Source organism: Arthrobacter sp. Y3224198, assembly GCF_059090025.1.
In genome coordinates, this window is sequence record NZ_JBNHFG010000022.1 from 1 (window position 1) to 48,160 (window position 48,160).

The 48,160-nt window shown below is 67.5% G+C and carries 43 protein-coding genes, 1 tRNA gene and 1 rRNA gene; 34 read left to right on the top strand and 11 right to left on the bottom strand.

What is annotated here, in order from left to right; translation table 11 throughout:
- Positions 1–96, top strand: a 5S ribosomal RNA gene (gene rrf, locus AC5RUF_RS12020); the annotation flags it as partial.
- Between the two features lie 453 nt (positions 97–549).
- On the opposite strand, the gene AC5RUF_RS12025 is transcribed toward rrf, so the two are convergent.
- Entirely contained in the window at positions 550–1,458 is a 909-nt protein-coding gene (locus tag AC5RUF_RS12025; RefSeq protein ID WP_494130723.1) for a hypothetical protein, read from the bottom strand.
- Between AC5RUF_RS12025 and AC5RUF_RS12030 the strand changes: the two genes are divergently transcribed.
- From AC5RUF_RS12030 to AC5RUF_RS12075, 10 genes are all read left to right on the top strand, one after another.
- The gene (locus AC5RUF_RS12030; RefSeq protein ID WP_494130724.1) at positions 1,411–2,247 is read left to right on the top strand and encodes a hypothetical protein; all 837 of its coding nucleotides are present in this window, start codon (positions 1,411–1,413) and stop codon (positions 2,245–2,247) included. The genes AC5RUF_RS12025 and AC5RUF_RS12030 overlap by 48 nt on opposite strands.
- On the top strand, positions 2,216–3,238 hold the full coding sequence (locus AC5RUF_RS12035) for an HAD-IIA family hydrolase (protein ID WP_494130725.1): 1,023 nt from the start codon (positions 2,216–2,218) through the stop codon (positions 3,236–3,238). The genes AC5RUF_RS12030 and AC5RUF_RS12035 overlap by 32 nt, the downstream gene beginning before the upstream one ends.
- Before the next feature lie 53 nt (positions 3,239–3,291).
- The gene (locus tag AC5RUF_RS12040; RefSeq protein WP_493997373.1) at positions 3,292–3,522 is read left to right on the top strand and encodes a hypothetical protein; all 231 of its coding nucleotides are present in this window, start codon (positions 3,292–3,294) and stop codon (positions 3,520–3,522) included.
- Positions 3,523–3,524: 2 nt separating this feature from the next.
- Positions 3,525–4,388 (top strand): TlyA family RNA methyltransferase, encoded by an 864-nt coding sequence (locus tag AC5RUF_RS12045; protein WP_494130726.1) that lies wholly within the window; start codon positions 3,525–3,527, stop codon positions 4,386–4,388.
- 53 nt (positions 4,389–4,441) lie between these two features.
- Complete coding sequence (locus AC5RUF_RS12050) at positions 4,442–5,518, top strand: NAD kinase (protein WP_494130727.1); 1,077 nt, start codon at positions 4,442–4,444, stop codon at positions 5,516–5,518.
- Positions 5,515–7,236 (top strand): DNA repair protein RecN, encoded by a 1,722-nt coding sequence (gene recN, locus AC5RUF_RS12055; protein WP_494130728.1) that lies wholly within the window; start codon positions 5,515–5,517, stop codon positions 7,234–7,236. Before AC5RUF_RS12050 ends, recN begins: the two co-directional genes overlap by 4 nt.
- 79 nt (positions 7,237–7,315) lie before the next feature.
- Positions 7,316–9,010, top strand: a complete 1,695-nt coding sequence (gene pyrG / locus AC5RUF_RS12060; protein ID WP_493997924.1) for a CTP synthase — start codon at positions 7,316–7,318, stop codon at positions 9,008–9,010.
- 2 nt (positions 9,011–9,012) lie between these two features.
- Positions 9,013–9,675, top strand: coding sequence for an NUDIX domain-containing protein (locus tag AC5RUF_RS12065; RefSeq protein ID WP_494130729.1), 663 nt, complete (start codon positions 9,013–9,015; stop codon positions 9,673–9,675).
- 207 nt (positions 9,676–9,882) lie between these two features.
- Positions 9,883–10,941 carry a site-specific tyrosine recombinase XerD gene (gene xerD, locus AC5RUF_RS12070; RefSeq protein WP_494130754.1) on the top strand — a complete coding sequence of 353 codons (1,059 nt, stop codon included), beginning with the start codon at positions 9,883–9,885 and terminating at the stop codon, positions 10,939–10,941.
- Entirely contained in the window at positions 10,941–11,444 is a 504-nt protein-coding gene (locus tag AC5RUF_RS12075) for an 8-oxo-dGTP diphosphatase (RefSeq protein WP_494130730.1), read from the top strand. Before xerD ends, AC5RUF_RS12075 begins: the two co-directional genes overlap by 1 nt.
- A 653-nt stretch (positions 11,445–12,097) precedes the next feature.
- Here the strand turns inward: AC5RUF_RS12075 and AC5RUF_RS12080 are convergent.
- The 4 genes from AC5RUF_RS12080 to AC5RUF_RS12095 are packed head-to-tail and all read right to left on the bottom strand — an operon-like array spanning position 12,098 to position 16,393.
- Positions 12,098–13,231: a bifunctional 2-methylcitrate synthase/citrate synthase gene (locus tag AC5RUF_RS12080; protein WP_494130731.1), complete on the bottom strand. Its 1,134-nt coding sequence runs from the start codon at positions 13,229–13,231 to the stop codon at positions 12,098–12,100.
- Between the two features lie 42 nt (positions 13,232–13,273).
- Positions 13,274–14,179, bottom strand: coding sequence for a methylisocitrate lyase (prpB, locus tag AC5RUF_RS12085; RefSeq protein ID WP_494130732.1), 906 nt, complete (start codon positions 14,177–14,179; stop codon positions 13,274–13,276).
- Positions 14,180–15,697, bottom strand: a complete 1,518-nt coding sequence (locus AC5RUF_RS12090; RefSeq protein ID WP_494130733.1) for an MmgE/PrpD family protein — start codon at positions 15,695–15,697, stop codon at positions 14,180–14,182. It abuts the gene before it with no gap.
- A 9-nt stretch (positions 15,698–15,706) separates the two neighbouring features.
- Positions 15,707–16,393, bottom strand: a complete 687-nt coding sequence (locus tag AC5RUF_RS12095) for a GntR family transcriptional regulator (RefSeq protein ID WP_494130734.1) — start codon at positions 16,391–16,393, stop codon at positions 15,707–15,709.
- Between the two features lie 199 nt (positions 16,394–16,592).
- Here AC5RUF_RS12095 and AC5RUF_RS12100 point away from each other — a divergent pair, with 199 nt between their 5' ends.
- On the top strand, positions 16,593–18,509 hold the full coding sequence (locus AC5RUF_RS12100; RefSeq protein WP_494130735.1) for an AMP-binding protein: 1,917 nt from the start codon (positions 16,593–16,595) through the stop codon (positions 18,507–18,509).
- Positions 18,510–18,513: 4 nt separating this feature from the next.
- Here AC5RUF_RS12100 and AC5RUF_RS12105 read toward each other — a convergent pair whose 3' ends face one another.
- Both AC5RUF_RS12105 and AC5RUF_RS12110 read right to left on the bottom strand, forming a co-directional pair.
- Positions 18,514–19,248, bottom strand: a complete 735-nt coding sequence (locus tag AC5RUF_RS12105; protein ID WP_494130736.1) for a response regulator — start codon at positions 19,246–19,248, stop codon at positions 18,514–18,516.
- Positions 19,245–20,909: a sensor histidine kinase gene (locus AC5RUF_RS12110; RefSeq protein WP_494130737.1), complete on the bottom strand. Its 1,665-nt coding sequence runs from the start codon at positions 20,907–20,909 to the stop codon at positions 19,245–19,247. Before AC5RUF_RS12110 ends, AC5RUF_RS12105 begins: the two co-directional genes overlap by 4 nt.
- 123 nt (positions 20,910–21,032) lie before the next feature.
- Here AC5RUF_RS12110 and AC5RUF_RS12115 point away from each other — a divergent pair, with 123 nt between their 5' ends.
- The 10 genes from AC5RUF_RS12115 to AC5RUF_RS12160 all read left to right on the top strand — a co-directional run bounded on the left by AC5RUF_RS12115 (position 21,033) and on the right by AC5RUF_RS12160 (position 30,342).
- Positions 21,033–22,466 carry a cation:dicarboxylate symporter family transporter gene (locus AC5RUF_RS12115; protein ID WP_494130738.1) on the top strand — a complete coding sequence of 478 codons (1,434 nt, stop codon included), beginning with the start codon at positions 21,033–21,035 and terminating at the stop codon, positions 22,464–22,466.
- Between the two features lie 74 nt (positions 22,467–22,540).
- The gene (locus tag AC5RUF_RS12120; protein WP_494130739.1) at positions 22,541–22,735 is read left to right on the top strand and encodes a hypothetical protein; all 195 of its coding nucleotides are present in this window, start codon (positions 22,541–22,543) and stop codon (positions 22,733–22,735) included.
- Between the two features lie 187 nt (positions 22,736–22,922).
- Positions 22,923–23,816, top strand: coding sequence for a ParA family protein (locus AC5RUF_RS12125; RefSeq protein ID WP_493998705.1), 894 nt, complete (start codon positions 22,923–22,925; stop codon positions 23,814–23,816).
- Complete coding sequence (locus AC5RUF_RS12130; protein ID WP_494130740.1) at positions 23,794–24,714, top strand: segregation and condensation protein A; 921 nt, start codon at positions 23,794–23,796, stop codon at positions 24,712–24,714. The genes AC5RUF_RS12125 and AC5RUF_RS12130 overlap by 23 nt, the downstream gene beginning before the upstream one ends.
- Positions 24,711–25,325, top strand: coding sequence for an SMC-Scp complex subunit ScpB (gene scpB, locus AC5RUF_RS12135; RefSeq protein WP_493998794.1), 615 nt, complete (start codon positions 24,711–24,713; stop codon positions 25,323–25,325). The genes AC5RUF_RS12130 and scpB overlap by 4 nt, the downstream gene beginning before the upstream one ends.
- Positions 25,326–25,350: 25 nt before the next feature.
- Positions 25,351–26,547, top strand: coding sequence for a pseudouridine synthase (locus AC5RUF_RS12140; RefSeq protein ID WP_494130741.1), 1,197 nt, complete (start codon positions 25,351–25,353; stop codon positions 26,545–26,547).
- A 3-nt stretch (positions 26,548–26,550) separates the two neighbouring features.
- Entirely contained in the window at positions 26,551–27,660 is a 1,110-nt protein-coding gene (locus tag AC5RUF_RS12145; protein WP_494130742.1) for a prephenate dehydrogenase, read from the top strand.
- The gene (cmk, locus tag AC5RUF_RS12150; RefSeq protein ID WP_494130743.1) at positions 27,657–28,358 is read left to right on the top strand and encodes a (d)CMP kinase; all 702 of its coding nucleotides are present in this window, start codon (positions 27,657–27,659) and stop codon (positions 28,356–28,358) included. Before AC5RUF_RS12145 ends, cmk begins: the two co-directional genes overlap by 4 nt.
- 171 nt (positions 28,359–28,529) lie before the next feature.
- Positions 28,530–30,086 carry a ribosome biogenesis GTPase Der gene (gene der, locus AC5RUF_RS12155; protein WP_493997210.1) on the top strand — a complete coding sequence of 519 codons (1,557 nt, stop codon included), beginning with the start codon at positions 28,530–28,532 and terminating at the stop codon, positions 30,084–30,086.
- Between the two features lie 182 nt (positions 30,087–30,268).
- Positions 30,269–30,342, top strand: a tRNA-Pro gene (locus tag AC5RUF_RS12160).
- A 127-nt stretch (positions 30,343–30,469) separates the two neighbouring features.
- On the opposite strand, the gene AC5RUF_RS12165 is transcribed toward AC5RUF_RS12160, so the two are convergent.
- Positions 30,470–30,991 (bottom strand): alpha/beta fold hydrolase, encoded by a 522-nt coding sequence (locus AC5RUF_RS12165; RefSeq protein ID WP_493997209.1) that lies wholly within the window; start codon positions 30,989–30,991, stop codon positions 30,470–30,472.
- Between the two features lie 137 nt (positions 30,992–31,128).
- Here AC5RUF_RS12165 and AC5RUF_RS12170 point away from each other — a divergent pair, with 137 nt between their 5' ends.
- From AC5RUF_RS12170 to AC5RUF_RS12190, 5 genes are all read left to right on the top strand, one after another.
- Positions 31,129–31,902 carry an SDR family NAD(P)-dependent oxidoreductase gene (locus tag AC5RUF_RS12170; protein WP_494130744.1) on the top strand — a complete coding sequence of 258 codons (774 nt, stop codon included), beginning with the start codon at positions 31,129–31,131 and terminating at the stop codon, positions 31,900–31,902.
- Positions 31,903–31,904: 2 nt separating this feature from the next.
- On the top strand, positions 31,905–33,011 hold the full coding sequence (locus tag AC5RUF_RS12175) for a PQQ-dependent sugar dehydrogenase (protein ID WP_494130745.1): 1,107 nt from the start codon (positions 31,905–31,907) through the stop codon (positions 33,009–33,011).
- A gap of 148 nt (positions 33,012–33,159) precedes the next feature.
- Positions 33,160–34,578: an FAD-dependent oxidoreductase gene (locus tag AC5RUF_RS12180; RefSeq protein ID WP_494130746.1), complete on the top strand. Its 1,419-nt coding sequence runs from the start codon at positions 33,160–33,162 to the stop codon at positions 34,576–34,578.
- A 35-nt stretch (positions 34,579–34,613) separates the two neighbouring features.
- Complete coding sequence (locus AC5RUF_RS12185) at positions 34,614–35,003, top strand: VOC family protein (RefSeq protein WP_494130747.1); 390 nt, start codon at positions 34,614–34,616, stop codon at positions 35,001–35,003.
- Positions 34,996–35,358, top strand: a complete 363-nt coding sequence (locus tag AC5RUF_RS12190; RefSeq protein ID WP_494130748.1) for a hypothetical protein — start codon at positions 34,996–34,998, stop codon at positions 35,356–35,358. Before AC5RUF_RS12185 ends, AC5RUF_RS12190 begins: the two co-directional genes overlap by 8 nt.
- A 69-nt stretch (positions 35,359–35,427) precedes the next feature.
- Here AC5RUF_RS12190 and AC5RUF_RS12195 read toward each other — a convergent pair whose 3' ends face one another.
- Positions 35,428–36,270 carry a hypothetical protein gene (locus tag AC5RUF_RS12195; protein ID WP_494130749.1) on the bottom strand — a complete coding sequence of 281 codons (843 nt, stop codon included), beginning with the start codon at positions 36,268–36,270 and terminating at the stop codon, positions 35,428–35,430.
- Positions 36,271–36,519: 249 nt separating this feature from the next.
- Between AC5RUF_RS12195 and AC5RUF_RS12200 the strand changes: the two genes are divergently transcribed.
- The 4 genes from AC5RUF_RS12200 to AC5RUF_RS12215 all read left to right on the top strand — a co-directional run bounded on the left by AC5RUF_RS12200 (position 36,520) and on the right by AC5RUF_RS12215 (position 39,053).
- Positions 36,520–37,008: an FHA domain-containing protein gene (locus AC5RUF_RS12200; protein ID WP_493998750.1), complete on the top strand. Its 489-nt coding sequence runs from the start codon at positions 36,520–36,522 to the stop codon at positions 37,006–37,008.
- 19 nt (positions 37,009–37,027) lie between these two features.
- Complete coding sequence (gene ftsR / locus AC5RUF_RS12205) at positions 37,028–37,777, top strand: transcriptional regulator FtsR (protein ID WP_494130750.1); 750 nt, start codon at positions 37,028–37,030, stop codon at positions 37,775–37,777.
- A 1-nt stretch (position 37,778) separates the two neighbouring features.
- Entirely contained in the window at positions 37,779–38,273 is a 495-nt protein-coding gene (locus tag AC5RUF_RS12210; RefSeq protein WP_493997791.1) for a bifunctional nuclease family protein, read from the top strand.
- Between the two features lie 192 nt (positions 38,274–38,465).
- A complete protein-coding gene (locus tag AC5RUF_RS12215; RefSeq protein ID WP_493997792.1) occupies positions 38,466–39,053 on the top strand; it encodes a MerR family transcriptional regulator in 588 nt (195 codons plus the stop codon).
- Between the two features lie 104 nt (positions 39,054–39,157).
- Here AC5RUF_RS12215 and AC5RUF_RS12220 read toward each other — a convergent pair whose 3' ends face one another.
- A complete protein-coding gene (locus tag AC5RUF_RS12220) occupies positions 39,158–39,997 on the bottom strand; it encodes a ParA family protein (RefSeq protein WP_493997793.1) in 840 nt (279 codons plus the stop codon).
- A gap of 278 nt (positions 39,998–40,275) precedes the next feature.
- Between AC5RUF_RS12220 and AC5RUF_RS12225 the strand changes: the two genes are divergently transcribed.
- Positions 40,276–43,674 (top strand): pyruvate carboxylase, encoded by a 3,399-nt coding sequence (locus AC5RUF_RS12225; RefSeq protein ID WP_494130751.1) that lies wholly within the window; start codon positions 40,276–40,278, stop codon positions 43,672–43,674.
- 49 nt (positions 43,675–43,723) lie between these two features.
- Positions 43,724–45,151, top strand: a complete 1,428-nt coding sequence (locus AC5RUF_RS12230; protein WP_494130752.1) for a mycothione reductase — start codon at positions 43,724–43,726, stop codon at positions 45,149–45,151.
- Between the two features lie 36 nt (positions 45,152–45,187).
- Here AC5RUF_RS12230 and AC5RUF_RS12235 read toward each other — a convergent pair whose 3' ends face one another.
- On the bottom strand, positions 45,188–46,996 hold the full coding sequence (locus tag AC5RUF_RS12235) for an AMP-dependent synthetase/ligase (RefSeq protein ID WP_494130753.1): 1,809 nt from the start codon (positions 46,994–46,996) through the stop codon (positions 45,188–45,190).
- Between the two features lie 232 nt (positions 46,997–47,228).
- Here AC5RUF_RS12235 and AC5RUF_RS12240 point away from each other — a divergent pair.
- Positions 47,229–48,160 (top strand): ROK family protein (locus AC5RUF_RS12240; RefSeq protein ID WP_494130755.1); only part of this gene is annotated, 932 nt, incomplete at its 3' end.

Sequence of the window (48,160 nt, forward strand, 5' to 3'; positions counted from 1 at the left end):
GAAACGCCCGGTCCCATTCCGAACCCGGAAGCTAAGACCCACAGCGCCGATGGTACTGCATCCGGGAGGGTGTGGGAGAGTAGGTCACCGCCGGACAATTTTTTGATGGTTGAGGGCCCCGCATGGTTGCGGGGCCCTCACCCGTTTAAACCCTCGAACTACTCCCGAAGAGCCTGGAATCTTCCTTCAGCCAGGTGCTCGGATCCCGCCGGCATCGGCGGCGTCGTGGTGAGGCTCACCCCGTTACCGGGCACGATGCGGCCTGTGGAATCGGTTCGGAGAGGTCTCCTGCACTAGAATTGCCTAAGGCGCTGATCGCCTCCCATAACTTTTACATCTCCATTACAGGTACATAGTGACGAGCGACTGCAGTAAATTCCGTTGGTCGGCTCACGACGAGAGGAACTAGCCAGCATGTCAGAGCAGAACAACAGGGACCAGGACCGAAGCGGCGCACCGCGGCGGGATTCCCAGGGTCGCCCGGCCACGAATGACCGCAACGCACCCAAGCGTTGGGAAGACCGCAAGCCGGCAGGCCAGCGTTCAGGATCAAAGGACCGTAAGCCGTTCAGCCGTGATGATCGTCCGGCGCGTGATGGTGAGCGTAAGCCGTTTAGCCGTGACAGCCGTCCTCAGCGTGACAGCCGTCCGGCGCGTGATGGTGAGCGTAAGCCGTTCAGTCGTGATGATCGTCCCGCGCGTGATGGTGAGCGTCGTTCCTTTGGTGACCGTGGTGCTTCTGCTGGTCGTAAGCCGTTCTCGCGTGATGATCGTCCCGCGCGTGATGGTGAGCGTCGTTCCTTTGGTGACCGTGGTGCTTCTGCTGGTCGTAAGCCGTTCAGCCGTGATGACCGCCCGGCGCGTGATGGTGAGCGTAAGCCGTTCAGCCGTGATGACCGCCCGGCGCGTGATGGTGAGCGTAAGCCGTTCTCGCGTGATGACCGTCCGCAGCGTGACAGCCGTCCGGCGCGTGATGGTGAGCGTCGTTCCTTTGGTGACCGCGGGGCTTCCGCTGGTCGTAAGCCGTTCTCGCGTGATGACCGTCCCCAGCGAGATGGTGAGCGTAAGCCGTTCAGCCGTGACAGCCGCCCGGCCCGCGATGGTGACCGTAAGCAGTTCGGTGAGCGTAAGCCGTTTAGTCGTGATGATCGTCCGCAGCGTGACAGCCGTCCGCCCCGCGGCGACCGGCCCGCACAGGGCGCAGACCGTCCGTCCTTCCGTCGTGACGATGCGCCGGCGGCACCGCGCCCCCGCAACGCCAAGGACCTGCGTAGCGCCAACCGGCCCGACCGTGAGCGTTCCCCTGAAATCGATGAGGACGTCACCGGACAGGAGCTGGACAAGGTCACCCGCGCGCAGCTGCGCAACCTCGAAGAGGTCAACGGTGAATGGGTCTCCAAGCACCTGGTCATGGCCGGCCGCCTGATCGACGACGAACCCGAGCTCGCCTTCCAGCACGCCCTGGCTGCAAGCCGCCGCGGCGGCCGCATGGCTGTGGTCCGCGAGGCCGTGGGCCTTACCGCCTACGCTGCCGAGCACTTCGGTGAGGCGCTGCGCGAATTCCGCACCTACCGCCGAATCAGCGGTTCCAACGCCTACCTGCCGATGATGGCCGACTGCGAACGCGGCCTGGGCCACCCGGAACGGGCTTTGGACCTGGTCCGGTCCGAGGACGCCAAGGACCTGGACGTGTCCGGCCAGGTGGACCTCGCCATCGTCGCCTCGGGTGCACGCATGGACATGGGCCAGTTCGAGGCGGCCGTCACCGCGCTGGAGATCCCGCAGCTGGACCGCAACCGGGCCTTCTCCTACAGCCCGCGGCTGTTCCGTGCCTACGCTGACGCGCTGGAGCTGGCCGGCCGCAACGAAGAAGCCGGGCAGTGGCGCAAGCAGGCACTGCGGGCCGACAGCGCCCTGGGCATGGGCGATTTCGCCGAACCGGAAATCTTCGACCTCGCCCCGGAGGAAGAACGCAAGGAACGCCGTTCCGAGCCGCGTGAAGACCGTACCGGTGCGTACTTTGAAGCCGAAGAGAAGCCGGCACAGGACAACTCGACGGTTGATGCCGAGGCCGATGCCCTGCCCAGCGACGAACAGGAAGCCCGCCTGACCGAAGCCGGCGACGTCGACGATGATGAAGATGAAGATGTCGAGGTTATCGTCACCGACCTGGACATGAGCGACGACGACGAGGAAACGCCACGGGAAGACGCCGATGAGTCGGAGCAGCAGCGCCTTGACGGCTGATTCCTCCCTGGTTTCCGGGTACGACGCCGTCTTTTCGGATTTGGACGGCGTTGTCTACGCCGGCCCGCATGCCATACCCGGAGCCGTGGAGGCGCTGGGCAGGCTGGCGGATGCCCAGGTCCAGCTTGCCTACGTCACCAACAACGCGTCCCGCTCTTCGGAAACCGTGGCCGCGCATCTGCGTGACCTCGGCGCGCCGGCCACCGCGGAGAACGTCTTCGGTTCTGCGCAGGCCGGTGCCGAACTGCTCGCTTCCAAGGTCCCGGCCGGTGCCAAGGTCCTGGTGACGGGAAGTGCCACACTGGTTGCCGCCGTCGAGGCCCAGGGACTCACCGTCGTCAACTCTGCCGAGGACGGTCCTGACGCCGTGATCCAGGGGTTCGATCCGTCCCTGGGCTGGAAGGACCTCGCGGAGGCGGCGTTCGCCGTCGGTCGCGGAGCGGTCTGGGTGGCCACCAACACCGACCTGTCCATTCCGCAGGCCCGGGGGATCGCCCCCGGCAATGGCACCCTGGTGGCTGCCGTGGGTGCTGCCACCGGCAAAGTCCCGTTTGTGGCGGGAAAGCCGGAGGCACCGCTGTTTACGACGGCGGCGCGCCACCTGGGCGTGCACCGTCCGCTGGTGGTGGGGGACCGGTTGGACACAGACATCCTCGGCGGCACCAACGCCGGCTTCGACACGGCACTGGTGCTCACCGGCGTCGACACCCCACTAACCGCACTCGCTGCCCGCACCCCGGAGCGGCCGGTCTACCTCATTGAGAACCTTGAGGCGCTGTTCGCACCGTATCCGGTCCCGCTCTCCGACGGCGGGCGGTACCGCTGCGGCGAGGCTGCAGCCTGGGTAGAGGGGTCCGTCATCGTGATCGACGGAGAATCCGACGATCTGGACAGCTGGCGGGCCGCGTGCGCCGCCTGGTGGGCCTCCCACCCGGACGTGGAGTCCGCCCAGGCGCCCGAGATCCGCTGGACTGTCACCGGCCGCGGCTAGGCTTCTCAAGAGAAGCCATACCTACACCACATCCATCAGCAGGAGGAACACCGATGCCTGATTCCCAGCCGGGCTGGCCGGATTCACCGGCGGCCACAGGGGACCCCGCCGTGGATTCCCTGCTGGCGGGCCTCCCGGATCTGGCAAGTACGCCCGTGTCCGGGCATGGTGCAGTTTACGCATCCCTGCATGACGGACTGCTGGCGGAACTGAACAGCGAATCCGGATCCCGTGCCGACGCTTCCTCCGGTGTTCCCCTGCCCGGCGATCCCCGGACCCGGTAGCCATGTCCAGACTCGACCAGGAACTGGTGACCCGCGGTCTTGCGCGCTCCCGCACCCAGGCCGCCAAGCTGATTGCGGCCGGACGCGTCCTGCGCGGCGGCTCGCCTGCAACAAAACCCTCCGCCCCGGTGGCCGCCACAGATTCGTTGGAGGTGCTCGACGACGGGCTTCCGGACTACGTGAGCCGCGCCGGACATAAGCTGGCCGGCGCGTTGGCAGCCTTCCCGGCGGTCCGCCCGCAGGGGCTCCGCTGTCTTGATGCCGGCGCTTCCACCGGAGGGTTCACCGATGTCCTGCTGCGCTCCGGGGCTGCGCATGTGGCCGCCGTGGACGTGGGCCACGACCAGTTGGTGGAACCGTTGCGGAAAGACCCGCGTGTGAGTGTCTACGAGGGCATGAACGTCCGGTACCTGGACCAGCAGGACATCGGCGGCACGGTTGACCTCACCGTCGCTGATTTGTCCTTCATCTCCCTGACCATGGTGGTGGAGGCCCTGGCCCGGGCCACCAGGCCCGGCGGCAGCCTGCTCCTGATGGTGAAACCCCAGTTCGAAGTCGGCCGGGAACGGCTGGACCGCACCGGCGTGGTCACCGATCCCGAACAGCACCGCCTGGCCGTCACCCGTGTCGCAGCGTCAGCCCTGGCCGCAGGACTGGAGATAGCGGGCATTGCACCAAGCCCGTTGCCCGGCCAGAACGGCAACGTGGAGTTCTTTATGTGGTTGCGTGTTCCCGGCCCGGACGGCAGCGAGCGGCAGGAGGGAACGCCGGACGAGGCACTGTTAAGGGTTGCCGCCAGGGTGGTCGCCGAGGCGTTTGAAGGATTCGACGGGTTTGCCGAGCGGGAGCCTGCCATAGAAGACTGACGGGTGGGCGTGCCGCACGCATGGCCCGTAAACGGAAGAGGATGAAGACGCAGATGAGCAGACGGATACTGGTCCTGGCCCACACCGGACGGCGTGATGCCATGACCGCTGCCCAAGAGGCCTGCACGCAGCTTCATTCCTCCGGTCTGGTGCCCGTGATGCGCCGCCGCGACCTGGAGGACATCCAGGCCGAATACGGGGTGCTTGCCGCACCCACCGAGATCCTGGATGAAGACGTGGCCCTGGACCGGGTGGATCTCGGCATGGTCCTGGGCGGCGACGGCACCATTCTGCGGGCCGCCGAACTGGTCCGCGGCACCGCAGTCCCCCTGCTGGGCGTAAACCTGGGACACGTGGGATTCCTCGCCGAAAGCGAACGCGCCGACCTGGCGCAGACCGTGCACTGGGTGGTGGAACGCGCCTACACCGTCGAAGAGCGTATGACCATCGATGTGAAGGTCTGGCACAACAATGAACTGATTGCCCATACCTGGGCATTGAATGAAGCCGCCGTGGAAAAGGCAGACCGGCAGCGGATGCTCGAGGTGGTCATTGAAGTGGACGCCCGGCCCATCAGTTCCTTCGGCTGCGACGGCGTTGTCCTGGCCACACCCACCGGATCCACCGCCTACGCGTTTTCCGCCGGCGGCCCCGTAGTCTGGCCGGAGGTCGAGGCCCTGCTGCTGGCACCGATCAGCGCCCATGCACTCTTCGCCAAGCCCCTCGTCGTGGCACCGGCATCTGTCCTGGCCGTGGAAATCCTTACCCGCACCGACGCCTGTGGTGTGCTGTGGTGCGACGGACGGCGCAGCGTGGATCTGCCACCGGGATCCCGGGTGGAAGTCACCCGGTCCAAAACCCCCGTCCGGCTCGCCCGGACCCACAAAACACCGTTCTCGGAACGCCTGGTCCGCAAGTTCCAGCTGCCCACCCACGGGTGGCGGGGACCGGTCTCGGGCCCGGTGCCCGGCATGCAGCTCAGCCCGGCACCCGGCCGCGAAGCCGACCGTGCCGGCGGCAGCGTGCCCGATCCCGGAGTTCGATCACCGGCCCTGCCGAAAAGCGGCAGCCACACAGGCGCGACGGCCGCGGACAATGCAGGTTCTGACAGTGGAGGCTTCGCCGAATGATTGAGGAAATCCGGATCAGGGACCTCGGTGTCATCACCGACGCCACGCTGGAACTCGGGCCGGGCTTTACCGTGGTCACCGGCGAAACCGGTGCCGGCAAAACCATGGTCATCACCGCACTCGGACTGCTGCTGGGCGCCCGGTCGGACGCCGGCGCGGTCCGCATCGGTGCCAAGTCCGCCGTCGCCGAGGCCCTGGTCCATGTGGACCCGGACAGTCCCGCCGCGGTGCGCGCCGCCGAGGCCGGCGCCGAACTCGAAGCCTACGACGGCGCCGCCGAACTTACGCTGGTCCGTACCGTAAACGCGGACGGCCGCAGCCGTGCCCATGTGGGCGGGCGCTCCGCTCCGGTGGGTGTGCTGGCCGAGGTGGGGGAGCACCTGGTGGTGGTCCACGGCCAGACGGACCAGCTGCGGCTCAAGAGCGCCGCCGCGCAGCGGGAGGCGCTGGACAAGTATGCCGGTGCCCCGTTGGCCGCAGAGCTCGGCGCCTACCAGGAGGACTACGCGCGCTGGCGGGCGGCAGCCAAGGAGCTGGCCGAACTGCGCGACCAGGCACGGGACCGGCTGCGCGAAGCGGAGTACCTCACCGCTGCGCTGGAGGAAATCGAAGCCGTGGACCCGCAGCCGGGGGAGGACGACTCCCTCAAGGCGGAAGCCATGCGGCTGAGCAACCTGGAAGAGCTGCGCACTGCCGCCATGGGTGCACATGCCGCGCTCATCGCCGACGACTTCTCAGACGGGGGCGATGCCACCTCCCTGGTGGACGCCGCCAAGCGCCAGCTTGAATCCGCCGGAGAGCATGACCCGGCCCTCGCCGACGCCGGCCAGCGCCTGGCCGAAGTGGGCTACATCCTGGCCGACATCGCCACCGAACTGGCCAGTTACGGCGCCTCCCTCGACTCGGAGGGCCCCGAACGGCTGGCCGAAGTTGAATCCCGCCGTGCGGACCTGGCCGGACTCGTCCGAAAGTATGCCCCCTCCATTGACGGCGTGCTGGAATGGAGCGGCGAAAGCGCCAAGCGGTTGGCCGAGCTCAGCTCCGATGACACCCGGATCGAGGCGCTCGAAGCGGAAATTGAAACCCTCGCCGGGAACCTGGCCAGCCGCGGGGAGGCCCTGACCAAGCTGCGGACCGAAGCTGCGGCAGAGCTGGCCCGGCGGGTCAGCGACGAACTGACCGCACTGGCCATGAAGGACGCCAACCTCGTGATCGAGGTGGAACCGGCCGGCGAGCCGGGACCGTACGGCGCCGACACCATTGCCTTCCTGCTCGCCCCGCACCCCGGGGCCCCGGCACGCCCCCTCGGCAAGGGTGCTTCCGGCGGCGAACTGTCCCGCGTGATGCTGGCCATCGAAGTGGTCCTCGCTGCCGTGGACCCCGTGCCCACGTTCATCTTCGACGAAGTGGACGCCGGCGTCGGCGGCAAGGCCGCCGTCGAGATCGGCCGCCGGCTGGCCATGCTGGCCCGGCATGTGCAGGTGATCGTGGTGACCCACCTGCCGCAGGTGGCCGCGTTCGCCAACCACCACGTCCGTGTGATTAAGACCTCCACCTCGACGGATGACGGTTCCGGCGTCACTGCCAGCGACGTGCGCGTGCTTGGCCAGGAGGACCGGATCAAGGAACTGGCCCGCATGCTTGCGGGGCAGGAAGACTCGGCCACGGCGCGGGCGCACGCGGAAGAGCTGCTGGAAGCGGCGGGGCACTCGCAGTGATACCGCCCCGAAAGGAAGAGCGAACTACGATGGCATACAGAACGAACACAAGCGCAGGACAAACTCGAAACAACAAAAGGTGATAGGCTCGAACTCCGTGGTGCAGCGATCAAATTCCAGGTTTCCCAAGTCGTCTTCTACGACCAAACACATCTTCGTCACCGGTGGCGTGGCGTCCTCACTCGGTAAGGGACTGACAGCGTCAAGTCTCGGCCATCTGTTGAGGTCGCGCGGCATTGCAGTGACCATGCAGAAGCTCGATCCGTATCTGAACGTGGATCCGGGCACAATGAATCCCTTCCAGCACGGCGAAGTCTTCGTCACCGACGACGGTGCCGAGACCGACCTCGACATCGGACACTACGAGCGGTTCCTCGACGAGAGCCTCGACGGCTCCGCCAACGTGACGACGGGCCAGGTCTACTCCACCGTCATCGCCAAGGAGCGCCGCGGTGAGTACCTCGGCGACACGGTCCAGGTCATCCCGCACATCACCGACGAGATCAAGCGCCGGATGCGCCTGCCCTCCGAGGCGAAGAAGACCCCCGACGTCATCATCACCGAAATCGGCGGCACGGTGGGCGACATCGAGTCGCAGCCGTTCCTCGAAGCGGCCCGCCAGGTCCGCCAGGACATCGGCCGCAGCAACGTCTTCTTCCTGCACGTCTCCCTTGTGCCGTACATCGGCCCGTCCCAGGAACTGAAGACCAAGCCGACCCAGCACTCCGTGGCGGCGCTGCGCTCCATCGGCATCCAGCCGGACGCCATCGTCATCCGCTCGGACCGCCCGGTGCCGGACGCCATGCGCAGCAAGATCGGCCGCATGTGCGACGTCGACGTGGACGCCGTGATTGGCTGCCCGGACGCCCCGAGCATCTACGACATCCCCAAGACCCTTCACTCGCAGGGCCTGGACGCGTACATCGTCCAGCACCTGGACCTGAAGTTCAAGGACGTCAACTGGACCAAGTGGGACCGCCTGCTTGAAGCCGTGCACAACCCCAAGCACCACGTGGACATTGCCCTGGTGGGCAAGTACGTGGACCTGCCCGACGCCTACCTGTCCGTGACCGAGGCGCTGCGCGCCGGCGGTTTCGCGAACAAGGCCAAGGTCAACATCCGCTGGGTTCCCTCCGACGACTGCGACACCCCCGAAGGTGCGGCCAAGGCCCTGGCCGGCGCCGATGCCATCTGCGTGCCCGGCGGCTTCGGCATCCGCGGCCTCGAGGGCAAGCTCGGCGCCCTGACCTATGCCCGGGAGAACAAGCTCCCGACGCTGGGCCTGTGCCTTGGCCTGCAGTGCATGGTCATCGAATACGCCCGCAACGTGGTGGGCCTTGAAGGTGCCTCGTCCTCCGAGTTCGAACCGGATACCCAGTACCCGGTTATCGCCACCATGGCCGAGCAGAAGGACATTGTTGCCGGCGGCGGCGACATGGGCGGCACCATGCGCCTGGGTCTGTGGGACGCCAAGCTGGAGCCGGAATCCGTGGTTGCCAAGACCTACGGCAAGACGGAGGTGGCCGAGCGCCACCGCCACCGCTACGAGGTCAACAACCAGTACCGCGACCAGATTGCCGACGCCGGCCTGGTGTTCTCCGGAACCACCACCGACGGCGGCCTGGTGGAGTTCGTCGAGCTTCCTGCCGATGTGCACCCGTACTACGTCTCCACGCAGGCACACCCGGAGCTCAGCTCCCGCCCGACGCGTCCGCACCCGCTCTTCGCCGGACTCGTCAAGGCTGCCCTGGCCCACCAGAACGGCAAGGCCTAGCCATGGCGCCGGGGTTCGCCGACGCACAAAGCCCGCGCCCGCTGCTGGAATCGGAGACGGTGTACAGCGGCCCGGTGTGGGACGTGGTCAAGGAGAAATTCACCCTGACCGACGACGGCGAACCCCTGGTCCGTGACTACATCACGCACCCCGGCGCGGTGGCCATCCTGGCCATGAACGACGCGGGACAGGTGCTCCTGATCAACCAGTACCGGCACCCGGTCCGGATGACCCTGTGGGAAATCCCGGCCGGACTGCTGGATGTGGACGGCGAAGACTTCCAGGTGGGCGCCGCCCGCGAACTTGCAGAGGAAGCGGACCTGGTGGCCGCCGACTGGCACGTGCTCACCGATCTGTTCCTCTCACCCGGTTCCTCCCGTGAAGCCCTGCGCATCTACCTGGCGCGGGGCATCACCGAGGTGCCCGAGGAGCAGCGGCACACCCGGACCCACGAAGAAGCCGAGATCACCACGGCGTGGGTGGAATTGGACGAGGCCGTGCAGGCTGCCCTGCAGGGGAGGATGCACAGCCCCTCCGCTGTGGCCGCCGTCCTGGCCGCCGCCGTCGCCCGCGGCAACGGTTACCGGGACCTGCGCCCGGCCGATGCGCCCTGGCCCGAACACCACTCGCAACACTCCACCTGGGCCAACGGCCCGGTGCGCTAGCCGGAACCTGCCATGCCCAGCGCTGACGCTTCCGCGCAGAACAGCAACGACACCATCGCCCTGGACCTTCGCGGCACCCTGAACCCCACCCTGAAACTGGACCTCGAATCCGAGGCGGCCCGCCGGCTGCGCGACGCCGACCTGGCCGAACTGGACCGCACGGGCAGTTCCGCCGCCCGGGCCGACTCCGGCTTGCCGGACGCCGCCATGCCTGCGGCCGTACCGACACCGGCGGCAGCACCGGCCGCGGCACCGCCGGCCAAAGCTGCACCCAAGGCACCCGCCCGTTCACGTGCCGCCACGGCCCGCTCGGCCGCCGAGGAGCTCCGGTCCACCCCAGCCGGGCGGGCCATCGGCACCTATCTGCAGCACATGGCCGTGGAACGCGGTCTGGCGGTCAACACCCTGGACGCCTACCGCCGCGACCTGCTGCGGTACGCCCGCTTCCTCAGCGCCCGGGGAGTGGAAGACATCTCCCGGATCACGCGCCATGACGTCACGGCCTTCGCCCAGTCCATCTCGGAAGGTTCTGACGGCGCCTCGGCCCTGAGTGTCCGCTCGGCTGCCCGGACCATTGTGGCGGTGCGCGGCCTGCACCGCTTCTGGGCCCTGGAGGGGATGACTGCCGCCGATCCGGCGTCGGACGTCCACCCGCCCATGCCGGGCAAGCGGCTGCCCAAGGCGATCAGTGTCAGCGAGGTGACCCGGATCCTCGAAGCGGTGTCGCTGGATACCCCCTCGGGGTTGCGTGACCGGGCCCTGCTGGAATTCCTGTACTCCACCGGAGCGCGCATCAGCGAAGCCGTGGGCCTGGACGTGGACGACCTGTCCCTGGAGCGCATCCCCGCGAAGGGCCCGGACGTGGTGCGGCTTTTCGGCAAGGGTTCCAAGGAGCGCCTGGTCCCGCTGGGGTCCTACGCCGCCCGGGCGCTGGATGACTACCTGGTGCGCGGCCGTCCCGCGGCGTCGGCCAAGGGCAAGGGCACACCGGCCCTGTTCCTGAACGCCCGCGGCGGCAGGCTCTCCCGCCAGAGCGCCTGGACCATCCTGAAAAACGCCGCCGAAAAGGCGAACATCGGCCGCGACGTGTCCCCGCACACACTCCGGCATTCCTTCGCCACCCACCTGCTGGAGGGCGGTGCCGATGTCCGGGTGGTCCAGGAGCTCCTCGGCCATGCCTCGGTGACCACCACACAGGTCTACACCCTCGTCACGGCGGAAACGCTGCGGGAGGTCTACGCCGCAGCACACCCGCGGGCGCTCTGATGGAGTCCCTGGGGGAGCCGGCAGCCTTCCGGGCGTCCCCTGTGGTCCTGTGCTTCCTCTTCCGGGACGCACCGGACGGGCCGCGGGTGCTTATGGGATTAAAGAAGACCGGCTTCGGCCTGGGCCGGGTGGTCACCCTCGGCGGGCACATCGAAGCGGGGGAGACACCCGAGCAGGCCGCGGTCCGCGAGGTGGAGGAAGAATCCGGGGTGCACGTCCGGGAGCCGGACCTGGAGCGGGCCGGCACCATCGAATGGATTTTCCCGGCCCAGCCCGGGCTGGACATGTCCACGGTGCTGTTCCGGGCGCACCGCTGGGACGGCGACCCGGTGGAGACCAACGAGATCCTCCCGGCCTGGTATCCCGCCGGGGAGATGCCCTACGCCCGGATGTGGCCGGATTCAGCCCTCTGGATGCCCCGACTGCTGGCCGGGGAGTATTTCGACGCGGAAGTCACCATCGCCCACGACAACGTCAACGTGGCAAGCATCGTTTTTTCCTGAACCAGGCGGCCGCCCCAAACGGAAGTCCCAACGCGGCAACGCGGCCGGAAGGAGGGCGGTGCCGGTTGCATGGGCGTGGCGGTACATGGCCCGGCATTCTCCGGCACTCCATCCCTCGTACCGGTAGTCGGACCACAGGCGCCGGACCTCCCCGCCGTTGAGGAAGCTTATTGCTCCCGCTGCAACGGCAGGAATGAACCCGAACACCATCCCGACCTTGAAACCGTCCCAGGCCATGGACTCCCGAGTCGGTTCAAACTCCGGATCGAACGGGTACACAGCCTTGAGGACCAGCCCGAAAACCATCCCCACGGGACCTGTGCACAGGAAGAAGACCAGGCTGAAAAACAGCGTATGTGCGGGCCAGGTCCAGAACATCGGCGGTGCCTTGTGGATCAGGAGTTCCTCACGGTACGCCGGCGTGGGGTATTCCTTGGTCATGGTCCCTCGTTTCCCGCCATATGGCCCGGTGAATAGCCGAAGCGATCAGGATCGATGCTGCGCCGCGCCAAGACGCAGAGGAGGCCCCGAGGGTCCCGGATAAGGCGGCTTTAATATTCCCTGCGAGCTCTGCGAGCAGGGAATTTCGTTGCCGCCGTTCCGGGGCCCCCGGAGGTGCCGGGCCCCACGAGGCCTCACCCAGCGCTAACCGACTACGGCAGGTGCCGCTCCTCCGGACCGTTGTACTCACTCAGCGGACGGATCAGGGAGTTGGCTTCGAGCTGCTCCATGATGTGCGCCGTCCAGCCCGTGATCCGGGCCGCAACGAACAGCGGCGTGAAGGTGGGCGTGTCAAAGCCCATCAGGTGGTAGACCGGGCCGGCCGGGTAATCCAGGTTCGGCAGGATGTTCTTGCGCTCACCCATGGCCGATTCCAGGGCGGTGTACAGCTCGCCCAGGTCCGGACGGTCGTAGTGCTTGACCATGTTGTCCAGGGAGGCCTTCATGGTCGGCACCCGGGAGTCGCCGTTCTTGTAGACCCGGTGGCCGAAGCCCATGATTTTCTTCTTCTCTTCCAGCGCCTCGTCCAGCCAGGCGGCAGCATGCGCTGCGACGTCGCCGTCGGACGCGCTTTCGGTGATCTCCTGGAAGGTGTGCATAACGGCTTCGTTGGCCCCGCCGTGCAGCGGGCCCTTCAGCGCGCCGATGGCGCCGGTAACCGCCGAATGCAGGTCCGAAAGCGTGGACGTGATGACCCGGCCCGTGAAGGTGGAGGCGTTGAACGAATGCTCCGCGTACAGGATCATCGAGACGTTGAACGCCTCGACCACCTCGGGTGCGGCTTCCTCGCCGAAGGTCATCCAGAGGAAGTTGGCGGAGTAGCCGAGGTCATCGCGCGGTTCCACCACGTCCTGGCCGCGGCGGCGGCGCTGGTCATAGGCGACGACGGCGGGCATCGCGGCGAACAGGCCCACGGCCTTGTCCATGTTGGCCTGCACCGAGGAATCCTCGGCCAGCTCGTGCGAGGCTCCCAGGACGGACGCCGCGGTGCGGCAGACATCCATGGGGTGGCAGGTGAGCGGCAGGGCGTCGATCACGGCCTTCAGCTCCGGCGTCAGGGCGCGCTGCGCGCGTTCCCCGGCGATGAACTCGGCCAGCTCCGCCTCGGTGGGAAGCTCGCCGTTCCAGAGCAGGTAGGCCACCTCTTCGAAGCTGCACCGTGCGGCGAGTTCCTGCACCGGGTAGCCGCGGTAGAGCAGTGAGTTGGTTTCCGGGTTGACCTTGGAAATGCGGGTGGTGTCTACGAGTACCCCCGCCAGGCCCTTGTGGATCTGGGGATCTGTCATTGCTGCTGACTCCTTCGTCGTGCGGTAAATGCCTGGCCGGTCCTAGCGGGTGCCCGGAACCTGGAAATTGAAAACGGACGTGTCGAAGTGGTTGTACGCCTCATAATCCACCAGATCGTACAAACGCGCACGTGTGAGCATATTGGGTACGTCGGTCTCCTGCGTGCCGTGCGCCTTGATGGTTTCCAGTGTCCGCTCGGCGGCACCCATGGCGCTGCGCAGCAGGGTGACCGGGTAGATCACCATGTTGACGCCCACCGAGGAGAGCTCGTCGTAGGTGAACAGGTCGCTCTTGCCGAACTCGGTCATGTTGGCCAGGATCGGGACGTCGACGGCGGCGCGGATGGCGGCGAATTCCTCCAGCGACTTCATCGCTTCGGGGAAGATGGCGTCGGCCCCGGCATCCACCAGGGCCCGTGCGCGGTCCTGCGCGGCTTCCAGGCCGTCCACGGCGCGGATGTCCGTGCGGGCCATGATCAGGAAGTTCGGGTCGCGGCGGGCATCCGCGGCCGCACGGATGCGCTTGACCGCAGTTTCGGTGTCCACCACGTTCTTGCCGTCCAGGTGGCCGCAGCGCTTGGGGTTGAACTGGTCCTCAATGTGGCAGCCGGCCAGTCCGGCGTTTTCAAGTTCCTGGATAGTGCGTGCCACGTTCATCGGCTCGCCGAAGCCGGTGTCCGCGTCGACGATGGCCGGCAGGTCCGTCATCCGGGCAATCTGCCCCGCGCGGGTGGCCACCTCGGTGAGGGTGGTCAGCCCGATGTCCGGCAGGCCCAGGTCATTGGCCAGGACGGCACCGGAGATGTAGACGCCGTGGAAGCCCTTTTCCTCGATCAGGCGGGCCGACAGCGGGTTGAAGGCGCCCGGGAACTGCTGCAGGGTGCCGGAGGCCAGTCCTTCGCGGAAGGCAACCCGCTTGGCTTCGGGGGTAACGGAGGAGTACAGCATTTAGAAGAGTCCCTTCGGTGCGGCGGCCGGGTCGATGACGCCGTCCGCGGCGGTGATGTTCAGCTGGTCCAGCTCGCCGGCGGCCAGTTCGGGCAGACGCTGGACCGTGGCCAGGAAGCGCTCGATCTCCTCGGCGGAGACCAGGCCTTCGGCCAGGGTGCGGAACTTGGTGATGTACTGTTCCCGGCTGAACGGCTTGGCGCCCAGCGGGTGGGCATCTGCCACGGCAATTTCGTCGGTGATGACGGTGCCGTCGGTGAGCACAATGGTCACCTTGCCGCCGAAGGCCTTTTCGCTGATGTCCAGCGAGTGGTAGCGGCGGGTCCATTCCGGGTCCTCCACGGTGGTGACCTTGTGCCACAGTTCCACCGTGTCCGGGCGGGCGGCCCGCTCGGGGGCGTAGGAGTCTACATGGTGCCAGGCGCCGTCCTGCAGGGCCACCGTGAAGATGTACGGGATGGAGTGGTCCAGGGTTTCGCGCGAAGCGGTGGGATCGTACTTCTGCGGATCATTGGCGCCGGAGCCGATCACGTAGTGGGTGTGGTGCGAGGTGGCGATCAGGACGCTTTCCACGTTGGCCGGATCGGCGGCCTCCGGGTGCTCGCCGTGGATCTTGCGGGCCAGGTCGATCCAGGCCTGCGCCTGGTACTCGGCCGAGTGCTCCTTGGTGTAGGTGTCCAGGATGGCGCGCTTGGCTTCGCCGTCTGCGGGCAGCGGCACCTCGTAGGCGGCGTCAGGGCCGTCCAGCAGCCAGGCGATGACGCCGTCTTCGCCTTCGTAGATGGGGGTCGGGGAGGTCTGGCCGCGCATGGCCCGGTCCACGGCCTCCACGGCCATCTTGCCGGCGAACGCCGGGGCGTGGGCCTTCCAGGTGGAGATCTCGCCCTTGCGGGACTGGCGGGTGGCGGTGGTGGTGTGCAGGGCCTGGCCGACGGCCTGGAAGATGGTGTCGACGTCGAGCCCCAGCAGGGTGCCGATGCCGGCGGCTGCGGACGGGCCCAGGTGGGCCACATGGTCGATCTTGTGTTTGTGCAGGCAGATGGCCTTGGCCAGGTTCACCTGGATTTCGTAGCCGGTGGCGATGCCGCGGATGAGGTCCTTGCCGGATGCACCGGTGTGCTGGGCAACGGCAAGGACCGGCGGGATGTTGTCGCCGGGGTGGGAGTACTCCGCCGCCAGGAACGTGTCGTGGTAGTCGAGTTCGCGGACGGCCACGCCATTGGCCCAGGCCGCCCATTCGGGGCTGCTCTTGGCCAGCACGCCGAAGACGGAGGCGCCCTTGCCGTGTGCGGACGGGGAGAAGGAGAGGGCCTGCGCGCGGGCGGCCACAATGGGCCCGCGGTTCAGGGAGGCGACGGCCACGGAGGCGTTGTCGATGATGCGGTTGATGACCATGTCCGTGACGTCGTCGGTGACGTCCACGGGATCGGCGGCTACCTTGGCGATCTTGTAAGCCAGCTGGTCCTCGCGGGCCAGCTTCTCGTCGCTGCGGTAGACGCGCACTTTATGCAGGTTCACTGTTTGTCCTTATCTCAGGGATGGTGACCATCTCAGGGGTGGTGATCCGAGCGGATCGGAGGTGATCCGGGCGGATCGGAGGTGTTCAAGGCTTTTGTGCAGGTGGACGGCGACGGCGGCGCCGGCCAGGTCGGGGTTGCCGGAGGCCACGGCATCGGCAATGGTGGCGTGCTCTCCGGCGGTTTCGAGCAGCCGCTGCGGGTTGTCCTTGGCCAGCCGGCGCACCCGCGCCAGATGCAGCCGGACATTTCCCAGCGCCTGCGCCAGGTAGGTGTTAGCGGCAGCGGCATCGATGGCGGCATCAAGTTCGGCCACCAGGGCGTAGTACCCGGTGCGGTCGCCGTTCGCGGACCCGATCAGTTCACCGGCGGCACGGAAGCGGCCGGCCAGCGACTCGAAGACCGGTGCCGGCCCGCGCACCGCGGCGAGCGCCGCTGCCTTGCATTCCAGTGCCTGGCGGAGTTCGAAGAGTTCGGCCACGGTGTCCAGCGATATTCCGGTGACGACGACGCCGCGGCCGCTGTGCGGGGCCGCGAGTCCGTCGGCCGTGAGGCGGCTCAGGGCTTCGCGCAGCGGCGTCCGGGAAATCCCGAGTCGGGCGGATTGCTCCACCTCGCCCAAGACCGTGCCGGGCGGCAGCTGCCAGTCCACAATGTCCTGCCGCAAGGTGGCGTACGCGCGGTCGCTTGCCCGCATAATCCGCCTCCTTGCGTCTGATAGCTGCGTCACGTTTCCCCAAGTGTATACACGAGATGCGGATAACACGTATCCGTGGGCACAATCACCCCTTCTTCTCGGGCCCTTGTATACACGCCGGTTGGGTGACCGGCTTCCGGCCCGCCGCTGTGCCAGCGCTAGTAGCATGGCGCCTACACACCGGATCAAGGAGGATTCAATGGGGCAGCGCGACGCCTATGCCGGGGCCTACAGCCGCAGCACCGCCGATCCCGAGGGTTTCTGGCTGGAGGCTGCGTCCCTGGTGGACTGGGACACCCCGCCCGCGCTCGCCCTTGATGCCTCCCGGGCGCCGCTGTACGCCTGGTTCCCGGACGGACGCCTGAACACCTCCGTCAACGCCCTGGACCGCCACGTTGCCGCCGGCCGGGGAGACGCCGCCGCCCTGGTGTACGACTCCGCCATGCTCGGGACCAGCCGCACCTACACCTATGCCGAGCTGCTGGCCGAGGTGGAGCAGTTTGCCGGTGCACTCCGCTCCCTTGGCGTGGAAGCGGGGGACCGGGTCATCATCTACCTGCCGATGATCCCCGAGGCGGTGATCGCCATGCTGGCCACGGCACGGCTGGGAGCGGTGCATTCGGTGGTGTTCGGCGGCTTCGCGCCCCGGGAGCTGGCCGCCCGGATCGACGACGCCGCCCCGAAGGTGATCGTGACCGCCAGCGGTGGACTGGAGCCGAAGCGCCGGGTGGAATACCTGCCGGCCGTGGCCGAGGCGCTGGAGACGGCCCGGCACCGGGTGGACGCCGTCGTCGTTGCCGAACGCGACGGTTTCGGGCACGGCCTGCCGGACGTCCAGGGGGCCGGCGGGGCACGCTGGCACAGCTGGGCTGCGCTCGCGGCCGACGCCGTGCCCGCCGGCCCCGTGTCGGTGGCCGCCACCGACCCGCTGTACATCCTCTACACCTCCGGGACCACCGGCGCTCCGAAGGGTGTGGTGCGCGATAACGGCTCCCACGCCGTCGCCATGGCTTGGTCCATGGCCAACATCTACGGAATCGGGCCCGGGCAGGTGATGTGGACGGCCTCGGACGTGGGCTGGGTGGTGGGGCACTCCTACATCGTCTATGCGCCGCTGATCGCCGGGGCCACCACCGTGCTGTACGAGGGCAAACCGGTGGGCACCCCCGATGCCGGTGCGTTCTGGCGGGTGGCCGCCGAGCATGGCGTGGACGTGCTGTTCACCGCCCCCACCGCCCTGCGCGCCATCCGTAAGGCAGATCCGGACGCCGCCGAGCCCGGGAAATACGACCTGAGCCGGCTGCGGCACCTGTTTTCCGCCGGCGAGCGCCTGGACCCTGCCACCCTGGACTGGGCCGGCACGGCGCTGGGCGTTCCCGTGATCGACCACTGGTGGCAGACCGAAACCGGCTGGGCCATCTGCGCGAACCCCGTGGGGCTGGAAGAACTGCCGGTCAAACCGGGTTCACCCACTGTTCCGGTGCCCGGGTTCGACGTACGCATCCTGGACGGCACCGGCCGTGAGGTCCCGCCCGGGACGGAGGGCAACATTGCACTGAAGCTGCCGCTCCCGCCGGGCACCCTGCGCACACTCTGGGGCAGCGATGACCGCTACCGGGCGGCTTACCTGGAGGTCTTCGACGGCTATTACGCCACGGGGGACTCCGGCTACCGGGACGAGGGCGGCTACGTGTTCGTGATGGGACGCACCGACGACGTCATCAATGTCTCCGGGCACCGGCTTTCCACCGGAGCCATGGAGGAAGCGGTCGGCTCCCACCCGGCCGTGGCGGAGTGTGCCGTGATCGGCGTCGCGGATCCGGTGAAGGGGCAGCGTCCCTGCGGCTATGTGGTGCTCAAGGCCGGGGCGGACATCGACGCCGGCGCACTGCAGGCGGAACTGGTGGAGCGGGTGCGCTCGCGGATCGGTGCCGTGGCGGACTTCAAGGACGTGCTGGTGGTGGAGGCCCTGCCCAAGACCCGCTCCGGGAAGGTGCTGCGCAAGACCATGCGGCAGATCGCCGACGGGGTACCGCATACGGTGCCCTCCACCATTGAAGACCCGGCCGTGATCGAGGCCCTTACTCCGCTGCTGCGGCCGTCGGGTTCGCTCTAGGGGCCTACCGGCGCCAGCTGTACTCCAGTTCCGGCCGGCCGCGGGTGCCGTACCGCGGCGAGCGCAGCACCGACTGCTCGTCGGCCAGGTGCTCCAGGTAGCGCCGGGCGGTAATCCGGGACATGGCCAGCTGCACGGAGACCTCCGACGCCGAGAGCGGAGCCGGGGAGTGTTTGAGCAGGTCCGCCACCGCTTCGAGGGTTTCCCCGGAAAGGCCCTTGGGCAGGGCGGTGGCCACTGCGGGGCGCAGCGCCGCAAACGCACTGTCCACCTCGCTCTGCGTGGTCGACGCCGCCTGCTCGGCCATCCGGCGCCGGTACTCGGCGTAGGTGGTCAGCTTGGTGCTGAACGCCGAGAACGTGAACGGCTTGATCAGGTAGCCGACAATGCCGCCGGACATCGCCCCGCGGACCACTGCCAGGTCCCGTACGGCCGTGATGGCGACAACGTCCACCGGCAGGCCTGCCCCGCGGATCCGGCGAAGCAGGTCCAGTCCGTGCAGGTCCGGCAGGTTCATGTCCAGCAGGACCAGGTCGATGCCGCCTCGGGTGCGCGGCCCGGTGCCCGGCTCTGCGCCCGGGGCGGCGTCCACCTTGAGTGCGGCGATGGCCTCCGAGCCCGTGCGGGCGACGCCGGCCAGCGTGAAGCCGGGAACCCGGCGGACATATTCGGCGTGCGCCTCGGCGGGGATGTCTTCATCCTCAACGACCAGCACGCCGATCGGGGCGGAGTCGCTCATAGCCGTCCCTCCGCCGGTGCAAAGGCCCCGCCGGGGGAGCGCCCGGGGGCGGGGACGGGGAGGTCCACGTGGAAGCGGGCGCCCTCACCGCCCGGGAGGACACGGATGCTGCCGCCCAGCCGGTTCACCGCCTGGCGCACCAGCGCCAGCCCGATGCCGCGCCCGGCGGCAGCTCGCCCTTCCGGGAGGTCCTTTGTGCTGAAGCCCTGTTCGAATATATGTTCGAGGATTTGCGGCTCGACGCCGGGACCGTCGTCGTGCACCACAATCCGCAGCGCATCCCCGGAGGTGCCCAGGTGGAGCGCAACGGATTCCACGGCGGCGTCGAAGGCGTTGTCCAGCAGGTTGCCGATGATGGTAACCAGTTCCACCGGCTCCACCCCGCCGCCGCTGAACCGTTCGGCGTCCCCGTCCACGGTGATGTCGAGGTAGATGCCGCGCTCGCGGGCCTGCGCAGCCTTGCCCATCAGCAGCGCCGTCACGGCCGGTTCCTGGACGGCGGCCAGGACCTCGTCATTGAGGTGCTGGGATTGTTCCAAGTCAGCGGTCGCAAAGCGCAGCGCCTCGTCGCTGCGGCCCAGTTCGATCAGCGACACCAGGGTGTGCACCCGGTTGGCGTGTTCGTGGGCCTGGGCGCTCAGTGCGTCGGCCAGGGTGCGCATGGAGGCGAGCTCCCCGGTGAGGGATTCGACGTCGGTGCAGTCCCGCAGCGTGGTGACGGTGCCGAAGCGGCGCCCGTTCGAGCCGGGGGAGAGTGCGGCCGACTGGTTGACTGCCAGGATGCGCTCGCCGGTGAGGTGGATTTCCTCCCGGGCGTCCCGGCCGGAGCGCAGCAGGGACGCCAGCGGGCGGGGCAGCTCCGGCAGTTCCGGGGCGTCCGGGCTGCTGCTGCGCGGGGGCAGGCCCAGCAGGGCGGCCGCTTCGTCGTTGTAGAGGACCAATTGCCCGCGGGTGTTGTGCAGCAGCAGTCCCTCCCGTACGGAGTGGAGGGCGGAGTCGTAGAAGGTGAACATGTGTGCCAGCTCGCCCGGCCCCAGATCTTGGGTAACCCGTCGCAGGTAGCGGCTGAGCAGATAGGCGGCCAGCGCACCTACGGCCAGCGCGGCCGCATCGATGCCGAACAGTTCGGGCAGGCGGGCGTCACGGGCAATCCCGACCCGGTCCACGGTGATCCCGGCCGCCACGAGCGCGGTGACGTTGCCGGCGTCGTCGCGGACCGGGGTGATCGCCCGGACCGAGGGTCCCAGCGTGCCGGTGTAGGTCTCCGTAAAGCTTTCCCCGCGCAGGGCCTGGTCCACGGAACCGATGTACGACTTGCCGATCTGCTCCGGATTCCGGTGCGTGAGCCGGGTGCGGTCCGTGTCCATGACGGTTACGAAGTCCACGCCGACGCCGTCCATAACGTCCCGGGCAAAGTCCTGCAGCACCGCTGTCTCGGCGGCGCTGCCGGTTCCCGTGCCGGGGGAGGCGACGGCGGTGCGGACAGTCTCGCTGGCGGCCACGGTACCGGCGACGGCGAGCATCCGCTGGCCGGTTTCCTCATAGGTGTTTTCCTCGGCCTGCTGGTACAGGCCCCAGGCGATGCCGCCCGAGACACACACAATGAAAGCCAGCTGGCCCAGGAACAGCTGGCCGGCCAGGCTCCATTTCCGCACGTTCATCCTTCGTTCTGCCGGTGTTTTTCCATGTTAGGTACAGAGCCGCGAACAATATGAACACAAGGGTGACTGTGATCACATTGGGGCAGATGATAGTGGTTGACCAACGCAACAAGGAGTACCGCCATGGCAGCTGCCGCTCACCAGGCCGCCGGTTCACAGAAGAGCCGCCGCCCGGACAGAACACATTTCCTCTACATTGCCGTCATTGCGGCAGTAGTGCTTGGCGCCGTCATCGGACTGATGGCTCCTGAATTCGCCAAGTCGCTCAAACCGCTCGGCACCGGGTTTATCAACCTCATCAAGATGATGATCGCGCCGGTCATCTTCTGCACCATTGTCCTAGGCATCGGTTCAATCGCCAAAGCAGCCACGGTCGGCAAGGTCGGCGGCCTGGCACTGGGCTACTTCATCATCATGTCCACCTTCGCGCTGGCCATCGGCCTGGTGGTGGGCAACCTGATCCACCCGGGCGAGGGCCTGGACATCGCTGCCTCCTCGGACGCCGCGCCGGCCGCCGCCGAAGACGAGGAGGGGATGACCGGGTTCCTGCTCAGCATCATCCCCACCACCCTGCTCGCCTCCCTGACCGGTGAAAGCATCCTGCAGACCCTGTTCGTGGCCCTGCTGGTCGGCTTCGCCCTGCAGAAGATGGGTGCCGCCGGCGCCCCCGTCCTTAAGGGCATCGGCTACATCCAGGCCCTGGTGTTCCGCATCCTCATGATGATCATGTGGCTGGCGCCCATCGGTGCGTTCGGCGCCATTGCCGCCGTCGTCGGCGAAACCGGCATCCAGGCCATCGTCAGCATGGCCACGCTGATGATCGCCTTCTACATCACCTGCATCCTGTTCATCGTGGTGATCCTGGGCAGCATCCTGAAGGTGGTCACCGGGGTGAACATCTTCAAGCTGATGCGCTACCTCGGCCGCGAATACCTGCTGATCTTCTCCACGTCTTCCTCCGAGGTGGCCCTGCCGCGCCTGATCGCCAAGATGGAACACCTGGGCGTGTCCAAGCCGGTGGTCGGCGTCACCGTCCCCACCGGATACTCCTTCAACCTCGACGGCACCGCCATCTACCTGACCATGGCCGCCCTCTTCGTGGCCTCCGCCATGGGCAAGCCGCTGGAGCTCGGTGAGCAGATCTCCCTGCTGGTCTTTATGATCATTGCCTCCAAGGGCGCCGCCGGCGTCACCGGTGCCGGCCTGGCCACCCTGGCCGGCGGCCTGCAGTCCCACCGCCCCGACCTGATCGACGGCGTGGGCCTGATTGTCGGCATCGACCGCTTTATGTCCGAGGCCCGTGCGCTGACCAACTTCACCGGCAACGCCGTGGCCACCGTGCTGATCGGCACCTGGACCAAGGAAATTGACAAGGAGCAGGTCAACGCGGTGCTGGACCGCGAACGCCCCTTCGACGAAGCCACCATGAGCGTGGACGCCGGCAGCGACGAGCCGCGCCAGACCGAAGAGTCCCGCGAGCTGTCCGAAACGGTTCCCGGCCCCGCCGGTGCAACCGCTGCAGCAGCCGGCGACCCCGCCGGTACCGCACGGCACTAGCCTCAGCCGCCGCACGGTACTGACCCCGGTGCTGCCCCAAGCGCCCCGTCCCGGACTGTCCGGGACGGGGCGTTTTGCTGCCCGAGCTTTCCTTCGGCGGCAACGGCATAATGGGGGCCGACAACTTGGTTCGGGACGATTTCCATGATGCTGCGGCCCTGGCCTCAGTCGAGAAGGCACAAATTACAGGTTTGTTCATCGAGAAGGCACGAATTACAGGTTTTCGGCGTGAAAACGGTAATTCGTGCCTTTTCGATCCGGGTGCCTAGTGGTTTGCCGACGGCTGGCACGACATGCACCAGCATGCGGCGGTCTCGGCGGCAAGCTTCTAGTTCTACTTGAGCGTCAAGGCTCGCCGGTGTTCGGTGCAACGATTCACGGTATGGCTGCGGCCCGGCTGTAACCTTGACACAGACAGCCCGCAGGACAGCTAGATACGGAAGCGTGGATTAATACGTGAGCAGCGAACAGAGTTCATCGACTCTGCAGGACGCAACCGCAACCGACTCGACCATGGGCCCCACCGGACGTCCCCTGACCGAATTCCCCGAACCTCCCGTCCTCACCTCCCATGGTCCTGCCCGGATCATCGCGATGGTGAACCAGAAGGGCGGGGTGGGCAAGACCACCTCCACCATCAACCTCGGCGCCGCCCTGGCTGAAGCCGGCCGCCGCGTCCTGCTGGTGGACTTCGACCCGCAGGGAGCACTTTCCGCCGGCCTCGGCGCCAACCCGCACGAGCTGGACCTGACGGTCTACAACGTGCTGATGGACCGCAAGGTGGATATCCGCGAGGCCATTCACGAGACCTCCATCGAGAACATCCACCTGCTGCCGGCCAATATCGACCTGTCCGCCGCCGAAGTGCAGCTGGTGAACGAGGTGGCCCGCGAGCAGGTGCTCGAACGCGCCCTGCGCCGGGTCAGCGACGACTATGACGTGATCCTCATCGACTGCCAGCCGTCCCTCGGCCTGCTGACCGTCAACGCCCTGACCGCCGCGCACGGCGTCATCATTCCGCTGATCTGCGAATTCTTCGCCCTGCGTGCCGTGGCGCTGCTGGTGGAGACCATCGAAAAGGTGCAGGACCGGCTCAACCCGGGCCTGCAGGTGGACGGTGTCCTGGCCACCATGTACGACGCCCGGACCCTGCACAGCCGCGAGGTCATCTCCCGCCTGGTGGAAGCCTTCGGCGACAAGGTCTTTGAGACGGTCATCAAGCGGACCATCAAGTTCGCCGATGCCACCGTGGCTGCCGAGCCGATCACCTCCTACGCCGGCAACCACCCCGGAGCCGACTCCTACCGCCGCCTTGCCAAGGAACTGATTGCCCGCGGCGGCGCGCCCTAAGCCGGCGCGCTCCGCTGCGGTGCCGGTGCCGGAGGCGGACGCACCGGAACGCAGCGGCTTCGAAGTCCGCCTGGCGAACTTCACCGGACCCTTCGACGTCCTGCTGGGGCTGATCTCCAAGCACGAACTGGACATCACGGAGATAGCCCTCGCCGCCGTCACCGACGAGTTCCTGGGCTACATCCGGGAGCTCTTCGGAACCGGCCCGGAAGTGGCACTGGACGAGGCGAGCGAGTTCCTGGTCATTGCCGCCACCCTGCTTGACCTGAAGGCCGCCAGGCTGCTGCCGGCGGGCGACGTCGAATACGAAGAAGACGTGGCCCTGCTGGAGGCACGGGACCTGCTGTTCGCCCGGCTGCTGCAGTACAAGGCATTCAAGGAAATGGCGCACCGGATGGGGGAGCGGCTGGCCGAGGAGGCCCTGCGCTTCCCACGCCAGGTCTCCCTGGACCCGCACTTCGCTGCCATGCTGCCCGAGCTGGTGTGGCGGACCACCCCGCAGCAGTTCGCCGAGATTGCCGCCCGTGCCCTGCAGCCGCGCGAGGAGGAGCTGCCGCCCACCGTCGGCCTGGACCACCTGCATGCGCCCAAGACCAGTGTCCGGGAGCAGGCAGGTGTCCTGGCTGCCCGGCTGTCCGCAGACGGCGCCGCCACGTTTGCGGCCCTGGTGTCCGACGCCGACGGCCCGGTGGCGGTGGCACGGTTCCTCGCGCTGCTGGAACTGTTCCGTGACGGGGCCGTGGGCTTTGAACAGGAGACACCACTGGGCGAACTGCGGATCATCTGGACCGGCGGAGACCCGGAGGCCGCCGCCGCGGAAACAGCCGACGAATATGACAGCACCAATTACGGCAGCGTCGCGGGTGACGCCGCCGGCGCGGAGGGAGACCGGACATGACGGCGGAGCACAACCACACGCAGGATGCCGCCGCGCTGCCCGGCGGAGTCAAGGCGGCTGTTGAAGCCGTGCTGATGGTGGTGGACGAACCGGCGGCGCCCGCGGACCTTGCCGCGGTGATCGGTGTTCCGGAAGCGGAGGTGCTCGCCGCCCTGACGGAACTGCAGCGTGAGTATGACGGCTATACTGGGGATGGACCCGAGGGCGCACCGCGTGGTTTTGAACTCCGCGACGTAGCAGGCGGATGGCGGATTTTTTCCCGTGCTGACTTTGCGCCCGTTGTGTCGAAGTTTGTACTGGAAGGCCAGAGTGCACGGCTGTCGCAGGCCGCACTGGAAACATTGGCGGTGATTGCCTATCGGCAGCCCGTCTCCCGGGCCCGGGTCTCCGCGATCCGGGGAGTAAACGTCGATTCGGTGGTCCGCACGCTGGTACAGCGTGGATTGATCGTCGACGCCGGCGCCGAACCCGAGACAGGTTCGCTGCTGTACCGGACAACGCCGTACTTTTTGGAACGGCTTGGCCTGGGAAGCCTCGACGAACTTCCGCAGATTGCACCGCACCTGCCCGGGCTGGAAAACCTGGCCGAATTTGAAGACACTACTTACTAACCGCTAGACCCCAAAGGACTTACTCATGACACCAGCACCCCGTTCCGGATCCGGCCGCAATACCCCGCGCGGCGGCGGACGCAGTGCCGGTGGCCCCGCCGGCGGCCGCGGTTTCGGCAAGGGCTCCAAGCCCTCCTCCTCCCGCACCGGCGGCCCCCGCTCCGGCTCCGGCCTGAAGAAGGGCGAGGAGCGTGCCAACGGGTACCGTCCCGCACCGGAGGCCCGTCCCGAGAAGTTCAAGTCCGACGCCGTCAAGGCCTTCGGTGACAGCTCCGCCAAGTCCGCCCCCCGCACCGGTGCCCCCAAGTCCGGCGGCGCCCGCAGCGGTGCCCCCAAGTCCGGCGCCGGGAAGTTCGGCGGCCCGCAGGCCGGCCAGCGCAAGAGCGGTGACCGCGCCTTCCGCAACGAGCGTTTCGGCCAGAACCTGGGACCGGTCCGCCGTTCCACCACTCGCCGCCCCGCCCCGCCGGTGATCTCCGAGCACCACAACCCCGAAGGCGTCCGCCTGCAGAAGGTCATGGCCAGCGCCGGTGTCGCCTCCCGCCGCGTCTGCGAGGAAATGATTGCCGAAGGCCGCGTCGAGGTCGACGGCGAGGTGGTCACCGAGCTCGGTGTCCGTGTTGATCCGGCCACGGTGGCCATCCACGTGGACGGCATGCGCCTGCAGCTGGACGAAAACCAGAAGTACTACGTGTTCAACAAGCCCCGCGGCGTCATCTCCACCATGGAGGACCCGGAGGGCCGGCCCTGCATCAGCGACTACCTCAAGCCCAGCAGCAGGCATGAGCGGCTGTTCCACGTGGGCCGCCTGGACAACGAGACCGAGGGCCTGCTGCTGCTGACCAACGACGGCGAGCTGACCAACCGGCTCACGCACCCCTCCTACGAAGTGCCCAAGACCTACCTCGTGCAGGTCCGGGGGCCCATGGGCCAGGGTGTCGGCGCGCAGCTGCGCGAAGGCATCGAGCTGGAGGACGGCTTCCAGAAGGTGGATTCCTTCCGCCTGGTGGATTCCACTCCGGGCCACGTCCTGGTGGAGGTGGTCCTGCACTCGGGCCGCAACCGCATTGTGCGCCGCCTGTTCGACGCCGTCGGGCACCCGGTGGAGCGCCTGGTCCGCACCAAGATCGGCCCCATCAGCCTGGGCGACCAGCGCCAGGGCAGCATCCGCGTCCTCGGCCGCGGCGAGGTGGGACACCTCCTCGCTTCCGTAGGACTGTAGGCAATGGCCGCTGCCGCCGACGGGGGCACACACCTGTCCGGATCCGTGCTGGTCATCGGCACGGGCCTGCTGGGCACCAGCATCGGCCTGGGGCTGTCCGCCCGCGGCGTCGATGTGGTGCTTTCGGACCTGTCGCCCTCCACGGAGGCCGTGGCCCGCGATATCGGTGCCGGCCGGCTGCTGCATTCCGTAGACAACGGCTTCACACCGTCCCTCGTAGTCATCGCCGCGCCGCCGGACGTTACCGCGTCCCTGGCCGCGGCCGCGCTCAAGGACTGGCCGGACGCCGTCGTCGTGGATATTGCCAGCGTGAAGTCCGCCGTGCTGGCGGACCTGCGCGGCCACGACGCCGACCTGTCCCGTTATGTGGGTACCCATCCGATGGCGGGCCGGGAGAAGTCCGGGCCGGTGGCGGCACGTGCCGAGCTGTTCAACGGCATGCCGTGGGTGATCTGCGCGCCGGCCGAGGCCGCCCCGGAAGCCGTGCGCGTTGCCGAGGCTCTGGCCTTCGACCTGGGCGCCGTGGTGTCGCGGATGTCTGCCGAGGAGCACGATGCCTCTGTGGCGCTGACCTCGCACCTGCCGCAGGTCATGGCCTCCCTGGTGGCCAGCAGGCTACAGGAAACCCCGTCGCAGTCCCTGGCCCTGGCTGGAAACGGCCTGCGGGACGTCACCCGGATTGCCGCCAGTGATCCGCGGCTGTGGGTGCAGATCCTCAGCGGCAACGCGGACCGGCTGGTGCCCATCCTGCACGGCGTCCGCGAGGACCTGAACCGGCTCATCCGCACGTTGGAGGATCCGGTGGCGGACGGCGCCCGGCTGGACATGGCCCAGCTGATTGCCGAGGGCAATGTGGGCCAGGCCCGCATTCCCGGCAAGCACGGCGGCCCGGCGCAGTCCTTTGTGTCCTTCACCGTGCTGGTGGATGACACGCCCGGGCAGATTGCCCGGCTGCTCACCGAGATCGGTGAGATCGGCGTGAACCTGGAAGACCTGCGCCTGGAGCATGCCTCCGGACGCCAGGTGGGACGGGCGGAGATTTCCGTCCTGCCCGGCCGGGTGAATGACCTTGTTTCTGAATTAAGCGCCCGCGGGTGGAAGGTAGTGCAGTGAGTTCCAAGAGTGATCCGGCCCAGTTCCGGCAAGGCAAGCCGCTGGTGGTGGCCATCGACGGTCCGTCCGGTTCGGGCAAGTCCAGCATCAGCCGGGAAGTGGCCCGCCGCCTGCACGCCGCCTATCTGGACACCGGTGCCATGTACCGTGCCGTGACGCTTTCCTGCATGGAAGCCGGCATTGACCTGGCGGATTCGGTGGCCGTGGAAGCCGCCGCCGAAAGCGCCGACATTGCGCTGAGCCTGTCCCCGAACGAGGAATGGGTGCGGGTCAACGGCCGCGAGGTCACGGACGCCATCCGTGAACCTTCCGTCTCCGCTGCGGTCAGCGCCGTGGCCACCACGCTGGGCGCCCGCGCCGAGCTGGTCCGCCGCCAGCAGCAGCTGATCCGGGATTCCGGGCTCCGGATTGTGGCCGAGGGCCGGGACATCACCACGGTGGTGGCCCCGCATGCCGAGGTGCGCATCCTGCTGACCGCCAGCGAGGAGGCCCGGCTGCGCCGCCGCGGCATCCAGCTCGGCGGAACCCAGAGCGCCGCCGCCCTGAAGGAACAGGTACTGGTGCGAGACGCGAAGGACTCCACCGTGGTGGAGTTCCAGCAGGCGGCCGACGGCGTCATCACCATTGACTCCTCCGACCTGGACTTCGAAGAGACGGTCTCGGCCGTGCTCGACGTCGTTTTAACCAGCACCCACTAACCACCCCGCCGGGGGACCCGGCACCAGTCGCGGGCACCTGCCCGTGTTTCAATGGGAGGAGGGCCGCTGCGGCATTGCCGCACGCAGCCTCCCGCACACTTACCGGGCTGAACGTCCGGCGACGGCCTGTACGCGCAGTGCTGCAGACCTCAACGGAAAGAAAGCAATTCTATGAACGGAAAACCTCTCAACGACGACACCGCCGGTGACTGGGCCTCCACGGACGAGTACATCCCCGCCGGGGAAGATTCGGTCAACGAGCGCCTGGCCGCGATGGACGACGACGAGGCCGAGGTCCGCGCCCGCTCCCTCCGCGCCGGCCTTGACGACTATGAACTTGATGACGAGGACGCCGCGCTGCTGGCCGGCGGCTTCGACGAATTCGATGAAGACGCGCCCCTGCGCCAGGATCCCGTCGTGGCCATTGTGGGCCGGCCGAACGTCGGCAAGTCCACCCTGGTCAACCGAATCCTCGGCCGGCGCGAAGCCGTGGTGGAAGACACCCCCGGCGTCACCCGCGACCGCGTGTCCTACCCGGCCACCTGGAACGGCGTGAACTTCACGCTGGTGGACACCGGCGGCTGGGAGCACGACGCCCGCGGCATCCACGCCCGGGTAGCCGACCAGGCCGAAATCGCCGTCGACCACGCGGACGCCGTCATGCTGGTAGTGGACGCAACCGTGGGCATCACCGCCACGGACGAGGCCGTGGTGCGGATGCTGCGCGGCAAGAAGAAGCCTGTGGTCGTAGTGGCCAACAAGGTGGACGACATCCAGAACGAAGCCGATGCCGCCGCTCTCTGGGGCCTGGGCTTCGGCGAGCCGTTCCCGGTCTCCGCCCTGCACGGCCGCGGCACCGGCGACATGCTGGACGCCGTTATGGAGGTCCTGCCCGAATACTCGGCGTACGGCGGACTGGACCGCTCCGGCGGTCCGCGCCGCATCGCGCTGATCGGCCGCCCGAACGTGGGCAAGTCCTCCCTGCTGAACAAGCTGGCCGGCTCCGAGCGTGTGGTGGTCGACGACCTCGCCGGCACCACCCGTGACCCGGTGGACGAAATGATCGAGCTCGGCGGGCGCACCTGGCGTTTCGTGGATACCGCCGGTATCCGCCGCCGCCAGCACATGGCCCAGGGCGCTGACTTCTACGCGTCCCTGCGCACGCAGGCCGCGCTGGAAAAGGCCGAAGTCGCCGTTGTACTGCTCGCCGTGGACGAGGTCCTCAGCGAACAGGACGTACGCATCCTGCAGTTGGCCATTGAATCCGGCCGCGCGCTGGTCCTGGCCTTCAACAAGTGGGACCTGCTCGACGACGACCGCCGCCGCTACCTCAAGACCGAGATCGAGCGCGACCTGGCCCACGTCGAGTGGGCCCCGCACGTAAACATTTCCGCCAAGACCGGCTGGCATAAAGACAAGCTGGTGCCCGCCCTGGACACGGCTCTGGAGAACTGGGACAAGCGCATCCCCACCGGCAAGCTCAATGCCTTCCTCGGCGAACTGGTGGCAGCGCATCCGCACCCGGTCCGCGGCGGCAAGCAGCCCCGCATCCTCTTCGGCACGCAGGCATCCTCGCGTCCGCCGAAGTTCGTGCTGTTCACCACCGGCTTCCTGGATCCGGGCTACCGCCGGTTCATCACCCGCCGGCTGCGTGAGACGTTCGGCTTCGAGGGCACGCCCATCGAGGTCAGCATGCGGGTCCGCGAGAAGCGCGGCAAGAAGCGCTAAGCCATTCGGTTCCCGGTACCCCGGCCTGCTTCCCTTTCCGGGGGAGCAGGGCCGGGGTTCCGCGTTTAATGGGGTGACACCCGGATGCATGTTCGGGAGGTTGGACGCCCGATTCGGGACTTTGGCCAACTATGATGTAGAGTATTCGAGTTGGTTCGGCCGGAAATAAACCGGCCGGGTGACGGGTTGTGGCGCAGCTTGGTAGCGCACTTGACTGGGGGTCAAGGGGTCGCAGGTTCAAATCCTGTCAACCCGACAGTAAGCCTGGCAAAACTTTGGTTTTGTCAGGCTTTTGTCGTTAACGCGTCGTTTGAAATCCCGCTGCCGCCCACGCGTTCTTCCCGGGGATCCGGGGTGGACCGGGCCACCAACCGCCGCCCCGGCTAGCGGATCAGCGCCGCCACATCGTCGGCCACTGCCGGCATCCGTCCCTCAAACTGGTGTCCGCCCGAGCGATGCCGGCGGACCAGCGCCTGCGGAAGCCGGGCCGCGTGCCGGTCCACGTGGTCAACGGGGACCGTGTCGTCGTCGACGCAGTGGTGGAGGCGGAGAGGAAGATCCGCCGGGAGCCCGGCGTCCTCCGGAAGCGCATATTCCGCCTGCCAGCCGTCCGAGCCCCAATAGGGCATGGCCAGAAGGACCAAGCCCAACGGGGGTGTGCCGGCGAAACCGTCGGCCAGGTGCAGCAGCGCCATGGAAGCACCGAAGGAATGCCCCACCACCGCCACGTCGGGGCCGAGCACGTCCAACTGCCGCTGGACTCCGGCGCGCCAGGCGGCGGCCGACATATCGTCGTCGGGAAACTCCGGGTACGAGACGCTCACGTCCAAGGCCGCGCGCAGATGGCCGGCCAGGGGTTGATCGTCCCGGTACCCGCCGGCCCCGTGCACAAACAGGATTGCCATACCGCCTCCGAACGGGCACTTTTACCGCTAGGCCCCGGGGCATCACCCTTCCTCCGGTGACGGCACCCCTCCCTCCTGCTAGCGTCGGCCGTCCGGACATCAACTGTCCAGATCCCTCCGGAACAGGATGCAAACCCATGGCTGAGGAGATGCCCTCCCGGATAGTCATCATCCACGGTGCCGGCGGTGCAATCGGCGGGGCCGTGGCCGAAGCATTTGCCCGCTCCGGTGCAGCGTTGTTTCCCGCCGGGCGGCACATGGACACGGTCCAAACGACGGCGCAGCGGGCACGTGCCGCAGGAGCGCCGGAGGTCCAGGTCAGGGAAGTGGACGCGGCGGATCCGATAGCGGTGGACGCCCACGCAGCCGCCGTCGCCGCGGAAGCAGGGCGGATAGATGCAGTCCTCAACGCAGCGGGTATCTCCGCCGTGCAGGGACCTCCGCTGCTTGAGATGTCCGTCGACGACGTCGTCTCGCCGGCCGCCGGCTGGCTCCGGTCGCAGTTCCTTACCTCGCGGGCTGCCGCCGAACACATGGTCCGGCAGGGCAGCGGGACCATCCTGCTGCTCTCTGCCTCGCCGGCACGGATGTCCATCGCCGGGGTGGGAGGCTTCGCCGCGGCCTGTGCCGCGATCGAAGCCCTGACCCGGACCTTTGCCGCCGAGCTCGGCCCCACCGGAGTCCGGGTGGTCTGTCTGCGCCCGCACCGGATCCGCGAAACACTTGGCAACACACCGGACCTGCCCATGTCGATGGGGGAGTTCACCGCCTTCCTCGAGTCGCTGACCAGCACGGGAACCCTGCCGACCCTGCATGACGTGGCCCAAACGGCTGTTTTCCTCGCCTCGGGCGGGGCGGCCGGCATGAATGGAGCCGTCCTGAACCTGACCTCCGGGATGAGTGCGGACTGAGCATGGCAATCTTTGCTCCGGAACCGCGGACAGGCGTTTGGGCAGCCGCCACAGCTGCGGTGGCCGCCGTCGTTGTGCTCAGCGCTGCCGGGTGCAGCGGCACGGAGGCGCCGGCGCCGCAGGAGCCGCTGCCGGCGTCTTCCGGAACCGGTCCGCAGGTCGTTGCAAGCGGTCTTGACGTCCCGTGGGCCATTGCCTTCCACGAGGGTGTGCCGCTGGTCAGCGAGCGCGACTCGGCGCGCATCCTGGAGCTCGATGAGGGCGGCAGCAGCCGGGTGGCCGGCACCGTCGATGACGCCGCCGGCAGGGGAGAGGGCGGCCTGCTGGGCATCGCCGTGCAGGACGGGTACCTCTACACGTACTTCACCGCAGGGTCGGAGAACCGGATCGAGCGGCGTCAGCTGACCGGTGAGCCCGGCGCGCTGGTCCTGGGCAGCGCCGAGATCCTCCTGGACGGCATTCCCGCAGGGCCGGTCCACAACGGCGGACGCCTGGCATTCGGGCCGGACGGCATGCTGTACGCCACCACCGGCGACGCCGGTAACCGGGACAGCGCCCAGGACCCGGAAGCACTGTCGGGCAAGATCCTGCGGATGAACCCGGACGGCAGTCCGCCGGCGGACAATCCCTTCCCCGGCTCCGTCGTGTACAGCTACGGGCACCGCAATCCGCAGGGCATCGCCTGGGACGCGGACAGCGTCCTGTATGCCAGCGAGTTCGGGCAGGACACCTGGGATGAGCTGAACATTATCCGCCCCGGCGGCAACTACGGCTGGCCCAGGGTGGAAGGGATAGCCGGAGACGACGGGTTTACCGACCCCGTGCAGCAGTGGCATCCGGACGAAGCGAGCCCCAGCGGCATCGCCGTCGCGGGGGACTCCGTGTACATAGCGAACCTGCGCGGCGAGCGTCTGCGGGTGGTCCCGCTGCGGAATCCCGGCAGCTCCGAAGAACTGCTGGCCGGAGAATACGGACGCCTCCGCGACGCGGTCCAGGCCCCCGACGGAAGCGTCTGGATCCTGACGAACAACACTGACGGCAGGGGCCAGGCGCGAACCGGAGACGACCGGGTCCTTCGGATCACGGCCGACGAACCGGCGCCGGAGTGAACGGCCGTTCCTTCTCCCGCCCCTGCCTTGTCCCTGCGCCGAAAACGGCGGTGGACGGCAAACAGCGGGCCGGTACGCCTACCGCAGGCCGGGCCGGTGTCGTAGCCTGCTTGCCCATGGACCAGCTGCTTGCCCACCGGCCGCCGTCATGAGGGACGTGATTGTGGTCGGAGCCGGCCCTACTGGAACGTTCCTCGCCCGTGAACTGGCCCTGCAGGGTGTTGATGTGCTGCTCCTGGACCGAAGCGATGCACCCACCTCCGTTGTCCGCGCCGGCGGCCTGCATGCCCGCAGCCTGGAAATCCTGGACCAGCGCGGGCTGCTCGGGCCATATCTGGAGCAGGGCCGGAAATATCCGCTGGGCGGTTTCTTTGCGGGGATTGCCAGGGAGGCACCCGAGGATCTGGACACCACCCATCCCTACGTCCTTGCGCTTCCGCAACCCGTGACGGAACGGCTGCTCACCGAGCAGGCACTGGGGGCCGGCGTCGAACTCCGCCGCGGCGTCCAGGTGGTTGGCCTCGCACAGGACGACGCCGGGGCCACGGTGTCATTGGACGGCGGGGAGCCGCTTCGCTCCGGATACGTCGTGGGCTGCGACGGCGGACGCAGTACCGTGCGGAAACTGGCCGGGATCGGTTTCCCGGGGGAACCCAGCCGTCAGGACCGGCTGCTGGGCGAGGTGCTGCTCACCGCCCCCGAGGACACGGTGATGGAAACCGTGAACCGCGTACGCGAGGTGCACAAGGACTTTGGCGCAGTTCCGCTGGGGGAAGGGCTCTTCAGCGTGGTGGTTCCGGCCGAGGGTGTGGACCGGGCAGCCCCGCCTACCCTGGAAGAACTGAGCCGGCAGCTGCAGGAATTTGCAGGGACCGACTTCGGTGCACACTCTCCGCGCTGGATCTCCCGGTTCGGTGATGCGACCCGGCTGGCCGAGCGATACCGGGACGGGAGGGTGCTGCTGGCCGGCGACGCCGCGCATGTCCACCCTCCCTTCGGCGGACAGGGGCTGAACCTCGGCCTGCAGGAGGCCTTCAACCTCGGCTGGAAGCTGGCTGCCGAGGCGAACGGCTGGGCGCCTGCAGGCCTGCTGGACACTTACGACGCCGAACGGCGGCCGGTGGCGGCGGGGGTCCTGGAAAACACCCGGGCCCAATCCGAACTGACCTGCACCGAGCCGGGACCCCAGGCGGTACGGCGGCTGTTGGCGGAGCTGATGGAGTTTCCGGAAGTCAACCGGCACGTCATCGAAAAAATCACTGCCACCGCGGTCCGGTATGACCTTGGGGACGGTCCCGGCATCTTGGGCCGCAGGTTGCCCGACACGCCGCTGCGGGAGGGCAGGCTCTACGACAGGATGGCCGGCGGCCGCGGCGTGCTCTGGGATCCGACGGGCACGCTCAGCGTCCAAGGGTGGACGGACCGCGTGGACCGCCTCGATGATCCCGCACTGCCTCCGGGCCTGCCGTCCCTGCTGCTGCGGCCGGACGGCCACGTCGCCTGGCTGGGGGAGGACCAAGCGGACCTCCTGCCGGCGGTGGCGCGCTGGTTCGGCCGTGCCCGCTGAACAACCGTGCTGACCGCACCTTGGAAAGGAATCCGATGAACGTATCCTCTTTCGCAGTCTCGTTGAACGTGCCCGATCCGGAGGCCTCCGCAGAATTCTTCACGGGAAAGCTCGGGTATGCGGTGGAAATGCGCGATGACGGCTTCATCTCGCTGCGCCACCCCGACGGCGGATCCAATGTCATCTTCCTGCGCACCGGCCTGCCCACCTTCAAGCCGGCGGAAGCGGCAGGCCGGGCACGGGAAGGGCTGCTGCTGGTCCACGTGGTCGAGAACCTCGACGAAATCCACGACGGCCTCCTGGCCGGCGGTGCAGACGTAGTCGCGCCGCCCGAAACGGAACCCTGGGGTGAACGGTACGCCCAGTACCGGGATCCGAACGGCCTCATTATCCAATTGGTCCAATGGATGGACAGCCATGAGTGACGATGCGCGGCGGGAGCTCGCCCGTGAGGAGCTTTTGCATCTGGAACGCAGGCTTGCCCTCGAGGGCGCACCGGCCTACGAGGAACTGCTGCACCGTGATGCGCTGGTGGTGGTGCCCGGAGCGGTCCTGAACAAGGACGAGTGCATCGCCGCCATCGCGGCTTCTCCGCCCTGGGACCGCATCGGGATGGAACCGTTCTGGCACTTCGAAACCGGTGACACGGCCAGCATCGCCTACCGGTTCACGGGAAGCCGCGGCTCCGATGAGTATCAGGCCGTCATGCTGTCCGGCTACCTGCTGGAGAACGGGCTGCCCCGGCTTATCCACCATCAGCAAACGCATGAGCCGGGCTGACCGTCTCGGACCCGGTGCCTTCCTCCGGATGCGCACGGGGTCTTTGGGACGCAAGTGACTATTTATCCACTACTTGCAGCCTCTACGGTTGTGAAGACCAAAACGCGGTGTAAGCCTCTGCCGCATGCATACTAAACGTCTCACCCACACCTTTCTTGCTACATCCGTTTGCAGCCTGACGGCAGGGTTCGCCCTGGCAGGCTCTCTGGCCACCGCCCCGTCCGCCGCCGCGCTCCAACCGGCTGCGTCGGGCCAGGTCAGCACTGCCGTTTCCGCGGAGAACGGCAGGCTTCTGTCCCTCAACGGCCCCACGCCGACGTGCATGCCCACACCGACACCGACAGACGACAGCCCTACCCCTGCGCCGACAGACGACAGCCCTACCCCTGCGCCGACGGACGACAGTCCCACCCCTACCCCTGCGCCGACGCCCACGCCCACGGACGACAGTCCGACGCCGACGCCGACGCCGACGTCGACGCCTACGCCCACGGATTCCAGCCCGTCGCCGACGCCCACCGATTCCCAGCCTTCGCCGCCGCCTCCCACGGATCCCGCCCCGACCGAGCCGGAGCCGAGCCCCACGGCAACCGAGCCGGCACCGAGCCCGACAGCGACCGAGCCGGTACCGAGCCCGACGGCAACCGAGCCGACCCTGCCATCGAGCATCACCGATCCGGGTCCGAGCCCGACGTCGGTGGATCCCACCCTGACGGTCAGCAGGGCACTGGCAGTCACGCCTCCGTGCATGCAGGCCGGTGATTCACCCCGGCCCGCCGGATCCGGCCTGGCCAGAACCGGGGCAAGCGGCGCAATGATGAGCCTCTTTGCCGCGGGGGCCCTACTGATTGCCGGCGCGTTGAGCGTCTTTATCGTGCGGCGCCGCGCTATCCGGGAATAGGCGTCCAACACACCTACCGGCTCCTTCACGCACCGGCCCCCACCCCGGATATCCCGGGGGAGGGGGCCGGTGCCGTTGAGGGGCGGTGGAACCATATGATTTGGGCTCATTAGACAATTTCGCCGCGGTCGGTCAACCAGTGCCGTTGGAGGCCCGCAACGGGTAGGCTAATACAGCAGGTAAGGCAGAAACAGTCATCGGAACCGGGTCAGCCAGGAAATCTTGGCTGATCAGTTTTCTTTTTGGGGAGGAAAGTGCACATGGCGGGCGAGCAGTACAGCGCCGAACGAACGGGCGACCGACGGGAACCCACCTCGGAAGACACCACATCCATCAGTCTTCCGCCGATCTCCGACGCCACTACGGTGGAGCCCAAGCTCACGCAGGATGAGCGCGCGGCTGTCGCGGCACTTCCGGCAGGTTCAGCCCTGCTTATTGCCCACACCGGACCCAATGCCGGTGCACGTTTCCTGCTCGACCAGGACGTCACCACCGCCGGCCGGCACCCCAACGCGGACGTTTTCCTGGATGACGTCACTGTTTCCCGCAAGCACGTCGAATTCCGCCGCACCCCCGAGGGCTTCCGTGTGGTGGATTCCATGAGCCTGAACGGGACATACGTCAACAATGACCGCGTGGACAGCGTCCTGCTGCGCACCGGCAGCGAGGTGCAGATCGGCAAATTCCGCCTGACTTTCTACGCTGCCCGGCCCGCATCTGCCCGGAACCAGGCGCCGGCACAGGCATAGGGCAGATAAGGTAGTAGACATGTCAGCATCACAGTCCGTCAGGCGCACCACGGGACCGGAACGGCTGCGCGGCAGGGTGCTGAACATCGGCGAGGTGCTCGGCGAGCTCAGCGGGGATTTCCCCGCCATCAGCGCGTCCAAAATCCGTTTCCTGGAGGAAAAGGGATTGGTGACCCCGCAGCGCACGGCGGCCGGCTACCGGAAGTACAGCTCCGCCGATGTGGAACGCCTGCGCTTTGTGCTCGCCCTCCAGCGCGACCAGTACCTGCCGCTGAAAGTCATCAAGGACTACCTCGACGCCATTGACCGCGGCGAGCGGCCGGAATCCCTCCCCGGGGGAATGTCCCTTGCGCCCCGGGTGGTTTCCGAGCAGCTTGCCGGGGAGCTCTCGGCGCGGGCCCACGCCCGCACGCTTACCTTCGGCGAACTGGTTCAGGAATCCGGCGCCAGTGCGGACCTTGTGCGCAGCCTCGCCAGCTACGGGCTGATCAGCGCCGGTGAAGAGAACTACGACGAACACGCGCTCAAGGTGGCCAAGGCGTGTGCGCAGCTCGAGGCGCACGGCATTGAACCGCGGCATCTGCGCCCCTTCCGCGCCGCCGCCGATCGTGAACTCGGGTTGGTGGAGCGCGTGGTGGCACCGGTTGCTTCCCGGCGCGACGTCGCGTCCAAGGCCCGGGCGGCGGAGACCGCCCGCGAAATCAGCGATCTGTGCCTGAGCCTGCACAGCGCCCTGGTGCACGGGCAGATCGCGCGGATGGAGGCCTGAGATGCAGGAAGTCGAAGTGGTAGGCGTGCGGATCGAACTGCCGTCCAACCAGCCGCTGGTGCTGCTCAAGGAAATCGACGGCGAGCGTCACCTGCCTATCTGGATCGGTGCGCCGGAAGCCAGCGCCATTGCGTTCGTGCAGCAGGGTATTGTCCCGCCGCGCCCGATGACCCATGACCTGATGGTCAATCTGATCCATGCTCTCAAGCGCGAGGTCACCCTGGTCCGGCTTATTTCGGTGGAGGACACCGTCTTCCATGCCGAAATAGTCTTCGAGGACGGCACAGCCGTGAACTCACGGGCCTCCGATGCCATTGCCGTGGCCCTGCGTATTCCGTGCCCCATCTACTGCGCCGACGAAGTGCTAGACGAAGCCGGCGTGCGCATTGCGGACGCAGAGGATGACAGCGAGGAAGAGCAGGACAACGCCGAGCAGGAAATGCGGCAGTTCCGCGAATTCCTGGCCGACGTCGAGCCTGAGGACTTCGAGCGGTAGCAGCCCGCCCGTCCCGCCGCAGCCGACACGGTGCGGAAAATTGTCCGGCGTCTTTGACCTTGGTGCGCTCCGGTTCTAACGTCGAAGCATAGAGTTCCCATTGCACCGGGGGAGTTCTCGGGGGACACTGAATCAGCCCCGAAAACTCCGGCCAGTGCCGACCCCCAGGGGAACCGTTATTAGGAGGCACACGTGAGTCCGAAAGGCGATGCCGGCCAGCATGCCGCTGCACCCGGGAGCATCCCTTCCCAGAGTGCCCAGGGCTTGCTGTTCACCGAGGACCTGCCGCTTCTCGACGTAGATGCAGGCTACCGCGGTCCCACGGCTTGCAAGGCAGCCGGGATCACGTACCGCCAGCTGGATTACTGGGCCCGCACCGGCCTCGTCGAGCCCGCCGTGCGCGGTGCTGCCGGCTCCGGCACCCAGCGTCTCTACAGCTTCCGTGACATCCTGGTCCTCAAGGTCGTCAAACGCCTCCTGGACACGGGAGTGTCCCTTCAGCAGATCCGCACCGCAGTGGAGCACCTGCGCGAACGCGGCGTCGAAGACCTGGCCCAGATCACCCTGATGAGCGACGGCGCCAGTGTGTACGAATGCACGTCAGCCGATGAAGTCATTGACCTCGTCCAGGGCGGACAGGGTGTCTTCGGCATCGCCGTCGGCCGGGTCTGGCGGGAAGTCGAAGGCAGCCTTGCCCAGCTTCCGAGTGAGCACGTGAACGACCACGACTTTCCCGGCGACGAACTGAGCCAGCGGCGTATCGCCCGCAAGATCAGCTAGCTGCGCCGCCCGCGTCCCGTATAGGGGCGCCAGAGGACACCGTTCCTGATACGCAGAAGGCCACCCCGCGGGGTGGCCTTCTGCGTATCAGGGGATTGACGGTGTCAGCCCACCGGCCGGCGCATCACACGGTTGCGGACGCTGCCGGTATCCATGAGGTTCTTCATCAGGGCGTCGAAGGTGCCGGCAGCCTGCTTGGCTGACTCACCGGGCCAATGGTGCACGGAGTGTGCGGCACCCTGGATCTGCTGCCAGTTGGCCTGCTCGGCGATGGTGGGGTTGAGCAGGAGGTCACCGAACATCTGCTTCATTTCGGCGAGCCGGAAAACGTGTTCGTTGGAGCTGGGACGCACCCGGTTGGCGATGATCCCCGCCGGGGCGAGGTTCGGTGCAAATTCTTCGCGGAAGAGTTCCAGGGCCCGCATGGTCCGCTCGGTACCGGCAACAGAGAAGAGACCGGGCTCGGCGACCAGCAGCACCCGGTTGCTGGCGGTCCACGCCATCCGGGTAAGGCCGTTCAGGGACGGCGGGCAGTCAATCAGGACAAGCCCGTAGCCGGTGACGCGCGAAAGCAGGTTGGTCAGGCGGCGCAGATCCCGCTTGCCAAGGTCCGGGCGGTCGTAGATGCCCGAATAGGCGGACCCCATTGCAACATCCAGGACCGGCCGCTTGCCGCCGTCCTTGGCCAGGCGGCGGGCGTTCTCCACCCAGCCGCTGGGAACCACGTTGTCGGTGAGCTGGACCCGGCGGGGACTGCGGAGCATCTCGCCGATTCCGAGCTGGTTCCCTGCGCTGACGCCCAGGCCGGTTGTCGCATCAGCGTGCGGGTCCAGGTCCACGACGAGTGTCGGAATGCCTGCGGCCAGCGCGGCGGATGCCAGACCCAGGGTGACGGAGGTCTTGCCTACGCCGCCCTTCAGGCTGCTGATGCTCACTACTTGCACTTGTTGAACCAAAACCTAACGTGTCTAGGAATCACTGGAGGCTGCAAACTCATTCTATGTGACGGACGCCGGTTACCTTGGCATCAGGGTTTTGCAGGGGTGGCGCTTACACTGGTGCCACACTGTGATGTCCAACACGGCAATGTCCGGCAGGGCCGCCACAGCGCTCCGCCCACAGCGGGGACAGAAGCGGCTGCTCCGTCAACCGGCGCAGGTTAAAATCCCGATAGAGGCGGCACTGTCCAGGTGCCGCCGCCCGCAACAGACGCAGGAGACCCATGTTCTCGAAGATACTGGTGGCCAACCGCGGCGAAATCGCCATTCGCGCCTTCCGCGCCGCGTATGAACTCGGCGCCAAGACCGTTGCTGTGTTTCCCCATGAGGACCGCAATTCGATTCACCGGCAGAAAGCCGACGAGGCGTATCTGATCGGTGAGGAAGGGCATCCGGTGCGGGCCTACCTGGATGTGGATGAAATCATCCGGGTTGCCAAGGAATCCGGCTGCGACGCCATCTACCCGGGCTACGGTTTCCTGTCCGAAAACGCCAACCTCGCCCGCGCCGCCGCCGACGCCGGGATCACCTTTGTGGGCCCCGCCGCGGACATCCTGGAACTGGCGGGCCACAAGGTCCACGCCCTGAATGCGGCCAGGGAAGCCGGGATCCCCGTCCTGCGCTCCACCGAACCCAGCGCCGATGCCGAGAAGCTCATCAGCGAGGCGGAAGACATCGGCTTCCCCATCTTCGTCAAGGCCGTTGCCGGCGGCGGCGGACGCGGCATGCGCCGCGTGGACACTGCCGACAAGCTGCCCGAGGCCCTGCAGGCAGCCATGCGCGAGGCCGACACCGCCTTCGGCGATCCCACGGTGTTCCTGGAGCAGGCCGTGCTGCGTCCCCGCCACATCGAGGTGCAGATCCTCGCCGACGGCGAAGGCAACATTGTCCACCTCTTCGAGCGGGATTGCTCCCTGCAGCGCCGGCACCAGAAGGTGGTGGAGATCGCCCCGGCGCCCAACCTGGACGAGAACATCCGCCAGGCCCTGTACCGTGACGCGGTGAAGTTCGCCAAGGCGCTGAAATACGTCAACGCGGGCACCGTGGAGTTCCTCGTGGACACGGTGGGCGAGCGCGCCGGCCAGCACGTCTTTATCGAGATGAATCCCCGCGTGCAGGTGGAGCACACAGTCACGGAGGAAATCACCGACGTGGACATCGTGCAGTCCCAGCTGCGCATTGCCGCAGGGGAAACCCTGGCTGACTTGGGCCTGCAGCAGGACGAACTCCAGATCCGCGGCGCCGCCCTGCAGTGCCGCATCACCACTGAAGACCCGGCCAACGGATTCCGGCCGGACGTGGGACGGATCACCGCGTACCGCTCGGCCGGCGGCGCAGGTGTACGGCTGGACGGCGGCACGGTGTACGCCGGCGCCGAGATCAGCCCGCACTTCGATTCCATGCTGGTCAAGCTCACCTGCCGCGGCCGGACCTACCCGATTGCCGTCAACCGGGCCCGCCGAGCACTGGCCGAATTCCGCATTCGCGGTGTGGCCACCAACATCTCGTTCCTGCAGGCCGTGCTGGACGATCCCGACTTTGTAGCCGGCGACGTCGCCACCTCCTTCATCGAGGAGCGCCCCGAACTGCTCAACGCCCGTGGTTCCGCCGACCGGGGCACGAAGCTGCTGAACTGGCTGGCCGATGTCACCGTCAACAAGCCGCACGGCGAACCGGTTGCACAGATCGATCCGGCAGAGAAGCTTCCCGCCGACCTGCCCGAGCCCGCTTCCGGATCCCGGCAGCGGCTCCTGGAACTCGGGCCGGAGGGCTTCGCCGCGGACCTGCGCCGCCGCACCGCCCTGGCTGTCACCGACACCACCTTCCGCGACGCCCACCAGTCGCTGCTGGCCACGCGCGTGCGGACCCGCGACCTCGTTGCCGCCGCTCCTGCCGTTGCCGCACTGACCCCCGAGCTGCTCTCCGTGGAAGCCTGGGGCGGAGCCACCTACGACGTGGCACTGCGTTTCCTGGGCGAAGACCCCTGGGAGCGGCTGGCCGCACTGCGGCGTGCCCTGCCCAACATCTGCATCCAGATGCTGCTGCGTGGCCGGAACACGGTGGGCTACACGCCGTACCCCACCGAGGTCACTGAGGCGTTCGTGGAGGAAGCCACTGCCACCGGGGTGGACATCTTCCGGATCTTTGATGCCCTGAATGACGTCTCACAGATGGAACCCGCCATCCGGGCGGTGCGCAAGACCGGCACAGCCGTTGCGGAGGTGGCGCTCTGCTACACCGCCGACATGCTCAATCCCGAGGAAACGCTCTACACCCTGGATTACTACCTGGACCTGGCCCAGCGGATGGTCGACGCCGGAGCGCACATCCTGGCAATTAAGGACATGGCCGGGCTGCTGCGTCCCGCTGCCGCGGCCAAGCTCGTGACCGCGCTGCGCGAACGGTTCGACCTGCCGGTGCACCTGCACACGCACGACACCGCCGGCGGCCAGCTGGCCACGCTGCTGGCCGCAGCGGACGCCGGAGTGGATGCCGTAGACGTTGCCAGCGCCCCGCTCGCCGGCACCACCAGCCAGCCGTCCATGTCCTCCCTGGTTGCCTCGCTGACCAACACCGAACGCGACACCGGAATCAGCCTGGACAACGTGGGGGCGCTCGAGCCCTACTGGGAGGCCGTGCGGCGGGTGTACGCCCCGTTCGAATCCGGGCTGGCCGGTCCCACGGGGCGCGTCTACCGGCATGAGATCCCGGGCGGGCAGCTCTCCAACCTGCGCCAGCAGGCCATCGCCCTGGGGCTGGGGGAACGCTTTGAAGCCATCGAGGACATGTACACCGCCGCAGACCGGATCCTGGGCCGCCTGGTGAAGGTCACGCCGTCGTCGAAGGTCGTGGGCGACCTTGCCCTGCAGCTGGTGGGTTCCAACGTCTCGCCGGAGGACTTCGAAGAAAACCCGCAGAACTACGACATTCCGGACTCGGTGATCGGCTTCCTCAGCGGTGAGCTCGGCGACCCGCCCGGGGGCTGGCCCGAACCGTTCCGCACCAAGGCACTGCAGGGGCGCAAGATCAAGTCCCGCGACGTGGAGCTGACCGAGGTGGACAAGGCCGGCCTGCGCGCAGATTCGGTCACCCGCCAGGAAACCCTGAACCGGCTGCTCTTCGCCGGTCCGGCCAAGGAATTCGCCACCGTGCGCGAAACCTACGGCGATGTCTCGGTACTGGAAACCCGGGACTACCTCTACGGGCTGCGCCGCGGCGAGGAACACGTCATCGAGCTCGAAAAGGGCGTGCGGCTGATCGCTGCACTGGATGCCGTCTCCGAGCCCGACGAAAAGGGCATGCGCACGGTCATGACCACCCTGAACGGGCAGATGCGGCCGGTCCCGGTCCGGGACCGCAGCATCGAAAGCTCCACCAAAACGGCTGAGCGGGCTGATCCGGCCGAACCGGGCCAGGTTGCCGCCCCGTTTGCCGGGGCGGTCACCGTCACCGCCAAGCAGGGTGCAGAGGTCGCGGCCGGGGAAACCGTCGCGACCATCGAAGCCATGAAGATGGAAGCCTCCATCACGGCGCCGGTGGCCGGGACCGTGGAGCGGGTGGCCATTTCCGCCGTGGAGCAGGTCCAGGGTGGAGACCTGTTGCTGGTGATCACACCGAAGTAGGGGCATCCGGGAATGAACCGGCGGGCCGGGACTGCATAGACTGGACAATGTGACCCACTACGATCTCGCCATCATCGGTTCAGGCTCCGGCAACTCGCTGATCACCCCGGATTGGGATGACAAGCGGGTGGCCGTGATCGACGGCGGAACGTTCGGTGGAACGTGCCTGAACGTCGGCTGCATTCCCACCAAGATGTTCGTATATCCCGCCCAGCTTGCCGCCGCAGCCGCCGACGGCGCGCGGCTGGGCGTGGATGCTTCGGTAACCGGTGTGCGCTGGCGCGATATCCGGGACCGGATCTTCACCCGCATCGATGCCATCTCCGAGGGCGGGCGCCGCTACCGCGACGAGGAGCTGGAGAACGTAACGCTCTACAGCGAAAACGTCCGGTTCACGTCGCCGCACGCCTTGGTCACAGCGTCGGGGGAGAAGATCACGGCCGACAAGATAGTAGTGGCCGCCGGATCCCGGCCCGTGCTGCCGGACGTCCCGGGGATGGACCTGCCGCAGGTGCATACCTCGGACACGGTCATGCGCGTAGACGATCTCCCGTCCCGGATACTGATCATCGGCGGAGGCTACATAGCGGCCGAGTTCGGGTTCGTTTTCTCGGCCTTTGGTTCCACGGTCACCATGGCCGTCCGCTCGGACGCGCTGCTGCGCTCCCTGGACGCGACCGTGTCCGAACGGTTCACCGCCGAGGCGGCCAAGCAGTGGGACCTGCAGCTGAACACCACAGTGGACTCGCTGAAGGAAAACGCGGACGGCTCCGTGCACGCGGTGCTCAGCGGGCCGTCCGGTACCCGGGAACTCGACGTTGACCTGGTCCTTGCCGCCACCGGACGCACCCCCAACACGGACCGGCTCGGCGTGGACGCAGCAGGCTTTGACGTCCGGCAGGACGGACGGCTGGCCGTGGACGAGTACGGCCGCGTGCTGTCAGGCGGCGAACCCGTCCCCGGTGTCTGGGCCCTGGGAGATGTCAGCAGCCCCTACCAGCTCAAGCACGTGGCCAACCACGAGGCCCGGGTGGTGGCCCACAACCTGGTGCACGCCGGGGACCTGCGTGCCATGGACCATGCGCTCGTGCCGGCGGCGGTCTTCAGCAGCCCGCAGATTGCCAGCGTGGGGATGACCGAAGAGCAGGCATGTGCCGATACCGCAGCACGCGGGGTGGAACTCGCCCTTGCCGTGCAGGAATACGGTTCGACGGCGTACGGCTGGGCCATGGAGGATTCCACCGGTTTCGTCAAGCTCCTGGCCGAGAAGGACACCGGGCGGCTGCTCGGCGCCCACATCATGGGCCATGAAGCGTCCATGCTGATCCAGCCGCTGGTCCAGGCCATGGAGTTCGGCCTGGACGCAGCCACCATGGCCCGGGGACAGTACTGGATCCATCCGGCCCTGACGGAAGTGGTCGAGAACGCGCTGCTCTCCCTGCAGACAAAGGAAAAGCCGGGCAGGAACCGCCTGTAGTCCAGGGGTTCCCGCCCGGCGTCCGGGCCGCGGGGATCAGACGCGCTGCCCGCTGTAGATATCGTCGATGACGTCGGAGAAGTCGCGCAGCACCTGGGCGCGCTTGATCTTCAGTGACGGGGTCAGATGGCCGCTGGACTCGGTGAAGTCCGTGGGCACTACGCGGAACACCTTGATGGCCTCGGCCTGGGAGACCTTCTTGTTGGCCCGGTCAACCACTGCCTGGAGCTCGGACTGCAGCTCGTGGGTCTTGGCCACCTCCGTTACCGTCATGCCGGCCGGCAGCTTGTGCCGTTCCAGCCAGCCCGGCAGCGCTTCCTCGTCCACGGTGATGAGCGCGGAAATGAAGGGTTTGGCGTCGCCGACCACCACGCACTGGGACACAATCGCATCCGCGCGGATCGAGTCTTCCAGCTGCGAGGGAACCACGTTCTTGCCGCCGGCGGTGACAATGATTTCCTTCTTGCGGCCGGTGATCTTCAGGAAGCCGTCTGCATCCAGCTCACCGATGTCGCCGGTGTGGAACCAGCCATCCGTGAAGGTTTCCGCCATCAGTTCCGGGCGCTTGTAGTAGCCCTTCATAACGCTGATGCCCTTGGCGAGGATCTCGCCGTCGTCGGCGATCTTGACGCTGTTGCCCGGCAGCGGGGCACCCACGGTGCCGAGCTTGACCAGCTGCGGGGTGTTGGTGGTCAACGGGGCGGTGGTTTCCGTCAGGCCGTAGCCTTCGAGCACCAGCAGGCCGATGCCGTGGAAGAAGTGGCCGAGCCGTTCGCCCAGCGGAGCGCCGCCGGAGACCGCGTACTGCACGCGCCCGCCCATGGCCTCGCGGATCTTGCCGTACAGCAGCCGGTCAAACAGGGCATGCTTCAGCTTCAGGCCCAGCGACACCTTGCCGTCCTGCTTGGCACGGGACCATGCGACGGCGGTGGCCACGCCGGCGTGGAAGATCTTGCCCTTGCCGCCGTCTTCCGCCTTCAGCATGGAGGCGTTGAAGACCTTCTCCAGCACGCGGGGGACCACCAGGATGAAGGTGGGTTTGAAGCTCTGCAGGTCGGGAAGAAGGTTCTTCACATCCGGGGTGTGCGCAACGGTGGCGCCGGTGGCCACGCTGAGCACCGAAATGAACCGGGCAAGCACGTGGGCCAGCGGCAGGAACATGATGGTCTGGGATCCCTCGCGGGCCACTTCCGGCTCAGCCAGCTCCGAGTTCTTGGACAGGTTCACGAAGTTGGCGTGCGTCAGTTCGCAGCCCTTCGGCTTCCCCGTGGTGCCGGAGGTGTAAATGATGGTGGCGAGGTCGTCCATGGTCGCCGTGGCCCGGCGCGCCTCGAGATCTTCGTCACTGACGGATGCTCCGCCGCTGCGCAGCGCATCAAGTCCGCCGCCGTCGATCTGCCACACATTGGCCACGGCGGAGAGATCCTCATCAGCCGCCGCCTGCCGGACAATGTTCTCGTGCCGGGCGGCCTCCACCACAATGCCCACGGCACCGGAATCGCTGAGGATCCAGGCGACCTGGGAGGGGGAGGACGTCTCGTAGACCGGAACCGAAACGGCACCGGCGAACCACAGCGCGAAGTCAACCAGTGTCCATTCGTACCGCGTCCGGGACATGATGCCCACGCGGTCTCCGGCCTTTACTCCCGCGGCCATAAAGCCCTTGGCCAGCGTGCGGACGTCCTTGGTGAACTCGGTGGCGGTGATCCGCTGCCACTCACCCTGGCTGTCCCGGACCGCAAAGAGCGCCGGGTTGCTCGGTTTGGCAGCCTGCTCAAGCAGCATGTTGGTGATGTTTGTCTGCGGCGGAAATTCCGCTAGGACGGGAACGCTGAATTCTCGCACGATAGCTCCTTTGATATCCGGTAGGCCCGTAGGCTCTGTCAGCCTATAACGTAGATCACACTTCTGTACCCGCCGGTAACCTTGCGGATAGATAACGTTTGTGCAACCCCCCTTGCAGTTTCCCTAGAATAGGTTTCTGATGCGTTCCGATACCCCAGCACCTGTTCCCCGTCCCGCCTCCCAGGCCCAGCGCCGGTTCGCCGCGGCCGAACCTTTCCGGACCCGCCGGCCCATGCGCCTTCCCAACCGGATGCGGCGGCGCGGCCTGGCCATCGGCATCGACATCGGCGGCACGAAGGTCGCCGGGGGACTGGTGGACGGCGACGGGCGGGTCCTGAAGCAGGCACGCCGGCTCACCCCGGGGCACGACCCCCGCGAGGTCGAGGCGGTCATCGTCGATTTGGTGCAGGAACTCTCCGCAGACCACCATGTCTGGTCCGTCGGCATAGGTGCCGCCGGATGGATGGATCTGGCCGGGAGCACCGTACTGTTCAGCCCGCACCTGGCCTGGCGCAACGAGCCCCTGCGGGAGAACCTCGAGCGGCTGCTGCGCCGCCGGGTCTTCCTGGTCAACGACGCCGACGGCGCCGCGTGGGCGGAATACCGGTTCGGCGCCGGTGCGGGGGAAAGCAGGATGGTCTGTGTGACCCTGGGTACCGGGATCGGCGGCGCCATGGTCATGGACGGGCGCCTGGAGCGCGGGCGCTTCGGTGTGGCCGGCGAATTCGGACACCAGATCATCATGCCCGGCGGTCACCGCTGCGAATGCGGCAACCGCGGCTGCTGGGAACAGTATGCCTCCGGCAATGCGCTTGGCCGGGAAGCGCGTGAACTGGCTGCCGCCAACTCTCCGGTGGCCCAGGAAATCCTCCGGGCGGTGGACGGACGGGCGGATGCCGTCACCGGTGCCGTGGTGACCCGGCTGGCGCTGGAGGGGGACCCGGCGTCCATTGAACTGCTGGACGAGGTGGGGCAGTGGCTTGGCCTGGGACTGGCCAACCTTGCCGCTGCGCTCGACCCGGGGATGTTCGTGATCGGCGGCGGCCTCAGCGACGCCGGCGACCTGATGCTGGAACCGGCGCGCCGGTCCTTTGCCCGGAACCTGACCGGCCGGGGATTCCGGCCGGCGGCCAGGATGGAGCGCGCGGCCCTGGGACCTGCGGC

Bases quoted from the DNA above. Each gene is read 5' to 3' on its own strand.
- AC5RUF_RS12030 (WP_494130724.1), top strand. From the start codon at position 1,411: ATGGCCGGCCGCCTGATCGACGACGAACCCGAGCTCGCCTTCCAGCAC.
- AC5RUF_RS12035 (WP_494130725.1), top strand. From the start codon at position 2,216: ATGAGTCGGAGCAGCAGCGCCTTGACGGCTGATTCCTCCCTGGTTTCC.
- AC5RUF_RS12040 (WP_493997373.1), top strand. From the start codon at position 3,292: ATGCCTGATTCCCAGCCGGGCTGGCCGGATTCACCGGCGGCCACAGGG.
- AC5RUF_RS12045 (WP_494130726.1), top strand. From the start codon at position 3,525: ATGTCCAGACTCGACCAGGAACTGGTGACCCGCGGTCTTGCGCGCTCC.
- AC5RUF_RS12050 (WP_494130727.1), top strand. From the start codon at position 4,442: ATGAGCAGACGGATACTGGTCCTGGCCCACACCGGACGGCGTGATGCC.
- recN (WP_494130728.1), top strand. From the start codon at position 5,515: ATGATTGAGGAAATCCGGATCAGGGACCTCGGTGTCATCACCGACGCC.
- AC5RUF_RS12065 (WP_494130729.1), top strand. From the start codon at position 9,013: ATGGCGCCGGGGTTCGCCGACGCACAAAGCCCGCGCCCGCTGCTGGAA.
- xerD (WP_494130754.1), top strand. From the start codon at position 9,883: ATGCCTGCGGCCGTACCGACACCGGCGGCAGCACCGGCCGCGGCACCG.
- AC5RUF_RS12075 (WP_494130730.1), top strand. From the start codon at position 10,941: ATGGAGTCCCTGGGGGAGCCGGCAGCCTTCCGGGCGTCCCCTGTGGTC.
- AC5RUF_RS12080 (WP_494130731.1), bottom strand. From the start codon at position 13,231: ATGACAGATCCCCAGATCCACAAGGGCCTGGCGGGGGTACTCGTAGAC.
- prpB (WP_494130732.1), bottom strand. From the start codon at position 14,179: ATGCTGTACTCCTCCGTTACCCCCGAAGCCAAGCGGGTTGCCTTCCGC.
- AC5RUF_RS12095 (WP_494130734.1), bottom strand. From the start codon at position 16,393: ATGCGGGCAAGCGACCGCGCGTACGCCACCTTGCGGCAGGACATTGTG.
- AC5RUF_RS12100 (WP_494130735.1), top strand. From the start codon at position 16,593: ATGGGGCAGCGCGACGCCTATGCCGGGGCCTACAGCCGCAGCACCGCC.
- AC5RUF_RS12105 (WP_494130736.1), bottom strand. From the start codon at position 19,248: ATGAGCGACTCCGCCCCGATCGGCGTGCTGGTCGTTGAGGATGAAGAC.
- AC5RUF_RS12110 (WP_494130737.1), bottom strand. From the start codon at position 20,909: ATGAACGTGCGGAAATGGAGCCTGGCCGGCCAGCTGTTCCTGGGCCAG.
- AC5RUF_RS12115 (WP_494130738.1), top strand. From the start codon at position 21,033: ATGGCAGCTGCCGCTCACCAGGCCGCCGGTTCACAGAAGAGCCGCCGC.
- scpB (WP_493998794.1), top strand. From the start codon at position 24,711: ATGACGGCGGAGCACAACCACACGCAGGATGCCGCCGCGCTGCCCGGC.
- AC5RUF_RS12140 (WP_494130741.1), top strand. From the start codon at position 25,351: ATGACACCAGCACCCCGTTCCGGATCCGGCCGCAATACCCCGCGCGGC.
- AC5RUF_RS12145 (WP_494130742.1), top strand. From the start codon at position 26,551: ATGGCCGCTGCCGCCGACGGGGGCACACACCTGTCCGGATCCGTGCTG.
- der (WP_493997210.1), top strand. From the start codon at position 28,530: ATGAACGGAAAACCTCTCAACGACGACACCGCCGGTGACTGGGCCTCC.
- AC5RUF_RS12165 (WP_493997209.1), bottom strand. From the start codon at position 30,991: ATGGCAATCCTGTTTGTGCACGGGGCCGGCGGGTACCGGGACGATCAA.
- AC5RUF_RS12170 (WP_494130744.1), top strand. From the start codon at position 31,129: ATGGCTGAGGAGATGCCCTCCCGGATAGTCATCATCCACGGTGCCGGC.
- AC5RUF_RS12175 (WP_494130745.1), top strand. From the start codon at position 31,905: ATGGCAATCTTTGCTCCGGAACCGCGGACAGGCGTTTGGGCAGCCGCC.
- AC5RUF_RS12180 (WP_494130746.1), top strand. From the start codon at position 33,160: ATGAGGGACGTGATTGTGGTCGGAGCCGGCCCTACTGGAACGTTCCTC.
- AC5RUF_RS12185 (WP_494130747.1), top strand. From the start codon at position 34,614: ATGAACGTATCCTCTTTCGCAGTCTCGTTGAACGTGCCCGATCCGGAG.
- AC5RUF_RS12190 (WP_494130748.1), top strand. From the start codon at position 34,996: ATGAGTGACGATGCGCGGCGGGAGCTCGCCCGTGAGGAGCTTTTGCAT.
- AC5RUF_RS12200 (WP_493998750.1), top strand. From the start codon at position 36,520: ATGGCGGGCGAGCAGTACAGCGCCGAACGAACGGGCGACCGACGGGAA.
- ftsR (WP_494130750.1), top strand. From the start codon at position 37,028: ATGTCAGCATCACAGTCCGTCAGGCGCACCACGGGACCGGAACGGCTG.
- AC5RUF_RS12210 (WP_493997791.1), top strand. From the start codon at position 37,779: ATGCAGGAAGTCGAAGTGGTAGGCGTGCGGATCGAACTGCCGTCCAAC.
- AC5RUF_RS12225 (WP_494130751.1), top strand. From the start codon at position 40,276: ATGTTCTCGAAGATACTGGTGGCCAACCGCGGCGAAATCGCCATTCGC.